Origin of the sequence: Halorubrum ezzemoulense DSM 17463, assembly GCF_002114285.1 — an archaeon.
In the GTDB taxonomy this organism is placed as follows: domain Archaea; phylum Halobacteriota; class Halobacteria; order Halobacteriales; family Haloferacaceae; genus Halorubrum; species Halorubrum ezzemoulense.
Map to the genome: position 1 here is coordinate 1 of NZ_NEDJ01000011.1, position 56,405 is coordinate 56,405.

At 70.7% G+C, this 56,405-nt stretch carries 53 protein-coding genes, 1 tRNA gene and 1 pseudogene (1 of these 55 running past the window's edge); 39 read left to right on the plus strand and 16 right to left on the minus strand.

The features are described from left to right. Positions 1–427: 427 nt before the first annotated feature. A tRNA-Arg gene (locus B9H04_RS05000) sits at positions 428–500 on the minus strand. Here B9H04_RS05000 and B9H04_RS18570 point away from each other — a divergent pair. From B9H04_RS18570 to B9H04_RS05040, 7 genes are all read left to right on the plus strand, one after another. Beyond that, entirely contained in the window at positions 474–1,175 is a 702-nt protein-coding gene (locus B9H04_RS18570) for a DUF7436 family protein (RefSeq protein WP_167373084.1), read from the plus strand. The two genes, B9H04_RS05000 and B9H04_RS18570, sit on opposite strands and share 27 nt — an antisense overlap. A gap of 166 nt (positions 1,176–1,341) precedes the next feature. After that, complete coding sequence (locus B9H04_RS05015) at positions 1,342–3,012, plus strand: PAS domain-containing protein (RefSeq protein ID WP_049933360.1); 1,671 nt, start codon at positions 1,342–1,344, stop codon at positions 3,010–3,012. 46 nt (positions 3,013–3,058) lie between these two features. Then, on the plus strand, positions 3,059–3,565 hold the full coding sequence (gene rimI / locus B9H04_RS05020; protein ID WP_049933358.1) for a ribosomal protein S18-alanine N-acetyltransferase: 507 nt from the start codon (positions 3,059–3,061) through the stop codon (positions 3,563–3,565). A gap of 73 nt (positions 3,566–3,638) precedes the next feature. Next, on the plus strand, positions 3,639–5,438 hold the full coding sequence (pepF, locus tag B9H04_RS05025) for an oligoendopeptidase F (RefSeq protein WP_049933357.1): 1,800 nt from the start codon (positions 3,639–3,641) through the stop codon (positions 5,436–5,438). 175 nt (positions 5,439–5,613) lie between these two features. After that, entirely contained in the window at positions 5,614–6,030 is a 417-nt protein-coding gene (locus B9H04_RS05030) for a hypothetical protein (RefSeq protein ID WP_241997585.1), read from the plus strand. Between the two features lie 90 nt (positions 6,031–6,120). Next, positions 6,121–6,933 carry a hypothetical protein gene (locus B9H04_RS05035; protein ID WP_049933354.1) on the plus strand — a complete coding sequence of 271 codons (813 nt, stop codon included), beginning with the start codon at positions 6,121–6,123 and terminating at the stop codon, positions 6,931–6,933. Between the two features lie 120 nt (positions 6,934–7,053). After that, a complete protein-coding gene (locus B9H04_RS05040) occupies positions 7,054–8,199 on the plus strand; it encodes an aminopeptidase (RefSeq protein ID WP_049933352.1) in 1,146 nt (381 codons plus the stop codon). Between the two features lie 37 nt (positions 8,200–8,236). Here B9H04_RS05040 and B9H04_RS05045 read toward each other — a convergent pair whose 3' ends face one another. Then, the gene (locus B9H04_RS05045; protein WP_049933351.1) at positions 8,237–9,541 is read right to left on the minus strand and encodes an O-acetylhomoserine aminocarboxypropyltransferase/cysteine synthase family protein; all 1,305 of its coding nucleotides are present in this window, start codon (positions 9,539–9,541) and stop codon (positions 8,237–8,239) included. A gap of 182 nt (positions 9,542–9,723) precedes the next feature. On the opposite strand from B9H04_RS05045, the gene B9H04_RS05050 reads away from it, so the two are divergent. Continuing rightward, a complete protein-coding gene (locus tag B9H04_RS05050) occupies positions 9,724–10,953 on the plus strand; it encodes an SPFH domain-containing protein (protein WP_085682503.1) in 1,230 nt (409 codons plus the stop codon). Between the two features lie 25 nt (positions 10,954–10,978). Here B9H04_RS05050 and B9H04_RS05055 read toward each other — a convergent pair whose 3' ends face one another. The 3 genes from B9H04_RS05055 to uvrB all read right to left on the minus strand — a co-directional run bounded on the left by B9H04_RS05055 (position 10,979) and on the right by uvrB (position 14,300). Beyond that, the gene (locus B9H04_RS05055) at positions 10,979–11,572 is read right to left on the minus strand and encodes a hypothetical protein (protein ID WP_049932141.1); all 594 of its coding nucleotides are present in this window, start codon (positions 11,570–11,572) and stop codon (positions 10,979–10,981) included. Between the two features lie 75 nt (positions 11,573–11,647). Next, the gene (locus B9H04_RS05060) at positions 11,648–12,178 is read right to left on the minus strand and encodes a hypothetical protein (protein WP_049932140.1); all 531 of its coding nucleotides are present in this window, start codon (positions 12,176–12,178) and stop codon (positions 11,648–11,650) included. Between the two features lie 67 nt (positions 12,179–12,245). Continuing rightward, positions 12,246–14,300 carry an excinuclease ABC subunit UvrB gene (gene uvrB, locus B9H04_RS05065; protein ID WP_085682504.1) on the minus strand — a complete coding sequence of 685 codons (2,055 nt, stop codon included), beginning with the start codon at positions 14,298–14,300 and terminating at the stop codon, positions 12,246–12,248. A gap of 128 nt (positions 14,301–14,428) precedes the next feature. Between uvrB and B9H04_RS05070 the strand changes: the two genes are divergently transcribed. Next, positions 14,429–14,836 carry a hypothetical protein gene (locus tag B9H04_RS05070; RefSeq protein ID WP_049932136.1) on the plus strand — a complete coding sequence of 136 codons (408 nt, stop codon included), beginning with the start codon at positions 14,429–14,431 and terminating at the stop codon, positions 14,834–14,836. Positions 14,837–15,289: 453 nt separating this feature from the next. Next, a complete protein-coding gene (hisG, locus tag B9H04_RS05075) occupies positions 15,290–16,180 on the plus strand; it encodes an ATP phosphoribosyltransferase (RefSeq protein ID WP_049932135.1) in 891 nt (296 codons plus the stop codon). A gap of 16 nt (positions 16,181–16,196) precedes the next feature. On the opposite strand, the gene B9H04_RS05080 is transcribed toward hisG, so the two are convergent. From B9H04_RS05080 to larB, 3 genes are all read right to left on the minus strand, one after another. Beyond that, positions 16,197–16,460, minus strand: a complete 264-nt coding sequence (locus tag B9H04_RS05080) for a GIY-YIG nuclease family protein (RefSeq protein ID WP_049932157.1) — start codon at positions 16,458–16,460, stop codon at positions 16,197–16,199. Between the two features lie 109 nt (positions 16,461–16,569). Next, positions 16,570–16,722, minus strand: a complete 153-nt coding sequence (locus tag B9H04_RS18575; protein ID WP_008440770.1) for a DUF7563 family protein — start codon at positions 16,720–16,722, stop codon at positions 16,570–16,572. Positions 16,723–16,857: 135 nt separating this feature from the next. Next, positions 16,858–17,625: a nickel pincer cofactor biosynthesis protein LarB gene (larB, locus tag B9H04_RS05085; protein WP_049932133.1), complete on the minus strand. Its 768-nt coding sequence runs from the start codon at positions 17,623–17,625 to the stop codon at positions 16,858–16,860. 302 nt (positions 17,626–17,927) lie between these two features. Between larB and B9H04_RS05090 the strand changes: the two genes are divergently transcribed. Next, positions 17,928–18,095, plus strand: coding sequence for a DUF1931 family protein (locus B9H04_RS05090; RefSeq protein WP_004047560.1), 168 nt, complete (start codon positions 17,928–17,930; stop codon positions 18,093–18,095). 78 nt (positions 18,096–18,173) lie between these two features. Here the strand turns inward: B9H04_RS05090 and rpiA are convergent, their stop codons facing one another. Further along, positions 18,174–18,908: a ribose-5-phosphate isomerase RpiA gene (gene rpiA / locus B9H04_RS05095; protein ID WP_085682505.1), complete on the minus strand. Its 735-nt coding sequence runs from the start codon at positions 18,906–18,908 to the stop codon at positions 18,174–18,176. Positions 18,909–19,007: 99 nt separating this feature from the next. Between rpiA and B9H04_RS05100 the strand changes: the two genes are divergently transcribed. Then, the gene (locus B9H04_RS05100) at positions 19,008–19,268 is read left to right on the plus strand and encodes a hypothetical protein (protein WP_049932131.1); all 261 of its coding nucleotides are present in this window, start codon (positions 19,008–19,010) and stop codon (positions 19,266–19,268) included. Positions 19,269–19,276: 8 nt separating this feature from the next. Here the strand turns inward: B9H04_RS05100 and B9H04_RS05105 are convergent, their stop codons facing one another. Together B9H04_RS05105 and B9H04_RS05110 are read right to left on the minus strand one after the other, a co-directional pair. After that, positions 19,277–20,401 carry an ORC1-type DNA replication protein gene (locus B9H04_RS05105; RefSeq protein WP_049932129.1) on the minus strand — a complete coding sequence of 375 codons (1,125 nt, stop codon included), beginning with the start codon at positions 20,399–20,401 and terminating at the stop codon, positions 19,277–19,279. A 105-nt stretch (positions 20,402–20,506) separates the two neighbouring features. Continuing rightward, complete coding sequence (locus tag B9H04_RS05110) at positions 20,507–21,619, minus strand: RNA methyltransferase (RefSeq protein ID WP_049932156.1); 1,113 nt, start codon at positions 21,617–21,619, stop codon at positions 20,507–20,509. A gap of 84 nt (positions 21,620–21,703) precedes the next feature. Between B9H04_RS05110 and B9H04_RS05115 the strand changes: the two genes are divergently transcribed. Next, a complete protein-coding gene (locus tag B9H04_RS05115) occupies positions 21,704–22,264 on the plus strand; it encodes a TATA-box-binding protein (protein ID WP_049932128.1) in 561 nt (186 codons plus the stop codon). Between the two features lie 93 nt (positions 22,265–22,357). Continuing rightward, a complete protein-coding gene (locus tag B9H04_RS05120; protein WP_049932127.1) occupies positions 22,358–22,717 on the plus strand; it encodes a DUF7473 family protein in 360 nt (119 codons plus the stop codon). A gap of 55 nt (positions 22,718–22,772) precedes the next feature. Here B9H04_RS05120 and B9H04_RS05125 read toward each other — a convergent pair whose 3' ends face one another. After that, on the minus strand, positions 22,773–24,989 hold the full coding sequence (locus B9H04_RS05125; protein ID WP_049932125.1) for an ATP-dependent DNA helicase: 2,217 nt from the start codon (positions 24,987–24,989) through the stop codon (positions 22,773–22,775). A 148-nt stretch (positions 24,990–25,137) separates the two neighbouring features. Here B9H04_RS05125 and B9H04_RS05130 point away from each other — a divergent pair, with 148 nt between their 5' ends. The 14 genes from B9H04_RS05130 to argF all read left to right on the plus strand — a co-directional run bounded on the left by B9H04_RS05130 (position 25,138) and on the right by argF (position 40,445). Continuing rightward, a complete protein-coding gene (locus B9H04_RS05130) occupies positions 25,138–25,638 on the plus strand; it encodes an ACT domain-containing protein (RefSeq protein WP_049932123.1) in 501 nt (166 codons plus the stop codon). A gap of 182 nt (positions 25,639–25,820) precedes the next feature. Beyond that, positions 25,821–26,852: a DNA repair and recombination protein RadA gene (radA, locus tag B9H04_RS05135; RefSeq protein WP_049932122.1), complete on the plus strand. Its 1,032-nt coding sequence runs from the start codon at positions 25,821–25,823 to the stop codon at positions 26,850–26,852. 495 nt (positions 26,853–27,347) lie between these two features. Further along, positions 27,348–29,075, plus strand: coding sequence for an ammonium transporter (locus tag B9H04_RS05140; RefSeq protein WP_176454938.1), 1,728 nt, complete (start codon positions 27,348–27,350; stop codon positions 29,073–29,075). 111 nt (positions 29,076–29,186) lie between these two features. After that, complete coding sequence (hemL, locus tag B9H04_RS05145) at positions 29,187–30,524, plus strand: glutamate-1-semialdehyde 2,1-aminomutase (protein ID WP_049932121.1); 1,338 nt, start codon at positions 29,187–29,189, stop codon at positions 30,522–30,524. A 360-nt stretch (positions 30,525–30,884) separates the two neighbouring features. After that, positions 30,885–32,126 (plus strand): argininosuccinate synthase, encoded by a 1,242-nt coding sequence (locus tag B9H04_RS05150; RefSeq protein ID WP_049932119.1) that lies wholly within the window; start codon positions 30,885–30,887, stop codon positions 32,124–32,126. Further along, the gene (gene argH, locus B9H04_RS05155) at positions 32,127–33,635 is read left to right on the plus strand and encodes an argininosuccinate lyase (protein ID WP_049932118.1); all 1,509 of its coding nucleotides are present in this window, start codon (positions 32,127–32,129) and stop codon (positions 33,633–33,635) included. After that, the gene (locus B9H04_RS18580; RefSeq protein ID WP_169714306.1) at positions 33,632–33,796 is read left to right on the plus strand and encodes a hypothetical protein; all 165 of its coding nucleotides are present in this window, start codon (positions 33,632–33,634) and stop codon (positions 33,794–33,796) included. The genes argH and B9H04_RS18580 overlap by 4 nt, the downstream gene beginning before the upstream one ends. Before the next feature lie 132 nt (positions 33,797–33,928). Further along, complete coding sequence (lysW, locus tag B9H04_RS05160) at positions 33,929–34,117, plus strand: lysine biosynthesis protein LysW (RefSeq protein WP_049932116.1); 189 nt, start codon at positions 33,929–33,931, stop codon at positions 34,115–34,117. A 79-nt stretch (positions 34,118–34,196) separates the two neighbouring features. Continuing rightward, positions 34,197–35,138, plus strand: coding sequence for a lysine biosynthesis protein LysX (gene lysX, locus B9H04_RS05165; protein WP_085682506.1), 942 nt, complete (start codon positions 34,197–34,199; stop codon positions 35,136–35,138). Then, positions 35,135–36,211 (plus strand): N-acetyl-gamma-glutamyl-phosphate reductase, encoded by a 1,077-nt coding sequence (argC, locus tag B9H04_RS05170; RefSeq protein WP_049932113.1) that lies wholly within the window; start codon positions 35,135–35,137, stop codon positions 36,209–36,211. Before lysX ends, argC begins: the two co-directional genes overlap by 4 nt. Then, a complete protein-coding gene (locus B9H04_RS05175) occupies positions 36,208–37,176 on the plus strand; it encodes an acetylglutamate/acetylaminoadipate kinase (protein ID WP_049932111.1) in 969 nt (322 codons plus the stop codon). Before argC ends, B9H04_RS05175 begins: the two co-directional genes overlap by 4 nt. Then, positions 37,173–38,300 carry an aspartate aminotransferase family protein gene (locus tag B9H04_RS05180; protein ID WP_049932109.1) on the plus strand — a complete coding sequence of 376 codons (1,128 nt, stop codon included), beginning with the start codon at positions 37,173–37,175 and terminating at the stop codon, positions 38,298–38,300. The genes B9H04_RS05175 and B9H04_RS05180 overlap by 4 nt, the downstream gene beginning before the upstream one ends. Further along, positions 38,300–39,481, plus strand: coding sequence for a [LysW]-lysine hydrolase (locus B9H04_RS05185; RefSeq protein WP_049932107.1), 1,182 nt, complete (start codon positions 38,300–38,302; stop codon positions 39,479–39,481). Before B9H04_RS05180 ends, B9H04_RS05185 begins: the two co-directional genes overlap by 1 nt. Before the next feature lie 64 nt (positions 39,482–39,545). Continuing rightward, complete coding sequence (gene argF, locus B9H04_RS05190; protein WP_049932106.1) at positions 39,546–40,445, plus strand: ornithine carbamoyltransferase; 900 nt, start codon at positions 39,546–39,548, stop codon at positions 40,443–40,445. 39 nt (positions 40,446–40,484) lie between these two features. On the opposite strand, the gene B9H04_RS18585 is transcribed toward argF, so the two are convergent. Together B9H04_RS18585 and tatC (B9H04_RS05195) are read right to left on the minus strand one after the other, a co-directional pair. Further along, positions 40,485–40,640, minus strand: coding sequence for a hypothetical protein (locus B9H04_RS18585; RefSeq protein WP_167373085.1), 156 nt, complete (start codon positions 40,638–40,640; stop codon positions 40,485–40,487). Positions 40,641–41,153: 513 nt separating this feature from the next. Then, positions 41,154–42,296 (minus strand): twin-arginine translocase subunit TatC, encoded by a 1,143-nt coding sequence (gene tatC, locus B9H04_RS05195; protein ID WP_085682507.1) that lies wholly within the window; start codon positions 42,294–42,296, stop codon positions 41,154–41,156. A gap of 215 nt (positions 42,297–42,511) precedes the next feature. Here tatC (B9H04_RS05195) and tatC (B9H04_RS05200) point away from each other — a divergent pair, with 215 nt between their 5' ends. The 3 genes from tatC (B9H04_RS05200) (at position 42,512) to B9H04_RS05210 (ending at position 48,694) form a co-directional block, all read left to right on the plus strand. Beyond that, positions 42,512–44,716, plus strand: a complete 2,205-nt coding sequence (gene tatC, locus B9H04_RS05200) for a twin-arginine translocase subunit TatC (protein WP_085682508.1) — start codon at positions 42,512–42,514, stop codon at positions 44,714–44,716. A 96-nt stretch (positions 44,717–44,812) separates the two neighbouring features. Next, positions 44,813–47,764, plus strand: a complete 2,952-nt coding sequence (gene uvrA / locus B9H04_RS05205; protein ID WP_085682509.1) for an excinuclease ABC subunit UvrA — start codon at positions 44,813–44,815, stop codon at positions 47,762–47,764. Positions 47,765–47,836: 72 nt separating this feature from the next. Then, complete coding sequence (locus tag B9H04_RS05210) at positions 47,837–48,694, plus strand: hypothetical protein (RefSeq protein ID WP_049932097.1); 858 nt, start codon at positions 47,837–47,839, stop codon at positions 48,692–48,694. 44 nt (positions 48,695–48,738) lie between these two features. Here the strand turns inward: B9H04_RS05210 and B9H04_RS05215 are convergent, their stop codons facing one another. Then, a complete protein-coding gene (locus tag B9H04_RS05215; RefSeq protein WP_049932095.1) occupies positions 48,739–48,987 on the minus strand; it encodes a hypothetical protein in 249 nt (82 codons plus the stop codon). 159 nt (positions 48,988–49,146) lie between these two features. Between B9H04_RS05215 and B9H04_RS05220 the strand changes: the two genes are divergently transcribed. Next, positions 49,147–49,530, plus strand: a complete 384-nt coding sequence (locus B9H04_RS05220) for a RidA family protein (protein WP_085682510.1) — start codon at positions 49,147–49,149, stop codon at positions 49,528–49,530. 32 nt (positions 49,531–49,562) lie between these two features. On the opposite strand, the gene B9H04_RS05225 is transcribed toward B9H04_RS05220, so the two are convergent. After that, a complete protein-coding gene (locus tag B9H04_RS05225) occupies positions 49,563–51,590 on the minus strand; it encodes a MutS-related protein (protein ID WP_085682511.1) in 2,028 nt (675 codons plus the stop codon). A gap of 155 nt (positions 51,591–51,745) precedes the next feature. Between B9H04_RS05225 and larE the strand changes: the two genes are divergently transcribed. From larE to B9H04_RS05260, 7 genes and pseudogenes are all read left to right on the plus strand, one after another. Further along, the gene (gene larE, locus B9H04_RS05230; protein ID WP_049932092.1) at positions 51,746–52,708 is read left to right on the plus strand and encodes an ATP-dependent sacrificial sulfur transferase LarE; all 963 of its coding nucleotides are present in this window, start codon (positions 51,746–51,748) and stop codon (positions 52,706–52,708) included. 108 nt (positions 52,709–52,816) lie between these two features. Beyond that, positions 52,817–53,020, plus strand: a complete 204-nt coding sequence (locus B9H04_RS05235) for a hypothetical protein (RefSeq protein WP_049932090.1) — start codon at positions 52,817–52,819, stop codon at positions 53,018–53,020. Positions 53,021–53,117: 97 nt separating this feature from the next. Beyond that, positions 53,118–53,306 carry a hypothetical protein gene (locus tag B9H04_RS05240; protein ID WP_049932088.1) on the plus strand — a complete coding sequence of 63 codons (189 nt, stop codon included), beginning with the start codon at positions 53,118–53,120 and terminating at the stop codon, positions 53,304–53,306. Positions 53,307–53,391: 85 nt separating this feature from the next. Next, on the plus strand, positions 53,392–54,042 hold the full coding sequence (serB, locus tag B9H04_RS05245; RefSeq protein WP_049932087.1) for a phosphoserine phosphatase SerB: 651 nt from the start codon (positions 53,392–53,394) through the stop codon (positions 54,040–54,042). A gap of 105 nt (positions 54,043–54,147) precedes the next feature. Continuing rightward, positions 54,148–54,984 (plus strand): lycopene cyclase domain-containing protein, encoded by an 837-nt coding sequence (locus B9H04_RS05250; protein ID WP_049932085.1) that lies wholly within the window; start codon positions 54,148–54,150, stop codon positions 54,982–54,984. Further along, on the plus strand, positions 54,977–56,119 hold the full coding sequence (locus B9H04_RS05255; protein WP_049932084.1) for a Brp/Blh family beta-carotene 15,15'-dioxygenase: 1,143 nt from the start codon (positions 54,977–54,979) through the stop codon (positions 56,117–56,119). Before B9H04_RS05250 ends, B9H04_RS05255 begins: the two co-directional genes overlap by 8 nt. A 71-nt stretch (positions 56,120–56,190) precedes the next feature. Beyond that, positions 56,191–56,405 (plus strand): annotated as a pseudogene (locus B9H04_RS05260) (N-acetyltransferase family protein); it runs 441 nt beyond the window's last position.

The following is a 56,405-nucleotide window of genomic DNA, read 5'->3' on the forward strand; positions in this document are numbered from 1 at the left end:
CGCAGGTCCGTTCCAGCGAATCAACCGCTTGACGACCGGTTCTTCCGGTAGCTGTCCGTCGGGTCGGACAGCGGTCGTCAGTGGCGACACTGTCGCGTCGGCGGCAGTCCGCCGCCGACAGCGACGGTCCATCCCGAAAATTATGCTCACCAGCGGTTCGAAGATCCTCCACAGCTAGTTCCATCTGATTCATCGCCATCAGACGAGACTACGCGGCTGTCGATGTGATCGACTGAGACTAGCCTAGCACGACGAAACCACCAACCACCCATAGGACTTTAGTCCGACTCCGTCACGTGTATCTCACGAACCACACGAAGGCGACGGCCCCCGTCACGCTGCGTGACGAACTCAAACCCGTCACTGGGGGTTCGGCTTATATACACCCGGCCGCCGTCCTGTCAATTTACTCCGTCAGAAAACGTGACGGGCGCGACGGGATTTGAACCCGCGGCATCTTGGTCCGGAACCAAGTGCTCTGTCCGCTGAGCTACGCGCCCTCACGAGCCGGTATCCGCGGCGAGCGTTTAACGCTTCTGACTCGGATCGTCGTCCGAGGCCCGCGGGTCAGTCTGCCACTCGAACGCTTCGCCCGTAGAGTCGGCGGCGGCGCCACCGGCGGACGCGCCGCCGTCGGTTCGGGCTCGGTCGGTCGTGTCGCTCTCGCCGTCGATCGCGCCCGCGGCGTCGAACAGGCGGCCGACGAACAGCAGTCCGGGGCGGCGCTCGACGACGACTCCCTCGACCTCCTCTTCGAGCGGATCGACGCCGCCGAGGAGTCGATCGTGGTCTTCGCCACCGAGGTCTCCGCGCAGTTCGACGTCGACCGCGACGGACCGGCGCTCCTCGACCGGCTCCTCGCGGCGATCCGGGGCGGCGTCGACGTCTCCGTACTCATCTCGCCGAGCGTGTTCGACGACGCGCGCGCCGCCGTCGACGAGGACCGGGCGACGCTGACGATCGCGCAGGGGCCCTTCGAGCTACGCGTCACCGAAGACGCGTACGGGAACTTCTATCTCATCGACGGCGAGGAAGTGTGCCTAGAGGTCGCCGACCCGCTTTCGCCCGACCGGCTGTTCGGCATGCTCGACCTCCGCGACCGGGGATTCGCGGCGCGCGTGAACGAGGGCTTCGAGGCCGCGTGGGCGGACGGGGCCGTCGTCGACGAGGTGTGACGCCCGCGGATCCGGCCGCTCGGGGGGTCGTCGGAGCGCGACCTGACCACCAGTCTGGACGGCCGCACCGGGTCCGGATGGATCGGGGCGTCCGTCGATTATCAAAACCAATTTCTCCGGCGCGCAGCTTTATCACCCCGCGTCCGTACCGTCGGTAGAACCCATAGTGACCTTCCGGCCATCCGACACGTCGACGCCCGACCGCGGCGGCGACGAGGGCGACGCCTCGGCGACGGATCCCCCCGAGACCGACGACGCAGAGCGGGCGGCTCGCGCGGAAACACGACCGGAGACCGTCAGAACGTGCGGCGCGCCCGCCGACCGGGAGTCGGGGACTCGCGACGGGGGGCCCCCGGACGGCGGCTCGGTCGAAGCGGACCGGTTCCTCCTCGCCGTCGCCGTGGACGGCGAGGTGTTGTTCGCCGGCCCGTCGGCGACGGACATCGTTGGCGTCGAGCGCGACGCGCTCGTCGGGAGCGACCTCCTCGACCGCGTCCACCCGAGCGACCGCGACCCGGTGGCCGACGCGCTGTCGGCGGTCACAGCGAACCGGACGGTCACCCACCGCATCCGCCGCGCGAGCGGCGGGTACGCGTGGGTCGAGTCGATCGTCGAGGAGGAGCTCGCCCCGGAGTTCGGCGGCCGGATCGTCACGGTCCGTCGAGTCGACGTCGACCGAACCTTCCCAGAGCGCTACCGGGCCTTCCTCGAGTACGGTAGCGACCTCGTCACCGTCGTCGACGGCGACGGCCTCGTCGTCTACGAGAGCCCCTCCGTCGAGGAGGTGCTCGGCTACGAGCAGGGGTCGACCGTCGGGCGCTCCCCGCTCGGCTACGTCCACCCCGACGACCGCGAACGGGTGACGGAGCGGTTCTATCGCGCGCTCGACGAGCCGAACGCGGCGCCCACCCTGGAGTACCGCTACCGCACTGCCGACGGCGACTGGGTCTGGCTGGAGTCGCGGACGCGCTCGCTGCCGGCCGACAGCCCCGTCGGCGAACTGCTCGTCAACTCCCGCGACGTCACCGAGCGGAAGGCGCGCGAGCGGCGGCTCACCGACCGGAACGAGCGGCTCGACCGCTTCGCGAGCATCGTCTCGCACGACCTCCGGAACCCGCTGTCGGTGATCCGCGGCTCCATCGAGATGGCGCGGCTGCGCGGCGAGACGGAGCCCCTCGAACGCGGCGAGCGCGCCGTCGAACGGATCGACCAGCTCGTCTCGGAGCTGCTCACCCTCGCCCGGCAGGGGACCGGCATGGACGAGCCGACCGAGTTCGCGCTCGCGAGCGTCGCCCGCGACGCGTGGGAGACCGCCGCCGAGGGCGACGAGCGCGTAGAGCTGGTCGTCGCCGGCGACGCGCAGGTGTACGGCGACCGGGGGCGGATGCGGCAGGCCCTGGAGAACCTGTTCCGCAACGCGAGGGAGCACGGGACGCCGGGCGCGGCGGAAGCCGCGGTCGACGGTTGCGAGGACGTGCCGACAGACGGGGACGAGGAGGCGCCGGCGTCCGGCGACGACGCGCTCACCGTGCTCGTCACCGCCACCGACGAGGGGTTCCTCGTCGCGGACGACGGGGCCGGGATCGACCCCGAGGACCGCGGCTCCGTGTTCGAGTCCGGGTTCACGACCCGAGCCGACGGGACGGGGTACGGGCTCGACATCGTCCGCGAGATCGTCGAGTCCCACGGGTGGACGGTCGAACTCCGCTGCGACGCCGACGGCCCCGTCGGGCTCCCGGACGGGCGGCAGCTCCGGATCCCGGAGGGCGCGTGCTTCGAGGTGTGCGCCCCCGACCCGGCCGACACCGACCCCGAGGAGCCCTGGATCGATCGGTAGGGGGAGGACCCGGCGCGTTTATTCCTCGCGGCCGCCAATTCGGCCCGTGAGCGTCGCCGACCTGACGGTCCGGCAGGCCGAGCGCGCCGACCTCCTCGCGGTGGTCCGGATCGAGCGCGCCTGCTTCTCGGACCCGTGGCCGCACGACGCCTTCGAGCGACTGCTGGACGAGCCGGCGTTCCTCGTGGCGGAGCGTGAGGACGCGGTCGTCGGGTTCGTCGTCGCCGACCGGACGCCGAACCACGGCCGGGACATCGGCCACGTCAAGGACCTGGCCGTCCACCCCGACGCCCGCGGCGAGGGGATCGGGCGGACCCTCCTCCGGTCGGCGCTGGCGCGGCTCCGCGCGACCGGCGTCGCGGTCGTCCGCCTGGAGGTGCGCGAGGGGAACGACCCCGCCCGCTCGCTGTACGCCGACGAGGGGTTCGAACCGGTCCGGCGGGTCGGCGGCTACTACCGCGACGGCGAGGACGCGCTCGTGCTCGTCGTCGACCTCGCCGCGTGGGCCGGGCGAGCGGGGTCGGGCGGCGGCGACGGTGTAGAGTCGAGGTAACGCGCCGCACGCCTATCGGCTTGCGGCGCGGGGTTTGCCAAGGCTTAGTGTCCGGGAGGCCGACCCGATCGGTATGAGTTCGGTTCCCGAGCGGTCCGAGATCGACGCCGAGTACAAGTGGGACCTCGACGGCATCTACGCCGACGACGAGGCGTGGGAGGCCGCCTACGAGACGGTTTCCGACCGGATCGGCGAGCTGGCCGACTACGAGGGGCGCGCGACCGAGGACGCCGCAACCCTCCTCGAGCTCCTCGAACTGCGCGAGGAGATCTTCCGCGAGCTCCAGCAGGTGATGACGTACGCCCGGCTCCGGAGCGCCGAGGACACGCGGAACCAGGAGTACCAGGCGATGTCGGCGAAGGCGTCGTCGCTCGGCTCCGAGGCGTCGAGCGCGATCTCGTATCTCGACCCCGAGATCCAGTCGCTGACCGAGGCGGACGTGGCGGACTTCGTCGACGACGAGCCCGGGCTCGCGGAGTACGAACACTACTTCGACGACGTGCTGCGCAAGAAGCCGCACACGCGGTCGAGCGAGGTCGAGGAGGTGCTCGCGGACCTCTCGGAGGTCACCGACGCGCCGAGCGAGATCTACTCGATGTTGACGAACGCCGACATGACCTACGGCGTCGTCGAGGACCCGGACGGCGAGGAGGTCGAGATCACGCAGGCGAACTTCACGAAGCTCCAGACCAACCCGGACCGCGAGTTCCGCGAGCGCGTCCACGAGACGTTCTACGACGAGTGGGCCGACGTGCGCAACGCGGTCGGCACGTCGCTGGAGAAGGCCGTCCGCGAACACGTCACGAGCGCCGAGATCCGCGACTACGACTCCGCGCGCGCCGCGGCGCTCGACGGTTCGAACGTCCCCGTCGAGGTGTACGACACGCTCGTCGACACCGTCGACGACAACCTCGACGTGCTTCACCGCCACGCCGACCTGAAGGCCGAGGCGCTCGGCGTCGACCGGCTACAGAGCCACGACCTCTACATGTCGCTGACGGGCGACCAGGGTCCGGACGTGGAGTACGAACAGGCCCGCGAGTGGGTGATCAAGGCGGTCGCGCCGCTGGGCGAGGAGTATCAGGAGCGACTGGCGGAGGGGCTCGACTCGCGGTGGGTCGACGTGTACGAGAACCGCGGGAAGCGCTCGGGCGCGTTCTCCTCGGGCACCTACGACACCCAGCCGTACATCATGATGAACTACCAGGACGACATCGCCTCGATGTACACGCTGGCCCACGAGCTCGGCCACTCGATGCACTCCGAGCTGGCGGGCGACGCGCAGCCGTGGCACGACGCGAGCTACGAGATATTCGTCGCGGAGATCGCGTCGACGGTCAACGAGACCCTGCTCACCCACCACCTGCTCGACACCGTCGAGGACGACGAGCTCCGCACCCACGTCCTCGACGAGTACCTCGAACGCTTCCGCTCGACCCTCTTCCGCCAGACGATGTTCGCGACGTTCGAACAGGAGATCCACGAGCGCGTGGAGGCCGGCGACGCGCTCACCCCCGACGCGTTCGACGAGATCTACGGCGACTTGAAGGGGGACTACTACGCGCCCGCCGAACTCACCGGCGGCATCGAGCGCGAGTGGCAGCGTATTCCGCACTTCTACTACGACTTCTACGTCTACCAGTACGCGACCGGCATCTCCGCCGCGGCCGCGATCGTCGAGCGCGTCCTCGACGAGGGCGACGAGGCCGCCGCCGACTACCGCGAGATGCTGCGGGCGGGCGGCTCCGACTACCCGCTCGACGTGGTCGAACTCGCCGGCATCGACATGGCCTCGCCCGACCCGATCGAGTCCGCCATCGGGATCTACGACGAGTACCTCGACGAGATCGCGGCGCTGCTCGACCTAGAGTAACGCCGACGCGCGGGAGTCGACTGATCCCTCCGACGGGCCGGCGCAGTCCGGCCCCCGAACGACCGAGCCGGCGGCCCAAAGCATATGATTCGCTCGGCCGAACCCGCCCGCCGGGAGGGACCGCAGGCTGCTCGTCGTCCCGGGTGTCCTCCTCCTGCTCGCCCTGATCGCGGACGTGAGGGTCGTCCGCTGGGAGGCGGCGCTCCGCGCGGGACCGGGGCTCGAACGACACCGGACCGTGAACGCGACCGGCCTCCCCGCGAGGTGCGCAGAGGCCGCCGTCGCCCTCGCCGACGGCGACGACGTCTCGATGCGGGGGTATCGGATCGCTCCCGGCTCCCTCGATCTCGTCGTCGAACCCACCTCCGCCTCCGGTCGGTGGGCGCTCGGCGACGCGAACTGCGCGGACCGCCTCGCCGGAGTCGACGACCTGCGCGTCGACGGCCGCTCGTACCGGGTGCTCGGTCAGTACTTGCGCGGGCGAGTTGACCGGACCGCGCTGTTCGGGCTGGCGCGGCTCGGGAGCGGAGTCGTGGGCGTCGGACTGCTCGCGGTCGGGCTCCTCGCGACCGTCGGTCGGGACTCCGAGTGACGGCGGTGGCCGGTTCCGACCGGCCGCTCACCGGGAACCACCGCCGCTCATCCTCCAATTTTATTAGCTGTCTGAGCAGTTACCGACGGTATGGAGTGGCACGAGCGTTCGGAGGCCGGGGCGGACACGCTGCGCCGACAGGCGGTTCGAATTCCGCTCCCCGACAGGGAGGCGGAACGGGACCTCCACGAGAACATGGCCCGGATCGCGGACGCCGGCGAGCGGAAGGCCCGGCTACTCGACGATCCGGACGTCCCGCTGACGGAAGTGTACGAGGACGAACTGGACGAGATGCGACAGAGCTTCGAGTACCGCTTACAGCAGGTCGCCGGCGAGGAGTACTACGACGTCGCGACCGCGTATCTCGACGGCGAACGCGACGACTGGATCGGAGCGCTCGCCGCGTACTACTTGGAGTGTTACTACCGCTTACAGGAACGCTACACTGTCGACGAACAGATATTCTTTCTGTTGATCCTCCGATACCCGGACTGTTTCACGGTGAACCTCAGTTTCCTCGGCGGTGAGATCAGCCGAGACGCGGTTCGGTACGAGTCCTCCGCGCTCGCGGACGCGGACCTCACGGAACGTGGTCAGGAGCAGTACTACGCGGACAGCCAGTACTCCCAACACGAGGCCGCGGAGTACCTCCGCGAGAGCGTCGGCTGTATCCGCGAGGCGTTCCCGGACCCGGACGCGACCTCGGCCGAACGGTGGCAGTACGGCGGGTTCATCCATCTCACCGGACGGCAGGGGCCGACGTTCGCGGAGCTCCTCGACTCCTGGGCTCCGGACCCGGACCGGTTCGACGAGCCGGCCGCCACGCCCGATATCGTTCCGGAGGGGCCGGAGGCAAGACGAGCGAAGCGAACGCTCCTCACCGACGCCGAAGTGTTGATCTGACGGTCGCGGACCGGTCTCGACGGTCGGCGGCAACCGGGCGGACTCGTCGCGGCCCAGCTTGCGGGGACCGGTCCGACCGTCCCGGCACCGATTTACCGCTCCCCCGCGACACGAGTAATCATGGACGAACGCGTACGCGAGCACGCCGAGGTGCTTGTCGACTGGAGCGCGCGGATCGAGGCCGGCGACGACGTGGTTGTCAGCGTCGCGGAGGACGCCCACGAGCTGGGGGTCGCGGTCGCCGAAGCCCTCGGCGAGCGGGGCGCGAACGCCACGATGATGTACGGCTCCGCGGAGCTCTCCCGCGCCTATCTGAAAGGCGTCGAGGCCGGGACCGACGGCGATGTCGAGGCGGACGACTTCGACTCGGACCCCGCGGTCGAGCGCGCGATGTTCGAGGCCGCCGACGCCTACCTCCGAGTCGGGGGCGGGCGCAACACCACCGCGGTCGCGGACGTCGACCGCCCGACCCGGCAAGCGTACGCGAAGGCGCGGCAGGGCGTCCGCGAGGCGCGGATGGACACCGACTGGGTGTCGACGGTCCACCCGACGCGGAGCCTCGCCCAGCAGGCGGGGATGGCCTACGAGGAGTACCAAGAGTTCGTCTACGACGCCGTCCTCCGCGACTGGGAGTCCCTCGCCGACGAGATGGCCGAGATGAAGTCGGTCCTCGACGCGGGCGACGAGGTCCGGATCGTCACCGAGCGTGACGGCGCTCCCGACACCGACGTGACGATGTCGATCGCGGGCCGCACCGCGGTTAACTCCGCCGCCTCCGTCGCGTACGACTCGCACAACCTCCCTTCCGGTGAGGTGTTCACCGCGCCGTACGACACCGAGGGCGAGGTCTTCTTCGACGTGCCGATGACGATCGACGCGACGCGGGTCCGGAACGTTCACCTCGCGTTCGAGGGCGGCGAGGTCGTCGACTTCTCAGCGGAGTCCGGCGAGGAGGCAGTCGCGGACGTCCTCGACACCGACGACGGCGCGCGGCGGCTGGGCGAGCTCGGGATCGGGATGAACCGCGGCATCGACCGGTTCACCGACTCGATCCTCTTCGACGAGAAGATGGGCGACACCGTCCACCTCGCGGTCGGCCGCGCCTACGACGCCTGCCTGCCGGAGGGCGAGTCCGGCAACGACAGCGCGGTCCACGTCGACATGATCTCCGACGTGAGCGAGCGCTCCCGGATGGAGATCGACGGCGAGGTCGTCCAGCGGAACGGGACGTTCCGGTGGGAGGACGGCTTCGAGGCGGAGAACTGACCCTGTCAGAAACGGGGCAGCGAAGGGCGGACCGCGGCTATTCGGTCGCCGCCTCGATAGCCGCTTCGAGGTCGGCGACGATGTCGGCCGGGTCCTCGATGCCGACGGAGAGGCGCACCATGTCTGGGGTGACGCCGGCAGCCTCCTGTTCCGCTTCGGTCAGCTGCTGGTGCGTTGTCGACGCCGGGTGGATGACGAGCGTCTTCGCGTCGCCGACGTTCGCGACGAGCGATGCGAGGTCGGCCTCCTCGACGGTCGCGCGAGCCGCCTCGTAGCCGGCCTCCAGCCCGAACGTGAGCATCCCGCCGTAGCCGCCTTCCAGGTACTCGCTCGCCTCCTCGTGGGTCTCGTGGCTCTCCAGCCCGGGGTAGTTCACCCACGCCACGTCGTCGTGGTCGTCGAGGTACTCGGCGACGATCCCCGCGTTCTCGCAGTGGCGGTCCATGCGCAGCGGGAGCGACTCCGTCTGCTGGAGCGTGTTCCACGCGTCGAACGGCGACTGCTGGTCGCCCAAGTCGCGCAGGCCGCGAGTGATCGCCGCGAAGGTGAACGCCGCGTCGCCGAACCGCTCGGCGAAGTTGATCCCGTGGTACGCGGGGTTGTCCTGCGCGATCTCGGGGTACTTCTCGGCGTGGTCGGCCCACGGGAACGAGCCGCCGTCGACGACGACGCCGCCGACCGTGGTGCCGTTGCCGGTGAGCCACTTCGTCGTCGACTCCCAGACGAGGTCGGCGCCGTGTTCGAGCGGCCGGCAGAGGTACGGCGTCGCGAACGTGTTGTCGACGAACAGCGGCACGCCGTGGTCGTGCGCGATGTCGGCGATCCGCTGGATGTCGGGCGTGACCAGGGCGGGGTTCCCGATCGTTTCGAGGTGGACGTACGCCGTGTCCTCGTCGATGGCCTCGGCGTACCCCTCGTAGTCGAGGGGGTCGACGAACCGCGTCGAGACGCCGCGGCGCTCGACGGAGTGAGTGAGGTAGGTGTAGGTGCCGCCGTACAGCGCCGACGAGGTGACGATGTTGTCGCCCGCCGAGGCGAGGAGGAACGTCGTCACGTCGAGCGAGGCCATGCCCGAGGCGGTCGCGACCGCGCCGACCCCGCCCTCAAGCGAGGCGATCCGCTCTTCGAGGGCGGCGTTGGTCGGGTTCATCAGCCGGGAGTAGACGTTGCCGGCCTCCTCCAAGCCGAACAGGTCCGCGGCGTGGTCGGCGTCGTCGAACTGATAGGCGGTCGTCTGGTAGATGGGCGTCGCGCGGGCGCCCGTCGCCGGGTCCGGGTCGGAGCCGGCGTGGACGCTTCGCGTGCTGAACTTCGGGCCGTCGTCCCCCTCGTCGGATGGCATGGATCTGTGTTCCGCTGCCGCGTAGTTAAAGCCGACCGGCCCACGCGGGCGTTTCCGGTATCTCTGAGATCGGCGGTCGAGCGCGTGCGAGGACGACGGCGGGAACGACGGATCGCGAGAGATGACGCGTCAGCGCGCGAACTCGTGGCAACCGTTAACAGCGTCGGGCCGTAACTTCCGGTATGGGAACACAAGGTCCGCGCGGCGATTCCGCCGAGCTGGAGGAGCTGCTGGGGGAGATCCCGGACGGGGTCTGGCAGTACCTCGCGCTCGGCGTCGCCCTCCTCGTCGCCGTCGCCCTCCTCGGGCAGAGCCTCGCGTTCGGCGTCGCGGCGCTGGCGGTGCTTTTGGCGGCCGTCACGGTCGTCAGCGCCGTCGAGATCGTCGACGCCTACGACAAGGAGGCGCTCACCGTCTTCGGCGAGTACCGCGAGCTGCTCGAACCGGGCGTCCACCTCATCCCCCCGTTCGTCTCGCGGACGTACGCGTTCGACATGCGGACCCAGACGATCGACGTGCCGAGCCAGTCGGCGATCACGCGGGACAACTCCCCCGTGACCGCCGACGCGGTCGTCTACATCAAGGTGATGGACGCGAAGAAGGCGTTCCTCGAAGTCGACGACTACAAGAACGCCGTCTCGAACCTCGCACAGACCACCCTCCGCGCCGTCATCGGCGACATGGAGCTCGACGACACGCTCTCGCAGCGGGAGCTGATCAACGACCGGATCAACGAGGAGTTAGACGAGCCCACCGACGAGTGGGGGATCCGCGTCGAGGCCGTCGAGGTCCGCGAGGTGAGCCCCTCACAGGAGGTCCAGCGCGCGATGGAGCAACAGACCGGCGCGGAGCGCCGCCGCCGCGCGATGATCCTCGAAGCGCAGGGTGAACGCCGCTCCGCGGTCGAGCAGGCCGAGGGTGACAAGCAGTCCAACATCATCCGCGCGCAGGGTGAAAAGCAGTCCCAGATCCTCGAAGCGCAGGGGGACGCCATCTCGACGGTCCTCCGCGCCCGCTCCGCCGAGTCGATGGGCGAACGCGCCATCATCGAGCGCGGCATGGAGACCCTAGAGGAGATCGGGAAAGGCGAGTCCACCACCTTCGTCCTCCCGCAGGAGCTCACCAGCCTCGTCGGCCGCTACGGCAAGGCCCTCTCCGGCTCCGACGTTCAGCAGATGGAGGGGTTAGAGGGCAAGGAGTTCGACGAGGAGACGGAGAAGCTGCTCGGGTTGGAAGACATCGAGAGCGCCCTCGAACAGATCGACACCGTGGCCGACGACGACCTCCGCACCGACGAGACCCGGGACGGGGACGCGGCCCGCGACGTCGACCTCGCCAAGCAGGAGGCGGCGACCCGCGAGGCCGACCGCGACATCGAACTGGAGGCCGAAAGCGAGCGGCCGAGCGACTGAGACGCGCGGGCGATCGTGAGCCGGGTCAGGGCCGCCAGCGGTCCGGGTCGACCGCCCAGAGGAGGGCGACTGCGACCGCGCCGCCGACTCCTCCCGTGACCAACGAGAGGGGGTCGGACGCCCCCGCCGCGAGCGCCGCGAGCAGCAGGACGGAGCCGGCGAGGAGGGCGACGGTGTCTTCGGTTGTCGTCGCGCGGACCACCGGCGCCACGGCGCCGCCGACGGCCGCACCGGCGGCGATCCGCGCGGGCGGACCGGCTGTGAGGGCGGCGTGTGCCGCCGGGTTCGTCGCCGTCGCGGGGGCCGATCCGGGCGCCGCGACGAGGCCGACGCCGAACGCGAGCGCGGCGACGGCGCCGAACGCGGGCGCGACCAGCGCCGCGCGGGCGGAGCCGTCGCCCCCGGTCGCGGCGGCCGCGCCGCCGACGAGCAGGACCGACCCGGCCGCGAGGAGCGCGGGGGCGGCGAGCGACGAGAGAGGAGCGGGTGCGGTCAGTGCGATTCCGTCGGCCGCGGACGAGGAGGGGACGAACGCCGGCGCGACCGTTCCCGCGAGACCGATCGCGGCGACGCCGACGACGAGGAGGGCCGAACCGAGGAGTCGACTGCGGAGTGACATGCGTGACCGGAAGCGTCCCGGCCACAAAACAATCGCGGGACCGGGCCGGGATCGCGACGGAGGGGGGCCCGACCGTCACACCGTGATGCCGGCGCGCTCGTCGCCGATGGCGACGATCACGCGCTCCGGGGGGCCGCGCTCGTCCGCGAGGCGCAACAGGAGCGTCTTGACGACCGGCTCGTCGGCGTCGATCTCGCCGCGGACGCCGCCTTGGTCGACGGCGATCCGAAGCGAGTGGTCGCCGGTGCGGCTGATCCCGCCGAGCCGGAGGCGGACCTCGGGCGCGGTGAGCCGCTGGGCGATCACTAAGATCGCGTCGCCCCCGTCGTCGACGAAGTCGGTGCGCTCGACGAACGCGCGGGACTCGGTCGCGTCGGGTTTGAGCGCGCCGCGGGCCGCGGCGGCGGACCGGAAGGAAGCGGCGTGAGTCGGTAGCTCCTCCGGGCGCGCGAGGACGCTGCGCGCGTCGACCATCGGGTTGCCGTCGACGTACCGGCTCCGCACGCCGAGGTCGCGCGGCGTCGAGGCGGCCACGTCGTGGAGGCGGTCGACGCACCCGGTGGTGGCGACCGCGAGCGCTCCGGAGACGACAGCACGACGGTACACGGGCGAGAGTGTGGCACAGCGACGTAAAAACCCCGCCGCCACGGTGACGCGGGCTGAGAATCGGGCGCTACTCGTCGATCATCGGCGCGGGCACGCCCTCGTCGCCGCCGTCGATCTCGAACGCGCGGCGCAGCTCCGCGATCCGGTCGCGGATGTCGGCCGCCAGCTCGAACTCGAGGTTGCTCGCGGCCTCGTCCATGCGGTCCTCGAGGGCCTCGATCTGGGCTTTCGCCTCGGCTTCGCTCTCAACGTCGCCGACGCTGACCGACGAGGTGTCCGTCTTCGAGCCGGGGAGGTTCGTCTCGCTGACCGGCTTGTCGATGGTGGTCGCCTCGTAGCCGTGCTCGGCGTTGTATTCCAGTTGGATCTCGCGCCGGCGCTGGGTCTCCTCGATCGCCGCCTCCATCGAGTCGGTCACCTCGTCGGCGTAGAGGACGACCTCGCCGTTGACGTTGCGCGCGGCCCGCCCCATGGTCTGGACGAGCGTCGTGGTGGAGCGGAGGAACCCCTCTTGGTCGGCGTCGAGGATGGCGACGAGGCTCACCTCCGGGATGTCGAGCCCCTCGCGGAGCAGGTTGATCCCGACGAGCACGTCGATGTTGCCCAGGCGGAGGTCGCGGATGATCTCGTGGCGTTCGAGGGTGTCGGTCTCGTCGTGCATGTACGCCACGTCGACGCCCGCTTCCTCGAGGTACTCCGTGAGATCCTCGGCCATCCGCTTGGTGAGCGTGGTGACGAGGACGCGCTCGTCGCGCTCGATCCGGTCGTCGACGCGCTCGAGGAGGTCGTCGACCTGCCCGGTGGCCCCCGTCACCTCCACCTTCGGATCGACGAGGTGGGTCGGCCGGACGATCTGCTCGACGATCCGGTCGGAGGTCTCGCGCTCGTAGTCGCCCGGCGTCGCGGAGACGTAGAGGGTGCGGTCCGTCTTCTCCTCGAACTCCTCGAACGTCAGGGGGCGGTTGTCGTAGGCGGTCGGGAGCCGGAACCCGTTCTCGACGAGCGAGTCCTTCCGCGACTTGTCGCCCTCGTACTGCCCTTTGATCTGCGGGATCGTCTGGTGGGACTCGTCGACGACGGTGAGGAAGTTGTCGGGGAAGTAGTCCAGCAGGGTGTAGGGGGCGTCGCCGGACTCGCGGTCGTCCATGTGGACCGAGTAGTTCTCGATCCCGGAGCAGTAGCCCGCCTCCCGCAGCATCTCGATGTCGAAGGTGGTCCGCTCCTCGATGCGCTGGGCGGCCACGAGGTCGCCCTGCCGCTCGAAGTAGCTCACCCGCTTCTCCATCAGGTCCTCGATCTCCGCGATCGCCTGCTCCAGCTTGTCGTCCGGGATCGAGTAGTGCTCCGCCGGGTGGAGCATCACCGCGGGCTCCTCGGAGACGACCTCGCCGTGCATCGGGTCCACCTTGATCATCCGGTCGATCTCCTCGCCCCACAGCTCGACGCGCACCGCGTAGCGCCCGTACATCGGGTATATCTCGACGGTGTCGCCCCGGACGCGGAACGTCCCCTGCGTGAAGTCCACGTCGTTGCGCTCGTAGTTCAGGTCGACGAGCCGGGTGAGCAGCTCCTCGCGGCCGACCTCCTCGCCGACCTCCAGGCGGAGCGCCATGTCGCGGTAGTTTCCCGGGTCGCCTAGCCCGTAGATGGCCGAGACGCTCGCGACGACGATCACGTCGTCGCGGGTCAGCAGGGAGCGCGTCGCGGAGTGGCGCAGGCGGTCGATCTCCTCGTTTATCGACATCTCCTTGTCGATGAACGTGTCCGTCTGCTCGACGTACGCCTCCGGCTGGTAGTAGTCGTAGTAGGAGACGAAGTACTCGACGGCGTTGTCCGGGAACAGCTCGCGGAACTCCTCGTACAGCTGGGCCGCGAGCGTCTTGTTGTGGGCGAGAACGAGAGTGGGCTGGTCCAACTCCTCGGCGACCCACGAGACGGTGTTGGTCTTCCCGGACCCCGTCACGCCGAGCAGCGTCTGCTTTGTCGCGCCCGACTCGTACCCCTCGACAAGTTGCTCGATCGCCTCGGGCTGGTCGCCCGCGGGCTCGAACGGGGCGTCGACGCGGAGCGGGCGGTCGACGGTCGGGCGGTCCGGCGAGAGGGGGGAGTCGGCGTCGCTCACGATACGCGTCGTTGGGCGGCGGGCCACTTGAGCGGCGCGGCTACGTCGGTGACTGCGACGAAACCGGTTCCGCGCGGACGGTTCCGCTCGGGGGAAAACCGATTACTGATCCGACGGAACACCCGGTCGTGTCCCTCCTCACTCCCCCCGTCGCCTTCGGCGCCGCCCTAGTGCTGTTCGTCTGGCTCGCGTCCGGCGTCTGGGTGAACCTCGACGCGCACGCCCGCGGAAGTGACTATCCGGCCGTCTGGGGCGTCTTCGCACCGCTCTCGGGAATTGTGCTGTTCTACTACCTGCTGTGGTGGCGCCGCGGACGGTCTCGCGAGTACCCGCCGTCGCGGTGGGAGCGGGCCACCGCGATCGTCGCCGTCGCCGGTCCCGCGGGGCTGGTCGTCGGGAGCCTCGTCTCGCCGCCCGATCCGATATCCCAGCTGACCGTCTGGCCGGTCGCGTTCGCCGGCTGCCTCCCCGTCGCGTACTGGGTGGTCGGAAGAAGACTCGACGCGACCGGCGACTCGTATATAAGCGGTTGGTAACGAATCGGCGACGAACACCGCCAAAGCCCCAACCGCGAGGGCGCAGTACGCTCGTTGCGCTCCTCGGTCGCTCACTCCGTTCGCTCCCTGCGGTGCTTACGTCGTCATCAGAACGCTCCGCGTTCTGATTGGCTCATGAGAGCTTCGCTCCCCTGAACGCCTACTGCGCCCTCGCGGCAGCGTGGCGCTACGCGCCACGGGCAGCCGGCGGCTTCGCCGCCGGCGACTACCCCTTTGGGTCCCACCCCGCACGGCACCGCGCCTCACACCTCCCCAGCCTCGTCGGTCGCCGTCGCTTCGCTCGGCGACCGACTCCCTCGCGCGTGCGGTTCGCGGCCTGACGGCCGCTCACCGGCACGCGCCACCGCATCTGTTTATAACCAGTCTCGCGTCGCCACCAGTCCCGCCCCTCCGGACGAAAACGTTTCCCCCTGTCCGCGCGACGCTCCCCGTATGCGCATCGCCGTCCCCAACAAGGGCCGCCTGCACGAGCCGACGCTCTCGCTGTTGGAGCGCGCGGGGCTCCACGTCGAGGAGACCGCCGACCGACAGCTGTACGCCGACACCGTCGACGAGGACGTGACGGTGCTGTTCGCGCGGGCGGCCGACATCCCCGAGTACGTCCGCGACGGCGCGGCCGACCTCGGCGTCACCGGCCTCGATCAGGCGGCCGAGTCCGGCGGCGTCGTCGACGCCGCGAGCGCGGCGGCCGAGGGCGACCTCGTCGACCTGCTCGATCTGGGCTACGGTTCCTGTCGGCTCGTCCTCGCCGCGCCCGAGGCCGGCGGGGTGTCGGCGGTCGAGGACCTAGCGGACAGGACGGTCGCGACCGAGTTTCCGAACGTCACCCGCGACTACCTCGACCGCGTGGGCGTCGACGCCGACGTGGTCACGGTGACGGGCGCGACGGAGCTGACCCCGCACGTCGACATGGCGGACGCCATCGTCGACATCACCTCGACGGGGACGACGCTGAAAGTGAACCGGCTGGCGGTGATCGACGACGTGCTCGACTCCTCCGTCCGGCTGTTCGCGCGCCCCGACGTGGTCGACGACGCGAAGGTCGAGCAGGTGGTGACCGCCTTCGAGTCCGTCCTCGCCGCGGACGGCCGTCGCTACCTGATGATGAACGCGCCGAAAGAGCGGCTCGACGCAGTGAAGGACGTGATCCCCGGGCTCGGCGGCCCGACCGTGATGGACGTCGAGGCCGACGAGAACGGCAACGGGATGGTGGCGGTCCACGCCGTCGTCGACGAGCGCGACGTGTTCGAGACGATCTCGGATCTCCGGTCGGTCGGCGCGACCGGCATCCTCGTCACGGAAATCGAGCGCCTCGTGGAGTGAGCGAGAGGCGAAGCGGTCAGTCCCCCGCGTCGTCGCCCTCGCCGATCAGCCGCTCCTTCTCGGCGCGCGACAGCGACTTGACCGCGTACTCCCGCGACATCGCCGCCGACTTCGAGTCGAACGACTCGACGTGGCGGAGGGTGACGGGGGTCCGCCCGCGGGTGTACTTCGCGCCCTCGCCGGCGTCGTGTTCGGCGACGCGCCGCTCGACATCGGTCGTGTACCCGGTGTAGAGGGTGCCGTCGGCGCACTCGATGACGTACACGTGGTGGTCGGCCACGGTCGGCCGTCCGAGCGCGAGCGGCAAGTGTGTGCGGGTGTGCCCGGAGGGGCAGGCGAACGGAGCAGTCGCTCCCCGTGCGCTCGTCCTTCGATCGGCGTTTCGCCGGTCAGTCCCCGGTTCGAGTCCGCTCGCGAGACACCTCTGCGATGCCCGCGTTCGCGGAGCACTTCGGGCACGCGTTCAGGTCGCCGCGTTCGTCCGCGAAGACGCGAGCGAAGCGGTCCGAGACGTGCGACCCGCAGTGGTCACAGCGTGGCATGTGATGCCGACGTGCGTCGGCAACTACCATACGGGCTCGACGAACTAATACCCTTTTTCGACCCAGTCGGCTGCCGGTATACGGTCGGTTAAGCGAGTCCGGATGTCGCCGGATCTCCTCGCTCGATCCCCCCGCTCACTCGGCGCGCGCGGCGTCGACCGCGCGGGCGATCAGCCCGGCCTGCGCGCCGGCGACGAACCCGGCGTCGACGTTGACGGTCGTCAGCACGGAGCACGACTGGAGCGCCCCCTCCAAAGCCGCCACTCCCTCGCCGCCGACGCCGTAGCCGGTCGAGACGGGGAGCGCGATCACGGGGGCGTCGACGAGGCCGGCGACGACCGTCGGGAGCGCCCCCTCGCGACCCGCCGCGACCACGACGGCGTCCGCCTCGCGGACCCGGTCGGCCTGGTCCACGATCCGGTCGAGGTTGGCGACGCCGACGCCGTCGACCCGGTCGACGGTCGCCCCGATCTCGCGGGCGACGACCGCGGCCTCGCCGGCGACGGGCGCGTCCGCGGTGCCGGCGGCCACGACCGCGACCGCGGCGTCGAGCGAGGGGAGTTCGAAGTCGGCCGCGTGCGCGACGACGGTCCCGGTCCGATCGTCGCGCTCGACCGTCGCGTCCGGTCCCACGTCGCCGACCGCCGACGCCACCGCGGCCGCCGTCGCCTCGTCCGCCCGCGTCACGAGCGCCCGGCCGGTGGTGTCGAGCGCCGTCGTCGCCAGGGCGGCGACCTCCGCAGGTGTCTTCCCCTCCGCGAGGATCGCCTCTGGGATCCCGCGGCGTCGCTCGCGGGCGGCGTCGAAGCGCCCCGCGTCCGTGGTCGCGTAGCCTGCGAGCCGCGACTCCGCCTCCTCGATGCCGATCTCACCCGCCTCCAGCGCCGCTAACGTCTCTCGCATGGGGCGTCGTCGGGGGCGGCCTCGGTCGAAGCTGTCGGTTCGAGCCGGGCGCGCCGCGCGCGAGGTCGAGCCGGGGTCGAAGCGCGTTCGCGAGCGTCACGCGACGACGCGCGCTCCGTCCGGACCGCGCTCGGAGTGGGGTCGGGCCGCGTTTCGCGTCGTGCTCGCGGCGGCGCGGAGACGAGAATCTCACAAGACTTATACGCGCTTGTACTCGCGGCCTCCCGCGAACGGGCCGCACGGCGCCCCTCGCGGTCGAATTCAGGAACTCTTATTAACCATCACCGGGTAGGCCCGATCGCATGGCAGACCTCATTGTCAAAGCGGCCGTCAAGGAAGCCCTGGACGACAAGAACGTCGCTTCGGACTTCTACGACGCGCTGGACGACGAAGTGGACGAGCTGCTCGAAGACGCCGCGCGCCGCGCCGAGGCCAACGACCGGAAGACGGTCCAGCCGCGCGACCTCTAAGACGGAACTCGTTTCCGTTCCATTTTATTTGCGTGCCGCCCGCCGAGCGGCCGCGCTGCGGGGCGTCGCCCGGGGATATCAGACCGACTCGATCCGGACGCCGGGCTCGGTTCCGACATGTATCTCGTCGGTCATCCCGACGAACAGCCCGTGCTCGACCACGCCCGGAACCTCGGCCAGCGTCGCCGACAGGGCGACCGGGTCGGCGATCTCGCCGAACGCGCAGTCGAGCACGAGGTTCCCGTTGTCAGTCACCACCGGACCGTCCTTCCGCTCCGCGCGCCGCAGCGTCGGCTCGCCGTCGGCCTCCCGGACGGCCGCGGCGACGGCGGTCCGTCCCGATGGCAGCACCTCGACCGGGACCGGCCGGTCCAGCCGCGGCGACTCCTTCGAGGGGTCCGCGACGACGAGGAAGCGGTCGGCCGCGGCGTCGACCAACTTCTCGCGGGCGTGGGCCGCGCCGCCGCCCTTTATCAGAGCCCCGCCGGTGTCGGGGGCGCCGCCCCCGTCGACGCCGGTCGCCACCTGGTCCGCGCCGTCGATGGCGAGGTCGATACCCGGGCCGTCGAGACCGACCGCCTCGGAGAGGTCGAGGCAGGGAATCCCCGCCCCGACCGCGAGTTCGCGGCTCGCGAACGAGGTCGGGACGCCCCGGACGTCGAGGCCGGCGTCGACCCGGTCCCCGCGCCGCCGGATCGCGTGCGCCGCCGTCGACCCCGTCCCCAGTCCGACCACGTCGCCGTCGGTGACGGCCTCGGCCGCCGACTCGCCGGCGCGCCGCTTCATCGCGTCGCTCCCGCCGCTCGTCTTCATGCGACGAGGTGCGGGCGGAGCTATTGAAAAGGCGTCGGCGGTTCGCTCCGACCGCGCGACCGCCGAAATGTATTACTCGCGACGCGATCAGTCGGAAGTATGTCCTCGGCAACCGCTGTCCTCCCGCTGTTCGGCCTGACGCTCCTCGGTGCGATGTTCGTGACCGCGGCGCTTCAGTCGCGCGGTCGACTCCCCTTCGCGGTCCCCGAAGGCGCGTACGTCGCCGTCTCGGTCGGGGCCGTCTCCGTCGTCGCGCAGTCCCTCGTCGGGTCGGACCGAGAGACCGTCGCGATCCTCGCCGTCGGGGCCCTCGCGTGGGCGACTGGGTACGAGACGGCGCGCGGTGACGACGAGAGGTAGGTCGCCGCCTACTCCAACCGGTCCAAGACGGCCTCCGCGTCGTAGGCCAAGGAGAGTTCGCGGGAGCGGCCGCGGCCGTCGACGTCGGCGTACTCCGCGTCGATCACGCCGAGCTGATCGAGCTTGTTGATGATCTCCGAGTAGCGGGTGTAGCCGAGCCCCGTCTCGTCGTTGAACGCGTCGTACACCGCGCCGGCGCGCTCGCCGTCGTGCTCGGCGAGGACGCGGACGAGGTCACGCTCGGAGTCGGAGAGCCCGCGCAGCGACCGCGAGAGGTGGACGTGCTTCGACTTGTCGTACGCGTCCTCGACGTCCTCCTTCGAGACGGTCTTCGAGGCGCGCATCTCCGCGTTGAGCCCGGCCCGGCGCAGGAGGTCGATCCCGACCCGGAGGTCGCCGCTCTCGGCGGTGAGGTCGGCGACCCGCTCCAGTTCGGCGTCACCGATGACGCCCTCGTGGAAGCCGCGCTTGGCGCGCTCGGCGAGGATGTCGTAGATCTCGGTCGCGTCGTAGACGGGGAAGTACACCTCCTCGGGCCGGAAGACCGACTGGACACGGGTGTCGAGGTCGTCGATCACGTCGAGCCCGAGGTCCGAGGAGACGACGATGACGCCGATCTTCGCGCCGGAGTGCGCCTCGTGGGCGCGGAGGAGCGAGTACAGCGTGTCGGAGGCCTCGTTCTCGTAGAAGAGGTAGTTCACGTCGTCCAAGGCGACGACGAGCACCTCGTCCTCCTCGACGAGGCGGTCGGTGATCTGGCCGAACAACTTCTTAAACGAGATGCCCGACGACGGGGGTTCGTACTCGAAGATCCCCTCGAACAGCCGGGAGAACACCGCGTAGCGCGTGGAGTCGACCTGGCAGTTGACGCGGACCGTCCGCACCTCGGTCCGGGCGCCGAGCTCGCCGAAGAGCTTCTGGACCGCGGTGGTCTTGCCTGTTCCCGGCGGTCCGCGAACCATCGTGTTGAGCGGGCGGGAGCCGCGAACCGCGGGGCGGAGCGCGTACTTGAGGTTCTCCAGTTGGCTCTCGCGGTGGCGGAACGTCTCGGGGACGTGGTCGATCTCGAACACCGACTCGTCGCGGAACACCGACTCGTCCCACGAGAGCATGTCCCCGCCGTCCCCGGTCATGCGAGTACCACGAGAGGCCGCGCACTTAACCGTTGCCCGGCGTCGGGGCGGAACTGAAACTTGTCGCGCCAGCGTCGGATAAGAGCGATTCCGCCGATCGGTCGTTCACTCTCGGTCCGGCAAGCTTCCGTCCGCGTCGGGCGAGATATCCGCCGGGTCCGCCTCGCCTCCCGCGTCCGCCTCGCGGCGCAACACCAGCACGTGGCGCGTCAGCGACCGGTGAACCCGGCGCTCGAACGCCGCGTCGACGGTCCACCCGGCGTCGCGGGCGGGACCGCGCCAGTCGCGGTCGGCGATCAGCACCGCGCGCGGCGCGACCCGGGCCGCCTCCGCAAGCGCGCCCGCGACGAGGTCGGCCAGCTCGTGGCGCGCGATCTTCGACTGTCGGCCGTAGGGGGCGTCGAACGCGACCCCGTCGACGGCGTCGTCGGGAAGCGGGAGCGCGGTCGCGTCGCCGCGGGCGACGTGCCAGTCGGGGGAGGGAGCGTCGGCGTCGGCGGCGAGGTATGCGCGGAAGTTCCGCCGCGCGCCGTCGGCCATCTTCGCCTGCGCGTCGCAGGCGACCGCGTCGGCGCCGACGAGGCCCGCTTCGAGGGGGAGACCGCCGGTGCCGCACATGGGATCGAGCAGGGTCCGCCCGGGGGCGGCGCCCGCGAGGTTGGCGTAGGCGCGGGCGTCGACCGGGGCCATGCTCCCCGGCTGGAAGAAGGGGCGGTCGGTGGGGTCCGGCGCGAAGTCGCGGGCGGCCTCGGCGGCGACCCACCCGAGCGCGCACAGGTCCGCGTCGCCGCCGTCCGCGCCGGCCACCGCGTCGTGTTCGGTGCGCGGGCCGGCGGCGAAGAGCGCGCGAAGGACGTGGTCGGGGTCGTCGAGGTCGACGTCGAACCCGCGGTCGACGAGGACGCTCCCGAGTTCGCGCTCGACCGCCTCGGTGGAGACTCCCGACGTTCCCCGGACGTCGCGGGCGCGGACCGCCACGCTTCCGGAGCGGTCGAGCGGCGCGGCGCGGAGCGCGGCGACCGCGGCGTCGACGTCGGCGTCCGTCCGCGCGACCGCATCGTGGGCGGCGCGCGTGTACGCGAGGCGCCGGGCGTGCGCGCCGTCGACCCCGCCGGTCCGAGCGATCCCCGGCGCGAGGAGGTCGACGCCGGTCGCCGCGGTCGCCGCTTCGCGGGCGGCGAAGGCGTCGGTCTCGCCGGCGAGTTCGAGCCAGTACACGCCGACCGCTCCGCGCGGCGACGACAATAGCGTGGCGGTTCCGACCAGCCACCTTTTTAACTCGTTCGGGCGAGGATGGAGGTAATGAGGGCCGACCCGAAGGAGACGATCACCGTCGAAAACGTCGTCGCTTCCACGGGGATCGGGCAGGAACTCGATCTCCAGAGCGTCGCGATGGACCTCGAGGGCGCCGACTACGACCCCGAGCAGTTCCCCGGGCTCGTCTACCGCACCACGGACCCGAAGTCGGCCGCCCTGATCTTCCGCTCCGGGAAGATCGTCTGTACGGGCGCGAACTCGGTCGAGGCGGTCCACGAGAGCCTCGACATCGTGTTCGCGGAGCTCCGCGCGCTCCAGATCCCGATCGAGGACCCGGAGGTCACCGTCCAGAACATCGTCACGTCGGCCGACCTCGGCGAGAGCCTGAACCTGAACGCGATCGCGATCGGGCTCGGCTTGGAACACATCGAGTACGAGCCGGAGCAGTTCCCCGGGCTCGTCTACCGGCTCGACGAGCCGGAGGTCGTCGCGCTGCTCTTCGGCAGCGGGAAAGTGGTCGTCACCGGCGGCACGAGCCCCGCCGACGCCGAGGCAGCCGTCGACGTGATCGTCGAGGAGCTGAACGGCCTCGGGCTGTTGGACTGACGCGGCGAGCCCGCGATCGAGACGGGGCCGCGATGCGGCGACACCGCGACCGCGTTCCGCGATCACTTTTACCCGTCGCCGCGTATGGCGACCATGCTCTTACAGACGGTGACGCCGGTCTCCGTGCTCGGGACGACCGTCCTGTTGGCGCTGTTCCTCTGTCTCACCGCGCACGTCGCGGCCCGGAACGTCCTCGGCGACGCCGACCCGCGGCGGGCCCTCTACATCGGCCCGCTGCCCGCGGTGATCAGCGTCGCCGGCAATGGGCTCGAACTCCCCGGGGGGCTCATCCTCCTCGCGGCGCTCCTCGTCGACGGGACGATGTTCTGGTGGAGCTACGAGCAGCCGCGGCGGGCGGTCGCCGCGATGACGCTGATCCACGCCGTGGTCACGACGCTGCTGGCCGGGCTCCTGATCCTGGTCTCGATCCTGCTCGCGTCGATGCCCGGATAGGACGGCCGGAAGTGACGTCGAGGCGAGCGCCCGGGAGCGAGACCGCGCGCCCGCGTCACGGCGACGGCGGCGGGCCGTCGTACGCGTCGTGGTCCTGATAGAAGTTCAGCATCGCGAACTTCAGCTTCGCGGGGTCGACGTCGAGCAGCTCCTCGCGCTCCTCGGGCGGGAACGCGGACCGGACCGAGTACTTCCCCATGTCGGCAGTCGTGTAGCGCCGGTCCGCGAGGATCCGGACGCCGTAGTCGTCGGGGCCGCGGATCACTCGGCCGAGCGCCTGTCGCGTCTTGCGGATCGTCGGGACCTCGACCGCGTACGTCCACCCCGGGTCGCGGGCGCGGTCGCGGTCCGCGAACGCGCGGTCGTAGGCGTCCTGGACCGCCTCCGTGCGGTCCGAGAGGTGCGGGTACGGGACGCCCACGACGACGACCGTCCGGGCGTCGTCGCCGTCGAAGCTCACGCCCTCGCCGAGCGTCCCCCACAGCGAGGTGAACAGCGCGGCGCCGTCGCTCTCGACGAACTCGCTGCGGAGCCGCTCCTCGTCCTCGCCCGGCCCGTCGAGGTGGATCGGACCGAGGTCGACGGCGTCCGCCGCGGCGCCGCCGGCGGCGCTTCCGCCCCCGCTCGCCCCAGCGAGCCGCTCGTGGTAGCGCTCGGCCTCGGCGTACGACGGGAAGAAGGCGAGCGTGTTGCCCGGGGTAAAGCGGATTGCGTCGCGGAGCAGCGACGACACGGCCTCCTGCGTCTCCGGGTCGTTTCGGTCGGCGGCGAACAGCGGCGGCACGTCGGCGGCGAACGTCCGGCGGTTCGCCTCGGGGTACCCCATCTCGTAGGCCATCGAGGCGACGTCCTCCAGCCCCAGCACGTCCTCGGTCACGTCGAACGGGCGCAGCGTCGCGCTCATCAGGACCGAGGCGGCCACCTCGTCGAACAGCTCGCTCGTGACGCTCCGCGGGATACAGGTGTACAGCTCCGCCCGGCCGTACACCTCGTCGGTGCCGCCGTCGCGCCGGACGGAGAGCACGGGATACTGACCGAACTCCGCGCCCTCGTCCATCCACGTCGAGACGAACCGGGCGGCCGCGAGCGTCTGCGACTCCGACCGGGTGGTCGCCTCCCCGTCCCGGTAGCGGCGCTCGTACTCCTCGTCTATCGCCTGGCCGAGCTGGACGGCGAGCTCGGTCTCCGCGTCGATCCCCGTCCCCTCGTAGTTGCGGAGAAACGCGAGCGTGAGGTCGTCGCGGCGGTCGTCGTTGGCGACCGCAATGTCCTCCCAGTTCTCCGTCACGGACTCGGAGCCGCCGAAGCCGAGCGCGTCCTCGTACGTCTCGACGAGGGCGTCGCGGAAGGCGCGGAGGACGTTCTCGGCGGGCTCCGCGCGGGAGTCGTCGCTGTCGGCCACCTCGTCTAAGGCGGCGTCGAGCGTGTTCTCCGTCAGCGTTCGGGTGGCGTGGTCGCGGGCGGCGTCCTCGATGTTGTGCGCCTCGTCGAACACGGTGATTATCTCGCTCGGGTCGCGGTCGATCCACCGGAAGAACTGCTCGCGGATGTTCGGGTCGAGCAGGTGGTGGTAGTTACAAACGACCAAGTCGACCCCCTCCATCCCCTTCTTCAGCAGCTCGTAGCCGCACAGCGCGCGCTCGTCGGCGTACTCGTACACGTCGTCGGGGGTGCGGACGTCCTCGAAGAGCCACCCGAAGAAGTCGTCCGTGTCGCGGGTGAGATTGTTGCGGTAGTGTTCGCAGACGTTCGCGGCGTCGTACTCCTCCATCTCCGCCTCCAGCTCGTCGAGTTCGTCCATGACCGACTCGCGGGCCTCGGCGGCGCCCGTATCGCCCTCGCGGCTCTCGGCCAGCAGCTCGCGCTGTCGCGACTCCAGCTCGCGGACCTCGCTCTCCGTCTCGACCATCTCGCGGGTGGTGTCGCGGAGGGTCTGACACTCCTGGTAGTCGACGTCGATGTGGCACATCGACGACTTCCCCTTGAACACGACCGCGCGGATGGGTTCTTCGCGCGTGATCGCGCGGGCGTCCTCGACGAACTGCCGCATCTGCTGGTGGACGTTGGTCGTGATGACGACCGTGCGGTCGTGCTCGCGCGCGTGTTCCAGCGCGGGCACGAGCGCCGAGAGGGTCTTCCCGGTCCCGGGCGCCCCCTCGAACAGCACGTCCTGTCCGCGGTCCAGCGCGTTGGCGACCCGGTCCATCGCCTCGCGCTGGTTCGGGTACGGCTCCTCGTACGGGAAGAACCGCAGGTGCGGCGACTCTGACACGGGGCGGAGTTCGGCGGCGTCGGCTAAAAGGGGTCGGGTGGCGGGGCGGAAGTGGTCCGGGCCGGCGGGGTCGCCAGACGACCGCGACGCGACCGGCCGCGACGCACCCGCCTTTTTAACGCCCGGCCGCGACCACTCCCGACAACGAATGTTCGACGAGATCCTCGAGAAGTTCGAGGGGTCACCCAGCCAGCAGGCGGTGATCCGGCTATTCTTGGAGCGCGGCTTCTCCGTCAACGAGGAGGGGCGGGTCGTCTCCGGCGGGATCGAGATCCCTTACACCGGCATCGCGCGCGAGCTCGACGTGGACCGGCGCGTCGTGGACTCGACGACCGACGCGATCCTGGCCGACCCCGAGCTGAAGCGCATCTTCACCAACATCTCGTCGGTCCCGAGCCTGATGGACCTCGCCCCGGTCCTCGACCTGACGGTGCTCACCATCGAGGTCGTGGCCGCCGACGAGGCCGGGATCGTCGCCGAGGTAACGGGGATCCTAGCCGACCGCGGCGTCTCGATCCGGCAGGTGCTGAGCGAGGACCCCGAGTTCACCGACGACCCGAAGCTGTACGTGATCACCGACGCCGAGCTGTCGGGCGACCTGCTCGTGGAGATTCGCGACCTCGGGTACGTCCGCCGCGTCGGCTTCTGAGGACCCGACCGCCGGGTCGCCCCTGACCCCTCGACCAGTTTCACCGCGCGACGGAGCGGGCCGCTCCGACGAACGCTTTCGAGAGATAGCGAACCGCGACCGAGCGGTGACGCTCGGCGAACTTCACTTTCACTCGGGTGTAAACCAGTCTTTATACGGGATGGCAAACAAGCACTGTGTACATGCCTGAAGACGAACTCGAGGACCTCCCCGGCGTCGGCCCGGCAACCGCGGACAAGCTCGTGGACAACGGATTCGAGAGTTACCAGTCGATCGCCGTCGCGAGCCCCGGCGAGATGTCGAACACGGCCGACATCGGCGAGTCGTCCGCCGCCGACATCATCAACGCCGCCCGCGACGCCGCCGACGTCGGCGGCTTCGAGACCGGCGCGAGCGTGCTGGAGCGCCGCCAGGAGATCGGCAAGCTCTCCTGGCAGATCGACGAGGTGGACGACCTGCTCGGCGGCGGCATCGAGACGCAGTCGATCACGGAGGTGTACGGCGAGTTCGGGTCCGGGAAGTCACAGGTTACCCATCAGATGGCGGTCAACGTCCAGCTAGAGCCGGAGAACGGCGGCCTCGACGGCGGCTGTATCTTCGTCGACTCCGAGGACACGTTCCGACCGGAGCGGATCGACGACATGGTCCGCGGGCTCGACGACGAGATCCTCGCCGACGAGATGGAGCGCCGCGAGATCGAGGGGACGCCCTCGGACGAGGAGGCGCTCGAAGAGCTCGTCGAAGCGTTCCTCGACCAGATCCACGTCGCGAAGGCGTTCAACTCCAACCACCAGATCCTGCTCGCCGAGAAGGCGAAGGAGCTGGCCGGCGAACACGAGGAGACGGAATGGCCGATCCGGATCGTCTGCGTCGACTCCCTCACCGCGCACTTCCGCGCGGAGTACGTCGGTCGGGGCGAGCTTGCGGATCGCCAGCAGAAGCTCAACAAACACCTCCACGACCTGATGCGGATCGGCGACCTGTTCAACACCGCCATCCTCGTCACGAACCAGGTCGCGTCGAATCCCGACTCGTACTTCGGCGACCCGACGCAGGCGATCGGCGGCAACATCCTCGGACACGCCTCCACGTTCCGGATGTACCTCCGCAAGTCGAAGGGCGACAAGCGGATCGTCCGCCTCGTCGACGCGCCGAACCTCGCCGACGGCGAGGCCGTGATGCGCGTCCAGAACGAGGGTCTGAAGCCGGAATAACGGTGTTTCCGGGACATCGGTCGGCGGAGAGGGCAGTCTGACACCGCCGAGATATCGATTCCGTCGAGGAACCGCGAGACGGGTTGACAAACGTCTACTTCTGCCGACGAGGCCGGAACGACCCGAATTCGGGACGGAGAGCCCGTCCGACGCCCAAGCGCGGGACGGCGGTGCGGCAATACTCGCCAGAGGGGACCGCGCCCGCCCCGAGAACGCCGCTCGGCGACGGATCACGCCGAAATAGATAGCTGAGCTACACAACGACCGTCGAGTTCGAGCGCAACAATTGCGGCGGAACCGCGAGAAAAACGTCCTTATATTCCATAGCCACGTCCTTATATCGGACGACCGCCGTATTATCAACCGTGTTTTTTGTGAAACTCAACTCTAACGTTTATGTATAGGCGTTCCCGGAAATCGAAACGTGATTCAGCACATGAACACGAGCGAAGCACGGTTTGAATCGGACGAGCGTTCAGTAGAGGTGGATGAATTGTGACGGGCGGCGTCCTCGCCACGATCGATCCGAGCACGTTCGCGTCCGCGATGAACGGGACGTGGATCCTCGTCGTGACGTTCCTCATCTTCTTCATGCACGCCGGCTTCGCCATGCTGGAGGCCGGGCAGGTGCGGTCGAAGAACGTCGCCAACCAGCTGACGAAGAACCTCCTGACGTGGAGCGTCGGGGTGGCGGTGTTCTTCCTCATCGGCACGGCGTTCACGAGCCTCGTGAACGGGTCGTCGGGGATCGCCTCCGCCGCGGGATCGCTGTACTCCGGCGGCGAACTCGCCGTCGAGTCGGGCGTGGTCGGTCCCTACGTCAACTGGCTCTACGGCGCGGTGTTCGCGATGACCGCAGCGACGATCGTCTCCGGGGCGGTCGCGGGTCGCGCGAAGCTCCGCGCGTACGTCACCTACACGTTCCTCCTGGCCGCGGTCATCTACCCGATGGTCATCGCCTTCACGTGGTCGGCCTCCGGTGACGGGCTCGTCGCACAGCTGACGGGCACCGCGTTCCACGACTTCGCCGGCGGCATGATCGTCCACGGCATGGGCGGCATCGCGGGCCTCACGGCCGCGGCCATCCTCGGGCCGCGGATGGACCGCTACGGGAAGGACGGCTCGACGAACGTCATCCCCGGTCACTCGCTGACGTTCGCCGTGCTGGGGACGCTCGTCCTCGCGTTCGGCTGGTACGGCTTCAACGTCGGCACGGCGTCGGTGGTCAGCGGCGGCGTGTTCAACACGCTGACGCTCAACCTCGTCGCGATGGGGACGACGATCGCGATGGCGTCCGGCGGGATCGGCGCCGCGCTCGTCGTCTGGGCGAAGACCGGGAAGGTCGACACCCTCTACGTCGCCAACGGCCTGCTCGCCGGGCTCGTCGGCATCACCGCAATCCCCGACACCACGGCATGGTGGGGCGCCGTCGTCGTCGGCGGGCTCGCCGGCGCGCAGCTCCCGATCGTCTTCGAGTTCGTCTCGGACAACCTGAAGATCGACGACGTCTGCGCGGTGTTCCCGGTTCACGGGAGTGCTGGCGTTCTCGGGACGCTCCTCTTCCCGTTCGTCGCCGCACCGGGTCAGCTCAGCGCGGGCATCGGCGCCCACTTCGTCGCTCAGCTCGTCGGCGTGGTCATCATCGGCGGCTGGACGATCACCGCAACCGGTGCGGTCTGGTACGTGCTCAAGCTCGCCGGCGAGGCGCGCGTCACCGCCGAGCACGAACAGGAGGGCCTCGACATCTCGGAACACGGCGTCGAGACCTACCCCGAGTTCGGCGGCGACCGCGTCGCGACCGACGGCGGCCCGTCGGTGATCGACACGACCGAGTCCGATGGGGAGTCTCCCCGGGCCGATGGCGGCGCGGCGGCCGGCACGGACATCAAGATGGTCACGGCGGTCGTCCGCCCCGACAAGCTCGGAGACATCAAGCAGGCGCTCGCGGAGATCAACGCCCCCTCGCTGACGGTGACGAACGTCTCCGGTCGCGGCAGCCAGCCCGCGAAGAAGGGCCAGTGGCGCGGCGAGGAGTTCACCGTCGATCTCCACCAGAAGGTGAAAGTCGAGGTCGTCGTGGCCGACATCCCGGCCGACGAGGTCGCGGACGCCATCGCCGACGCCGCGAAGACCGGCGAGGCCGGCGACGGCAAGGTGTTCATCATGCCGGTGGAGGACGCGCTCCAAGTCCGCACCGGTGCGACCGGAACGGAGGCGGTGTAGCGACGCTCCCGGCGGGCAGACACCGCGCACGGATCGACGGACGGACTTTTTTCGGGCGGGCGTGACGGCGGTTCGGCAACTACTTTCAGCCCGCCGACCCAACCGGTCGGTATGAACCACGAGCGCTCGCGCGAGTTGTACGACCGCGCGCTGTCGGTCATGCCGGGCGGCGTCAACTCTTCGGTCCGGGCGACGATGCCGCACCCGTTCTTCGTCGAGCGCGGCGACGGCGGCCACGTGATCGACGCCGACGGGAACCGCTACGTCGACTGGGTGATGGGGTACGGCCCCCTCCTTTACGGCCACGACCTGCCCGACCCGGTGGAGGCGGCGGTCCAGTCGCACGTCGCGGAGGGACCGATGTACGGCGCGCCCACGGAGATCGAGGTCGAACACGCCGAGTTCGTGGCGCGGCACGTCCCGAGCGTCGAGTCGATCCGCTTCGTCAACTCCGGCACGGAGGCGACCGTCTCGGCGGTCCGACTGGCGCGCGGCCACACCGACCGCGACAAGATCGTCGTGATGCGGGGCGGCTACCACGGCGCGCAGGAGTCGACGCTCGTGGAAGGGTCGCCGGGCGACGCGCACCCGTCGACGGCGGGGATCCCGGAGGCGTTCGCCGAGCACACCCTGCCGATCCCGTTCAACGACCCGCAGGCGGCGAAGGAGGTGTTCGCGGAACACGGCGACGAGATCGCGGCCGTGATCGTCGAACCGATACTCGCCAACAAGGGGATCGTGATGCCCGTCGACGGCTACCACGAGACGCTGCGGGACCTCTGTGACGACCACGGCTCGCTACTGATCTTCGACGAGGTGATCACCGGGTTCCGGGTGGGCGGCCTCGGCTGCGCCCAGTCGAAGTTCGGCGTCACCCCCGACGTGACGACGTTCGGGAAGATCATCGGCGGCGGCTTCCCGGTCGGCGCGATCGGCGGGAAAGCGGAGATCATCGAGGGGTTCACGCCCGCTGGCGAGGTGTTCCAGTCCGGCACCTTCTCCGGGCACCCGGTGACGATGGCCGCCGGGAAGGCCGGGCTGGAGTACGCGGCCGAAAACGACGTGTACGAGCACGTCAACCGCCTCGGTCGGCAGCTCCGGGAGGGGATCGCCGAGATCTGCGCCGAGCGCGCGCCGGAGTACACCGTCGTCGGCACCGACTCGATGTTCAAGACGGTGTTCACCCGCGAGGCGCCGGACGACGTCGACGCCTGTTGCGCGGGCGGCTGTCGGCAGGACCCGGACTGCGCCCGGTACGACTCGTGCCCGAAGACGGGCGCCGACGTGGCCGACGCTGCGACCGACCGCTGGGAGCGGGTGTTCTGGCAGGAGATGAAAGATCGAGGCGTGTTCCTCACCGCGAACCAGTACGAGTGTCAGTTCACTTCCTACGCGCACACGGAGGAGGACGTCGAGACGACGCTCGAAGCGTACCGCGAGGCGCTGTAGACCGGGCGACCGGCGATCTCCGGGCCGTCCGGCAAACCTTGCGCGCGCCGGGCGGTGCGGAACAGTTTTATATCGGAGATCGGTACATACACGCGATGACCGCAGTGGCTCGTCTCGACGCCTCCCTTCTCCGAGGCCGACGAGCCCTGCGACCGCGACGAGACGTCCGACCGCCGCGACCGGCTTCCGGCGCGGCGCGACGACGAGGCCCTTCGGGCCAGTAATCTTCATCCCTCGTCGCGTTCGCGCCGTTCCGTTCCGGAGAGTCTCGACTATCGTCACCGCGAGCGGCCGCGCTGTCTTTTTCTTACAATCCCGAAACCACTGAATTTAAGACCGTAGGCCGGGTGTACTCTGGTAATGACGAGCGTTGCACTCGCGTTCAGCGGGGGACTCGACACCACGGTCTGCGTACCGCTGCTGAAAGAGGAGTACGGCTACGATGAGGTCATCGGCGTGAACGTCGACGTCGGCCAGCCCACCGAGGAGTTCGACGAGGCCGAGGAGACCGCCGAGGCGCTGGGGCTCGACATCCACGTCGTCGACGCGAAGGATGAGTTCGCGGACCTCTGTTTCGACGCGGTGAAGTCCAACGCCAGCTATCAGGGCTACCCGCTCGGGACCGCCCTCGCGCGCCCGGTCATCGCCGAGGCGATCCTCGGCGTCGCCGAGGAGCAGGGCTGTGACGCCATCGCCCACGGCTGTACGGGGAAGGGGAACGACCAGCTCCGGTTCGAGGCCGTCTGGCGCGGCTCCGATCTTGAAGTGATCGCCCCCGTGCGCGAACTCGGCCTCACCCGCGAGTGGGAGATCGACTACGCCGCGGAGAAGGACCTGCCCGTCGAGGCCGGCGACGGCGGCGTCTGGTCCATCGACGAGAACATCTGGTCGCGCGCGGTCGAGGGCGGGAAGCTGGAGAACCCGAACTACGAGCCGCCGGAGGACATCTACGAGTGGACCGCCGAGCCGGAGGGCGAGACCACCATCGAGGTGACGTTCGAGGAGGGGATCCCCGTCGCCGTCGACGGCGAGGCGATGGACCCCGTGCCGCTCATCCAGCACCTCAACGAGCACGCCGGGGGGTACGGCGTCGGCCGCACCGACGTGATGGAGGACCGCATGCTCGGGCTGAAGGTGCGCGAGAACTACGAGCACCCGGCCGCGACGGTCCTGCTGACGGCCCACCAGGCACTCGAAGATCTTGTCCTGACGAAGAACGAGCGCTCGTTCAAGAAGGGGATCGAGCAGGAGTGGTCGGAGAAGGCGTACGAGGGGCTCGTGTTCGCGCCCGTCGTCGACGCGCTGAACGCCTTCGTCGACGAGACGCAGGACGTGGTGACCGGCACGGCGACCGTGAAGGTGTCCGGCGGCGACTGCCGCGTCGTCGCCCGCGACTCCGAGTACGCCGTCTACTCCGAGGAGATGGCCTCGTTCAACACCGAGGACGTCGCCGGCATCGCCCAGTCGGACGCGACGGGCGTCGCGAAGTACCACGGACTCCAGGAGCGCCTCGCCAACGACGTGAAGGCGAGCGTCTCGAAGCCCGAGCTCGCGACGGACGGGTCCGGCGAGACGGACGGGTCCGACGCGGACGATAACTAGATGACCGACGACGATCCCGACGCGAGCGACGCGGACGAGGCGGCCGGCGGTGACGACACCGCCGTCCGGCGCGAGCGCTTCAGCGGCGGACCCGCCCGCGAGTTCCTGTCGAGCCTCGCGGCCGACGCCGCAATCTTCGAGGCGGACCTCGCCGTCGACCGGGCGCACACGGTGATGCTCGCCGAACAGGGGATCGTCGACGGCGGGGTCGCGGGCGAGATACTCGCCGCGCTCGACGAGGTGGAGGCCGCCGGCCACGGCGCGCTCCCGGACGGCGAGGACGTCCACGAGGCGATCGAGACCGCCGTCATCGACCGGGTCGGCCCGGACGGCGGCCGGATGCACACCGCCCGCTCGCGCAACGACGAGGTGGCGACGTGTATCCGGTACCGGCTGCGCGAGGACCTGCTCGACGCCGCCGAGGCGACCGTCGCCGCCCGGGAGGCGCTCGTCGAGGTCGCCGAGGAACACGCGGAGACGGTGATGCCGGGGTACACCCACCTCCAGCCGGCACAGCCGACGACGGTCGCGCACTACCTGCTGTCGTACGAGGGCGGGCTCGCGCGCGACACGGAGCGGCTCCTGGACGCGTACGACCGCGTCAACCGGTCGCCGCTCGGCGCGGCCGCGTTCGCCGGGACGCCGTTCGACGTCGACCGCGACCGGACCGCGGAGCTGCTCGGCTTCGACGGGACGGTCCGCAACTCGATGGACGCCGCCTCGGCGCGCGACTTCCTCGCGGAGACGGCGACGGCGCTCGCGACGCTCGCGACGACGCTATCGGGGCTCGCCGAGGACCTGATCGTTTTCTCGAACAAGGGGGTCCTCGAGCTGGCGGACGCGTACGCCTCGACCTCGTCGATCATGCCCCAGAAGAAGAACCCCGACACGCTGGAGCTGACCCGCGGCGTCGCGGGCGACGCGATCGGGGAGGCGACCGGTACGTTGAGCCTCCTGAAGGGGCTGCCGCGGGCGTACAACCGCGACCTCCAGCGCGCCCACGCGAGCGTCTTCGATATCGCCGGCGACGTGCGCGAAGCGACCGAGATCGCTGCGGGCGCGGTCGCGACCGCCGAGTGGGACGCGGACGCGCTCGCGGCCGCCGCGGGCGAGGGGTTCTCGACGGCCACGGGGGTCGCCGACCTGCTCGCGATGGCGGGCCTCCCGTTCCGGACCGCCCACGAGATCGTCGCGAGCGCCGCCCCCGCGGTCGGAGACGGCGACGACCCAGCGACCGCCGCCGCAAAAGTTGACGAGGCCGCACAGGCGGTACTGGGCGAGTCCCTCTTCGAGCGCGTGTCCCGCGACGAGGTGGAACGCGTCCTCGATCCGGCCGCGAGCGTCGCGAGCCGCGACTCCGCGGGCGGCCCCGCGCCGGAGGCGGTCGCGGCGGACCTGACGGCCGCGACCGCAGGGATCGACGCGGACGCGACGGCGCTCGACGACCGCCGCGAGGCGCTGGCGGCGGCGGCCGAGGCGCTCGACGCGGAGGTGGCGACGTATGAGTGATCGCGGGACCGACCGCGGGGGTCGCCGCGGGCGGACACCGAACCGGCCGCCGCCGCCGAACCGACCGCCGCAGCCGGACCGACTGCGACGACCGCCGCGACCGGGGGTCGACCGACGACCCCCGGTCGCGAACTCGTCTCCGCGAGGGGACGAACAAGTAACTAGGATCTGATAGTCCGGTTCGTCCGGGCGCATTCGGCCGCTCTCGAACCGATAGCCGGTGCTTTGGCTAGTGTATGTTTTTTGGTAAGTTCGGAAGATTTATGGTATCGAGTCACCCAGAGTGGAGTACGATGACAAGCGACACCGACACGCTGACCGCGGAAGACCCGATCGCGGGCGAGGAAATCGAGATCCCGGCCGACGTGGAGGTCGGCGAGATCATCGACAGTCCGGTCACGGGGACCGAGCTGGAGGTCATCTCGCTCGACCCGGTCGTCTTGGAGGAGGCGCCAGAGCTCGAGGAGGACTGGGGCGAGTAGATGGCGACGACCGCCGCGGCCGCGACACCCGAGTGGTCGACATGCGCGTGAACACCGACCCGAACGGAGGGGAATCGGCGTGCGCGTAGGCGTCCTCTACTCGCGGATCCGGAAAGACGAGAAGCTCCTGCTCGGCGAGCTCCGCGAGCGGGGCCACGACGTGGCGAAGATCGACGTGCGCAAGGAGCGGTTCGGCCTGGACTCGACGACGGCCGCCGTCGACGACCTCGACCTCGTGGTCGACCGCTGCCTGTCGACGAGCCGGTCGCTGTACGCGACGCGGTTCCTCGACAGCTACGGCGTCCCCGTGGTGAACGGCCCGGAGACGGGCGACGTCTGCGCCGACAAGGCGAAGAACTCGCTCGCGCTCGCCGAGGCGAACGTGCCGACCCCGGCGACGGAGGTCGCGTTCACGACGGAGGCCGCCCTAGAGGCGATCGAGTCGTTCGGCTACCCGTGCGTCCTCAAGCCCGTGACCGGCTCGTGGGGGCGGCTGATGGCGAAGATCGACTCGCGGAACGCCGCCGAAGCGATCTTGGAACACAAGGAGACGCTCGGCCACTACGAGCACAAGGTGTTCTACGTCCAGGAGTTCGTCGACAAGCCCGGCCGCGATATCCGCGTGCTGGCGGTCGACGGCGAGCCGGTCGCGGCGATGACGCGCTCCTCGGACCACTGGCCCACGAACGCCGCGAAGGGCGGCGAGACGGAGCCGTTCGAGCTCGACGAACGCGCGACCGAACTCGTCGAGAAGGCCTCGGAGGCCGTCGGCGGCGGTATGCTCGGCGTCGACCTGATGGAGGTGGGAGTCGAGGCGGAATCGGACACCGCCGAGACCGGCGTCGGCGCAGACGGCGACGGCGCGGCCGACGACTATACCGTCCACGAGGTGAACCACACCGTCGAGTTCAAGGCGCTCGACGCGGCCACCGACGTCGACGTCCCGGCGCGGGTCGTCGACTGGCTGGAGGCGAAGGCGACCGAGCTGGCCGACGGAGCCGTCGCGGGGGCCGACGCGTGACCGTAGACGCCGAGGACAGCGGCGCGGCCGCCGACGCCTACACCGCCAGCGTCGTCGGCGGCACCGGGTTCACCGGCGGCGAGCTGCTGCGGCTCCTCGCCGGCCATCCGAACTTCGAGGTCGTCCAGGCGACCTCGCGGTCGGCCGACAACATGACCGTCGGGCGCTCGCACCCGAACCTGCGCGGGCTCGACCTTCGCTTCTCGGACCCCGAAGACCTCGAATCGGTCGACGTGCTGTTCGCGGCGACGCCGCACGGCGTCTCGATGGAACGCATCGACGAGTTCACCGAGGCCGCCGACACCGTGGTCGACCTCTCGGCGGACTTCCGGCTCCCCGAGGCCGACGCCTACGACGAGTGGTACGACGGGCACGAGTCGCCGGAGTACTTGGAGCGCGCGGAGTACGCGCTCCCGGAGATCAACCGCGGGAACCTCCCCGGCGCCGACCTGATCGCCGGCGGGGGCTGTAACGCGACCGCGACGATCCTCGGGCTGAAGCCCCTCGTCGACGCCGGCGCGCTCGGTCCCGAGAGCGGCGAGGTCGTCGTCGACGTGAAGGTCGGCTCTTCGGAGGGCGGCGCGGGCGGCGGCGCGGCCTCCTCGCACCCGGAGCGCTCGGGCGTCGTGCGCCCGTACGCCCCGACCGGCCACCGCCACGAGGCGGAGATAGAGGCGTACATCGGACTCTCCGTCTCCTTCACGGTCCACGCGGTCGACATGGTCCGCGGCGCGAGCGCGACGTGTCACGTCTTCCCCGACGAGCCGGTCTCGAAGGGGGACCTCTGGGGCGCGTACCGCGACGCCTACGCGGACGAACCGTTCGAGCGGATCGTCTCGGGCGGGGGCGGCGTCTACCGCTACCCCGAGCCGAAGGCGGTCGCCGGGACGAACCACGGCGAGGTCGGCTTCGAGCTCGACCCCGGCAACCGCCGTATGGTCGTCTTCTCGGCGATCGACAACATGATGAAAGGCTCCGCCGGGCAGGCGGTCCACGCGGCGAACGTCGCCCTCGGACTGCCCGAGACGGCGGGCCTCGAGTTCGACGGGCTCCACCCGGTGGGTTCGCCGTGACGGGGAGTGGTTCCGAACCGGCGGCCGAGCCGCCCGTCGTCGTCAAGGTCGGCGGCGCGAAGGCGGTCGACCCGGCAGGCGCGGTCGGCGACGTCGCGCACCTCGCGGCCAACGGGCGCCCCGTCGTCGTCGTCCACGGCGGCTCGACGGTCGTCGACGAGACGCTCGAACGGCTCGGCATCGAGCCCGACTACGTCGAGTCCGCCTCGGGCGTCACCGGGCGGTTCACCGACGCGGAGACGATGGAGGCGTTCGCGATGGCGATGGCCGGCAAGCTCAACACCGAACTGACGGCACAGTTCCGCTCGGCCGGAGTCGACGCGGTCGGCCTCTCCGGGGTCGACGGCGGCCTCCTCGCCGGGCCGCGTAAGTCCGCGGTCCGCGTCGTCGAGGACGGGAAGCGGAAGATCCGGCGCGGCGACCACTCCGGGCGGATCGAGTCGGTGAACGCCGACCTCCTCGCCGACCTCCTCGACGGCGGCTACACGCCGGTCGTCTCGCCGCCGATTGCGGGCGACGAGGGCGACGGCGAGGTGACGGCGGTCAACGCCGACGCCGACCGCGCGGCCGCGGCGGTCGCGGGCGCGCTCGACGCCGACCTCGTCCTCCTGACCGACGTGGCGGGCGTGTACGCCGACCCGGACGACCCCGAGACGCGCATCGACGCGGCCGCGACGCCCGACGAGTTGGCGGCCGTCGAGGACGCGGGCGAGGGGTTCATGGGCAAGAAGGTGATGGCCGCGAGAGAGGCGCTCGAAGGCGGAGCCGGCCGCGTCGTGATCGCGGACGCCAACGTCCGCGACCCGGTCGTCGCCGCGCTCGGCGGCGAGGGGACGACAATCGAGCGGGCGGCGCTCGGCGGCGACGGAACAGCGGGGGGAGACGACGAGGCGGCGGACGGCCAAACCGGAGAGGCGGACGGCGACAGCGGACCCGCCGAGCCCGACGGAGGTGAGACCGCGTGAGCGGCTTCGTCTTCTCGGAGAAGCCGATCGGGATCGCCTCGGGAGATGGGGTACACCTCACCGACACGAACGGCACGGAGTACCTCGACTTCGGGGCCAGCTACGCCTGTACGCCGGTCGGCCACTGCCACCCGGAGGTCGTCGACGCCGCGACGAGCCAACTGGAGGAGCTGCTGTACGTCCAGGCGTCGTACCCGCACGCGGCGCGGACGGCGCTGTACGAGCGGTTGGCCGAGGTCGCGCCCGTCGACGTCGACAACGTCTGGCTCTGTAACTCCGGGACGGAGGCGAACGAGGCCGCGCTGAAGTTCGCCCGGCACGCGACGGGCCGCGAGAAGATAATCGCGACCACGCAGGGGTTCCACGGCCGGACGATGGGGACCCTCGCGACGACGTGGAAGGACAAGTACAAGGACGGGTTCGGCCCGCTCGCGGGCGGCGTCGAGTTCGTCGAGTACGGCGACGCCGAGGCGATGCGCGAGGCGGTCGACGAGGACACCGCCGCGGTCATCTTGGAGCCGCTCCAGGGCGAGGGCGGGATCAACCCCGTCCCGACCGAGTACCTTCAGGCTGTCCGCGTCGCGACCGCCACCTCCGGCGCGGCGATGATCCTCGACGAGATCCAGACCGGGCTCGGGCGCACCGGAGACATGTGGGCCGCCGACCGCCACGACGTGGTACCGGACATCCTCACGACCGCGAAGGGGCTCGGCAGCGGGCTCCCGATCGGCGCGACGCTGTGTCGCGACTGGATCGCCGAGGACTCGGGCGACCACGGCTCGACGTTCTCCGGCGGGCCCGTGGTGTCGGCCGCGGCGGGCGCCACCCTCGACGTGATCGAGCGCGAGGACCTCCCGGCCCACGCCGAGGCGGTCGGGAACTACCTCCGCAGCGAGCTCCGCGACCGCCTCGGCGACGACGTGCGCGACGTGCGCGGCGACGGGCTGATGGTCGGGATCGAGGTGCGCCGCGGGTCGAACCGCCTGCTGCGCGACCTCGCCATCGACCACCAGATCCTCGCGCTGCCGGCGGGGCGGACCGTGCTGCGCCTGCTGCCGCCGCTGACGATCGAGCGCGAGCACGCCGACGCCGTCGTCGACGCGATAGCCGAGGTGGTCGGCTGATGGCGGCCGGCAAGGAACAGGATCGGGAGGGCGGCGAGGCGGCCGACGACGCCGCGGCCGGCGGCACCGACGTCGTCGCCGGCGGCGGCTACCCCGCGGCCTGCGACACGCCCGCCCGGAAGCTGCTGTACGACATGGTCTCGATCCCCTCGCCGTCGCGCAACGAGGAGCGGGCGGCCGAGCGCCTCGTCGACTTCTTCGAGGCGAACGGCCGGGAGGCGTGGATCGACGAGGTCGGCAACGTCCGCGCCCCGGCGAACGACGCCGTGCTCCTCACCTCGCACGTCGACACCGTCCCCGGCGACATCCCTGTCGAGGTGCGGCCCGCGCCGTCCGAGGACGAGCTGCCGGAGCCCTCCGACGTCCGCGTCGGCGACCCCGGCGACCCCGTGTTGTGGGGTCGTGGGTCGGTCGACGCGACCGGACCGCTCGTCTCGATGGCGGTCGCCGCGGTGAAGACCGGCGTCTCCTTCGCGGGCGTCGTCCGCGAGGAGGTCGACTCCAGCGGCGCGCGCCACCTCATCGGCGACCGCGACGCGCCGGAGGCGGTGGTCAACGGCGAGCCGTCGGGCTGGCAGGGGATCACGCTCGGCTACCGCGGCCTGCTCGAGGGGACGTACGTGAACACCAGCGAGTCGGGCCACTCCTCGCGGCCGGAGCCGAACGCGATCCAGCACGCGATCGACTGGTGGCACGGCGTCGAGGAGGCGTTCACGCCGGACGACGCGGAGACCGCCGTGTTCGACCAGGTGACGACCAAGCCCATCTCGGTCGACGGCGGCCTGAGCGACGACGGCCTCGCCGTGGAGGCGACGGTGGACGTCCAGCTGCGGATCCCGCCGTCGCGGCCGGTCGACGAGATCCACGAGCTCGCGGAGGCGGAGCTGTCGACCGGCACCGTCCGCTGGGGCGAGCCGATGCCGCCCGTGATGGAGAGTCCGCGGACCGACCTCGCGCGGGCGTTCCGCGTCGCGATCCGGTCCGCGGGCGGCGACGTGCGCCTGCTCCGGAAGACCGGCACGAGCGACATGAACCTCTTCGCGGCCGCGTGGGACTGCCCGATGGTCACCTACGGGCCCGGGAACTCCGACCTCGACCACGCGCCCGACGAGCGGCTCCCGCTACCCGACCTCGACCGCGCCGTGCGCGTGCTGACCGAGGTCTGCCGCGAGCGACTGTAACCCGACGTACCTCCCCGAAACCGACTGTTTTCGAACGACACCACCACCCGACACCACACCAACGATGCCCCTCGCAACCGACGACTTCCTCGACATCGACGACGTGACGCCCGCCGAACTGGACGCCCTGCTCGACCGCGCCGCCGCGATGAAGGCGGGCGAGACCGGCCCTCGACTCGGGGACGCGACGCTGGGGATGATCTTCGAGAAACCCTCGACGCGCACCCGGGTCTCCTTCGAGACGGGCATGACTCGACTCGGCGGCCACGCGATGTTCCTCGGCCCCGACGACATCCAGCTCGGCCACGGCGAGCCGCTGAAGGACACGGCGCGGGTCCTCGGCCGGTACGTCGACGGCGTGATGGCCCGGCTGTTCGACCACGAGGACGTGGAGACCCTCGCCGAGTACGCCGACTGTCCCGTGATCAACGGGCTCACCGACGAGGCGCACCCCTGTCAGACGCTCGCCGACCTCCTCACGATCCGGGAGACGGTCGGCGAGGACGCCACGGTCGCGTGGGTCGGCGACGGCAACAACGTCGGGCAGTCGTTCGTCGTCGGCGCGGCGATGGCCGGCGTCGACGTGGAGGTCGCCACGCCCGCCGACTACGGGATGGACCCCGACGTGTTCGACCGCGCCGCCGAGTTCGGCGCGGACGTGGCGCCGACGGCTGATCCGGCGACCGCTATCGAGGGCGCCGACGTCGTTTACACCGATGTCTGGATCTCGATGGGGCAGGAAGACGAGCGCGAGGAGAAGCTCGCCGCCTTCGACGGGTTCCAGGTGAACGCCGACCTGCTCGCGGACACCGGCGCGAAGGTGATGCACTGCCTGCCCGCGCACCGCGGCGAGGAGATCACGGACGGCGTGCTCGAATCCGACCGGGCATTGGTCTGGGACCAAGCGGAGAACCGGATGCACGCGCAGAACGCGCTGCTCGTCGAGCTGCTCGGCGAGTCGTGAGGGCGCCGCTGGCGGGGCCGAACCGGAACTGCCGCGGCCTCACCGGCGGTACGGCGGCTCGCGGTCGTCCATGAGGAAGACGCTGTCTTGGTTCGGGTCGAAGTACACCTCCAGCGCGCGGAGGGCGCCCACGTACGCCGCGACCGCGGCGAACACGAACGAGATAGCTGCCGGAACGACGAGGCCGAGGACCATACCGAGTCGATCCTGCCGCGGCGGACTAATGCGTGTCGGCGGAGCGGCGGCGCGTGCCGACGAGCGCCCGCGGGGCGCGAGTCGCACGCGCGAGGGACGCGGTGAGCGACGGGCGACCGAAGGGAGCCCGGAGTGAACCGCGAGGCTGGGGCGGTGTGAGGTGCGGCGCCGTGTGGTCGGGGCGGGACTCGAAGGGGCAGTCGCCGGCGGCGAAGCCGCCGGCTGCCCGTGGCGCGTAGCGCCACGTTGCCGCGAGGCCGAAGCACGCCGCAGTAAGCACCGCAACGAGGGAGCGTCAGCGACCGAGTGAGGCGCGCAACAGGGCGCGCGAGTCTCGCGGCTAGGGCTTCGGAGGTGTCGTCGGCGATCAGCAGGTGTCTGCGTAGATCCGGGCGGCTGGGGATTGGGAGGCGGTCGCCGTAGAACCGCAGTTCACGAACGACCGAGCGTCTGAGGCGCTGACGGTGTCTGCTGTCGATCCGCAATCAGTGGTAGAAACAGCACCGACCGGATCTAGTTCCCGGTCCAGCGCAGTATCGCGAGCGTCCCCTCGAAGAGGGCGATCATCGTGAGCGTCACGATGATCGGCGCCATCCCGGTCGGATCGGGGCTGAACAGGAACGCGATCCCGAGGAACGACCCCCAGCAGACCAGCCGCTTCGCCTCCAGCCACTGCCGGGTGACGAGATTCATCATGATCGCGAGCATGATGAAAAGCGGGATCTGGAAGACGATCGCCATGAACGCGAGCATGATGACGATCAGGTTGAACGTCTCCGCGAGCCCGAAGGCGATCGTCGCGGCGTCGGAGGTGTAGGTGGTGAAATACGAGAAGATCGCGGGCAACACGAGGAAGTGCGCGAACGCGATCCCGACACCGCCTAAGATTAGGCTCGTCGGGACCGCCGCGAGGTAGTAGCGGCGCTCCGTCTCGTAGAGTCCCGGGCGCATGAACCGGTACGTCTCGTAGACGAACGCCGGGAGCCCGACCACGACGCCCGCGAGACCGGCCACCTTCAGGCGGGGGAGCGGGAGTTCGAGCGGGCCGTACAGCCGCGGGCGGTTTGCCAGCGGCGCCGGGATGTGGTAGCGCCAGAAGTAGTTGATCAGCTCCGTCGACTCGGTGACGACGACGAGCGTCGCCAGCCCGCCGATGAGGAAGACGACCGCGAGCCGGCGCATCATCTCCTCGATGTGCGCGGCCAGCGGCATCTCCTCGTCCGTCTCCGGCCCTTCGATACCCTCGAACGGCTCGTCCTCGACGGCCGTGGCGGCGTCGGCGGTCGGTGCGTCCGCGGTCGTCGCCGGCGTGCCGCCGTCGCCGAGGCTCTGGGCGTCGTCCGTTGCCGGGAGGCCGTCAGTCGACGGGTCGGCGGCGTCCGCGGAGCCGGTGGCCGCGGAGGCGGCCGAGTCGGCGTCAGCGGAGGCGGTCGAGTCGGCGTCAGCGGAGGCGGTCGAGTCGGCGTCGACCGCGGCAGGGTCCACCTCGGGTCCGACCCCTGCTTCGACCTCGGACTCGACGCTCTCGGACGCGGCGTCGACGGACTCGACGCTCTCGCCGCCCTCTCCGGCGGCGTCGCTCTCGGGTTCGCCCTCGTCGGTCGACCCGTCAGCGGCGGCCGAGTCGTCGTCGCGCGGCCGGTCCGAGTCGTCCATTCAGTTGCCCTACGCGACCGGGCGGTTATCAACCTTTTCGGATGGCGGCGTCGCGCGGGGGCGAAACCGGGTCTCGCGGCGGCGACGGAGCGACCGAAGCGGCGGCCTGGCCGGGCCCGGCGGGCTCGTAACTGCTCAACGGCCCCGCGACGGCTCGGTGGCCGGAGCGCCCGCGGTCGAAAAGGTTGATAACGGCGACGACCGTCGCCTTTCGTATGGCGAGCGCCCTCGACGAAGACACCCAGCAGTCGATCGCGGAGGGCCGCGAGACGGCGAAGGCGTTCCTTCGATCGATCCAGAAGGATCTCCAGAAGGTGTTCGTCGTCTTCCTCATCGGCTTCCTCGCGACGTTCTGGGCGCTCCGAACGTACATCTGGGACCGGCTGCGGGAGGTGACCGAGTCCAACATGAGCGCCGCCGTCGCCGAGGAGGCGGACATCATCGCGACGACCCCGTTCGAAGTGATCCTCCTCCAGGCGAAGATCGGGCTGATCGTGGGCGCGATCGCCGCGATCCCGCCGCTGATCTACGTCACCCGCGACGAACTCCGCGCTCGCGGTATGTGGCCGCAGTCGCCGATCGCCCGCTGGAAGCTCGCGCTCCTCGGACTGCTCGCCGCGGGGCTGTTCTCCGCCGGCGTCGCCTACGGCGTCTTCGCCTTCTTCCCGCTGATGTTCGGCTTTCTCGCGGAGTTCGGGCTGGAGGCCGACATCCAGCCCACCTACGGGATCGTGATGTGGACTGAGTTCATCGTCTTCCTCTCCCTCTCGTTCGGCCTCGCCGGACAGATGCCGATGGTCATCACCGGGCTGTCGTACGCCGAGATCGTCCCGTACGAGACGTTCCGCGACAAGTGGCGCTACGCGGTCGTCGCCATCTTCGTGTTCGGCGCCGTCTTCTCGCCGCCGGACCCGTTCACCCAGCTACTGTGGGCGTTCCCGCTGGTCGCGCTGTACGGCTTCAGCCTCTACCTCGCGAAGCTCGTCGTCACGGCGAAACGGAGCTCCGACCGGATCGACGTGCTCGGCGCCGTGCGGAACCACTGGAACGTCGTCGGGAGCGCGACCGTCCTCGGTGGCGCGCTCGTGTACGGCTTCTACGAGTACGGCGGTCGAACCGCGGTCAACGACCTGCTCCGGCTCGCGGGGAGCACGCGGCGGTTCCTCGAACCGGGCGCCGGGCTCGGCGTCGACCCGACGACCGCGCTCGGCGTCTACGCGGCCGCGTGGGCGATCGCGTTCGCGGCCGTCGCGACGCTGTGGGCGGTGTACACCGACCTCGACACCGCGAGCGCGGGCTACCGGTACGGCGACCCGACCGCCATCGACGTGGGCGAACTCGACGCCGCGGGCGTGCGGGCGGCCCCCGCGGACGCGTTCGCCGAGATGGGCGAAGAGGAGTCGCTCGCGCTCGCGCAATCCGCGATCGACGACGACGACCCGGAGAAGGCGCAGGCGATCCTCGACCGCTTCGACGAGGCGAACGAGGGGAGCGACGGCGACAGTGGCGCGGACGGCGACGGCGGCGCGGACGACGCCGGCGAGGACGGGCTCGTCGGGAACGTCCAGAACCGGACCTCGCGGGCGAGTTCGACGTTCCTCGCGGAGCTCACCGACGGCAACGAGGAGGAGGCCGAAGACGACATCGGCGGCTACTACACGGACCTCAAGTTCATCTTCGACTCGCTGCGCACGCGGTCGTTCCGGATCGTCGCGGTGTTCGGCGCCGTGATGGCGGCCGCGTTCACGTGGCTGTACCTCGGCGGGCTCGGAACGGTCCGGGGCGACCTCGAACGGCGCGTGCCCGCGGAGGTCGAGGGTGGGATCAACATCATCACGCTCCACCCGGTCGAGGCGCTCATCTTCATGGTGAAGTTCTCGGTGATGCTCGGGATCTTCGCCGCGTTCCCCGTGGCCCTCTACTACGCGTGGCCCGCGCTCCGCGAGCGCGGCTTCGTCGCCGGGCGGCTCTATCAGGTGTACCTGTGGGCGGGCGCGCTCGGCGCCGGGATGATCGGCGGCTTCGCACTCGGGTACGCGTACATCGCCCCCGAGATCATCGGCTGGCTCGTCACCGACGCGCGCCTCGCGGACATGGTCATCACCTACCCGGTGAGCGACTTCCTCTGGCTCGTCATCTACACGACCATCGGGATCGGCTTCCTCGCGGACATCCCCATCGCGATGGTCCTGCTGAACAACGCCGGCGTCCCGTACCGCGTGTTCCGCGCCCGCTGGCGCGAGGTGACGATCGGGATCCTGCTCGTCGCGGCCGTGTTCACCCCCGCCGACGTGATCACGATGTTCCTCGCGACGATCCCGTTGATGTTGGCGTACGGCGTCGGCGTCGGCGTCCTCTTCCTCGTCACCTTCGGGGGGCGGCGGGACCTCTCTCCGCCCGCGGAGTTCGTCGGGGAGTGAGTCCCCGCGCTCGGCGCGGCCGACGGCGAGAACGGGCGCTGCCGGTCCCCGCGACCGACGACTATTCCCGCGCGCGCCCGCAACGGACGAAGTGAAATGAGCAAGGACTACATCGAGGTCCGCGGCGCCGAGGAGCACAACCTCAAGGACCTCGACGTCCGGATCCCGCGGGAGGAGTTCACCGTCGTCACCGGGCTCTCTGGCTCGGGGAAGTCGTCGCTCGCGTTCGACACCGTCTACGCAGAGGGACAGCGCCGCTACATCGAGTCGCTGTCGGCGTACGCGCGCAACTTCCTCGGACAGATGGACAAACCGCAGGTGGAGTCCGTCGAGGGGCTCTCGCCGGCGATCTCGATCGACCAGAAGAACGCGGCGAACAACCCACGGTCGACGGTGGGGACCGTCACCGAACTCCACGACTACCTCCGGCTGCTGTACGCCCGGATCGGCACCCAGTACGACCCCGTCACGGGCGAGGAGGTCGGCGAGCAGTCCGCCCAGGACATGGTGAAGCAGATCCTCGACCTGCCCGAGGGCACGCGGGCGAAGATCGCCGCCCCGGTCGTCCGCGACCCGAAGGGCGCCTTCGAGGACTTATTCGAGGAGCTGGTGAGCGACGGGTACAGCCGCGTCGAGATCGACGGCGAGCCCGTCGATCTCACCCTCGACGACCCAGACCTCAACGAGAACTACGACCACACGATCGACGTGATCGTCGACCGCGTTCGAGTGGCCCCGGACGCGCGCTCGCGGATCACCGACTCGGTCGAGACCGCCCTCGAGGAGGCGGGCGGCGTCCTCAAGCTGATCGTCCCCGACCCGCCCGAGGACGTTCCCTTCGCGTCGAACGCGCGCTCGACGGGATCGCTCGCGGCCGACGCCGACGGCGACGACCGCCTCGTCGTCGAGTTCTCCGAGGAGCTGGGCAACCCCAACTCCGACGTACAGTTCTCCGCGATCGAGACGCGCTCGTTCTCCTTCAACAGTCCGTACGGCGCCTGCCCGGAGTGCGAGGGGATCGGCTCGACGAAGGAGGTCGACGAGGACCTCGTCGTCGAGGACCCCTCGAAGCCGCTGAAGCACGTGTTCGAGCCGTGGAGCTACGACCGCACCTACTACTCGCGCCAGCTCGACAACGTCGCGGAGCACTTCGGCGTCGACCTCGACACGCCCTTCGAGGAGCTCGACGAGTCGATCCGGCGGCAGTTCCTCTACGGCACCGACGGGAGGGTCCACTTCGAGTGGACGACGAAGAACGGCACGCGCGAGAAGACGGAGCGCTTCGAGGGCGTCATCCCCAACTTGGAGCGCCGCCACGTCGAGACCGACTCCGAGCGCGCCCGCGACCACATCGAGGAGTACATGGCCGTGACCACCTGTCCCGAGTGCGAGGGCACCCGACTGAAGGAGCAGTCGCGGCACGTCCTCGTCGCCGGCACGTCGATCACCGAGGTGAACGAGCTGTCGATCGCCGACGCCCGCGAGCACTTCGAGGGAATGGAGGCGGAGCTGAACGAGCGCGAGACGACGATCGCCGAGGAGATTTTAAAAGAGATCCGCGCGCGGCTCGGCTTCATGGAGGAGGTCGGGCTGGAGTACCTCACGCTCGACCGCGAGGCGTCGACGCTGTCCGGCGGCGAGAGCCAGCGCATCCGGCTCGCGACGCAGGTCGGCTCCGGACTGGTGGGCGTCCTCTACGTCCTTGACGAGCCCTCCATCGGCCTCCACCAGCGCGACAACGACCGTCTGCTCGACACGCTCGAAGGGCTCCGCGACCTGGGCAACACGCTGCTCGTCGTCGAACACGACGAGGAGACGATGCGGCGCGCCGACGAGATCATCGACATGGGCCCCGGCCCCGGCAAGCGCGGCGGCGAGGTCGTCGCGCAGGGCGACTTCGACGAGGTGGTCGGGACCGACGAGTCGGTGACCGCCGACTACCTCGCGGGCCGGAAGTCGGTCCCGGTGCCCGACGAGCGGCGCGGGCCAGCCGGCGAACTCGTGGTGACGGGCGCGCGCCAGCACAACCTGAAGGACCTCGACGTGCCGATCCCGCTCGGCACGTTGACGACCGTCACCGGCGTCTCCGGCCCGGGGAAGTCGACGCTCGTCAACGACATCCTCTACAAGGGGCTGGCGCGAGAGATGAACGACAACACCTCGGTCGATCCCGGCGCACACGACGCGATCGAGGGGCTCGACGGGGTCGAGACGGTGCGGCTCATCGACCAGTCGCCGATCGGGCGGACGCCGCGGTCGAACCCCGCGACGTACACGGACGTGTTCGACCACGTCCGAGAGCTGTTCGCGGAGACGAAGCTCTCGAAGCGCCGCGGCTACGAGAAGGGCCGCTTCTCGTTCAACGTGAAAGGCGGCCGCTGTGAGGAGTGCGGCGGGCAGGGGACCGTCAAGATCGAGATGAACTTCCTCTCGGACGTGTACGTCCCCTGCGAGGAGTGCGGCGGCGCCCGCTACAACGACGAGACGCTCGACGTGGAGTACAAGGGGAAGACCATCGCCGACGTGCTCGACATGAGCGTCGCGGAGGCGTACGACTTCTTCGAGAGCCACCGCGGGCTCGAACGCCGCCTGAAACTGCTGAAGGACGTGGGGCTCGGCTACATGGAGCTGGGCCAGCCCTCCACCACCCTCTCGGGCGGCGAGGCGCAGCGCGTCAAGCTCGCCGAGGAGCTCGGCAAGCGCGCGACCGGCGACACGCTCTACCTACTCGATGAGCCGACGACGGGGCTCCACAAGGAGGACGAGCGCAAGCTGATTGACGTGCTCCACCGCCTCGTCGACGCCGGCAACACCGTGGTCGTCATCGAACACGAGCTCGACCTCGTGAAGAACGCCGACCACGTGATCGACCTCGGCCCCGAGGGCGGCGACGGCGGCGGCGAACTCGTCGCGAGCGGTACCCCCGAGGAGATCGCTCGGGAAGACGCCTCGCACACCGGGCGCTACCTCCGCGACATGCTGCCCGACGTGGACCTCGACGGCCCCCGCGACGACCGTCGGAAGCCCGCGGTCGCGGACGACGACTGAGCGGCGTCTGTGGCGGCTTTCGGGGCGAAATTGGGAAAAGAACTTTTGCTCGACATCGCTTGACACACGGTCATGGAACGACGGTCGTTCCTCTCCGTTGGCGGCGCAGCGGTCCTCGCGCTCGCGGCCGGGCGCTCCTCCACCGCCGAAGGCGCCGGCGGTCCCGCGGCGGCGGTCGAGGCGTACTACCGGCGGGCGAGCGCGAGCGAAGACGCAGAGGCGTTCGCGGCGGACGTTCCGGCGCTCGCGCACCCCGTCTCCCCGCTCTCGACGCTCGCCGAGGACGTGCCGATGGCGTTCGACACCACGGTGAGACAGGAGCTCGCCGACGCCGCGGTCGTTGAGGAGAACGTCTCGGCCGACCGGATCCGCTCGATATCCGGATTCCTGTCGGCCTCGCTCACCGACGAGGAGCTGGAGTCGATCGCCGCGGAAAACGCGGTCGTCTCGGCGACCGTCGTCGGTGGCGACGGGGGCGAGTTCGAGCGTCGGTGGCTCGTCGCGACCGACGACGGCGAGTGGGGCGTCGTGTGGCCCGGCGAACCGGAGGGACCGGTGACAGTCGTCAGGGAGTACTACCGGCGGGCGGGCGAGGCCGAGAGCGCAGCGGCGTTCGCCGACGACGTCCGGGAGCTCTCGCACCCCGCGTCGCCGCTGGGCGAGGTGGCGGCGGACGTGCCGGGCCTCTTCGACGGCGCGCGGCGTCAGGGGCTCGTCGAGGCCGCCGTCGTCGCCGAGGACGTGGACGCCGAGCGCGTCCGGAGCGTCTCGGACTTCTTCGCCGGGGCCGCGGACGACGAGACGATCGAGACCGTCGCCGCGGAGAACGCGGTCGTCTCGGTGACAGTCACCGACGGCGACGGCGACGAGTTCGAACTGGAGTGGCTCGTCGCGACCGCGGACGGCGAGTGGCGGCTCGTCTGGCTCTGAGGGTGCGATCGTAACCGGGACGACGCGGCGCCGAGACCGTCGCGTTACCCCGCCGTCGGCCGACGGCCGGGCGATCCGACGGCTCTCGCAACGACGAGGAGCGCGATCAGGTCGACGGTGAGCGCCGCGATGGAACCGAAGCGGAACAGGATCAAGAGACCCAGTACCGCCACGGCGAGCCCGACGGCCGCGCGACGGGCGCGGTCACGGTCGGGGAGCAAGCGGGACACCTGAGCGCCGACGCCGACCTGCGCCGCGAAGAGGAGGACGCCGAACGGGGACACGGCTGGCATACGGCCCGATTCCGACCGAGCCTGTATGAATATGTCGGCGGGGCGACGAACGCCCGGACGGAGCGTGGGTCGGGGCGACCGCCTCGCGGCGGTGTCGGAGCGGCCGAGGCGACCCCCGCGACCCGCATCTTGATGCCGCGGCGCGCCGTCGCCCCGGTCATGCGAGAGATCACGACGGACGACGTCCCGGAAGCGCTCGGCCCGTACTCGCAGGGGATCGTCTCGGGCGACACGGTCCACGTCTCCGGGAAGACGGGCGTGGACCCCGACACGGGGGAGGCGCCCGACTCGGTCGGCGAACAGACGACGCAGACGCTCGAAAACGTCGCCGCGATTCTGGAGGCGGCCGGGACGACCCCGGACGCGATCGTGTCGGCGACCGTCTACCTCACCGACATGGCCGACTACGACGCGGTGAACGAGGCGTACCGGTCGTTCCTCTCGGAGCCGTACCCGGCGCGGACCTGCGTCGAGGTGTCTCGGCTCCCCGCGCCGCTCGACGTCGAGATCACGGTCACGGCGGAGCTCGACGGCGGCGACTGAGTTCTCGGGGCGGGGGGAAACCCGCTCCCGGCTCAGAACTTCTCCAACAGGTCGCCGTAGAACTCGCCGCCGCGGTCGTCCGCGAGCTTCTCGACGATGAGCTCCGGCGTCGACCGCGCGAGGTGCCCCTTCTTCGGCGAGCGGTTCACGCGGAGTTCGCCGTCGACGAGCCCCGCGGCCTCGATGCCGTCGACCGCGACTTCGAAGTCGGCGGCGGCGCGAATCTCGCGAGCGAGGTGCGAGACGAAGACGGCGGTCGCGTCCTGGTCGTCGAGCGCCTCCAAGATGCCCGCGATGATCTTCGCGGAGGCGCCCGGCTCGGTGATGGATTCGAGTTCGTCCACCAAGACCAGCCGACCGTCGGCGCCGTCGACGAGATCGCCGAAGTCCCGCAGCGTCGCCTCGAACGCGCCGGCGTCGAGAGTGCCCTGCGACTTCGCGTAGTAGTGGATCTCCTCGAATCGCTCGACGGTCGCCGACTCGGCCGGCACGGGCATCCCCATCTGCGCGAGCACGACGACCAGTGCGACCAGATCGAGCGTCGAGGTCTTCCCGCCGGAGTTCACCCCGGAGAGCAGCGTCGCGCCCGACACGCCGTAGTCGACGGGCTCGACATCGGGGAAGTCGACGTCGAGGAGCGGGGAGCGACCGCCCTCGATGCGGAAGCCGGCGGGCGGGGCCTCGCCGCCGTCGTCGCCCGCCGGCTCGACCACCTCGGGCAGCGTACAGTCGAAGTCGCGCGCGAACCGCGCGACGGCGAGCTCGACGTCGAGCTCTAGGGCGTCGCGGACCAGCTCCTCGACCGGCTGGCGGAGGTCCCCGAGGTCGCTCGCGAGGTCGGCCTTCAGCTTCGCCGCCCGGCGGTCCCGGGCCGCGGAGAGCTCGGTCCGGAGCCGCGAGATGGCGCTCTCGTCGTGGTCGACCGGGAAAGATGGGGCGCCGCCGAAGACGGGCTCCGCGAGCTCCGCCTCCTCGGGTTCCAGTCGGAGCGCGTCGGCGAGGTGTTCGCGGGCGGCGTCGACGGCCGCGTCGTACTCGTCGGCGAGCTCGCGGTCCAGCAGGGAGTCCACGCGGGCGCCCTGCTCGACGAGGGAGAGGAAGTCGGTCCCCTCGATGGTGACGTCGCGCTCGCGGATCGCCTCGCGCAGCCGGTCGTCGGCGACAGAGGCGGCCGTCGACACCGCGGCGTCGAGGTCGTCGACGGCGGCGGTGAGCCGGTCCAGCTCCGCGTCGCCGGCGATCGTGCCGTCGTCGTCGAGCCGCGAGAGCGCGTCGCGCAGGCGGTCGAGGGCGACCGGAGGGCCGCCGCCCGAGACGGGGTCGCCGGCCGCCGCGGCCGCCTCGTGGACCGCCGCGGCCGCCTCCAGCCGGTCGCGGTTCTCGGCGAAGAAGGCGAGCAGCCGCTCGGGCACCGTCTCCGCCGGCGCCTCCAGCGCGTCCGGCCGCACGCTCACGTCGCCCTCCACGTCGAGCCCGGCGAACGACTCGTCCAAGACGATCACGGACGCGTACGAGCGGCCCAGCTCGGAGACGTCACGCGCGTCCTCGACGGTCTCGACGGAGAGCTCGGGGACCTCCGCCTCGGCGCGCGCGAGCGTCTCGGCGTCGGCCGTCGCGAGGCAGCGGTCGCGGACGCGGACGGTCGGGGGGTCCGACAGGGGCGCGCAGTCCGCGAGCGCCTTGCGGACCGCCGGGTCGGGGTCGCGGTCGGCCGCGTCGGCGGCGAACGACTGCGCCTCCGCGATCCGCGAGGCGGACGCGCTCGGGTAGAACGTCTCCAGCCGCTTCGCCGCGTAGTCGGTGACGGTGCGCTCGCGCAGCAGGTCGATCGCCTCCCGGTACAGCTCGCGGGCGCGGTCGGTGGCCAGCACGCGACCGTCGTCGCCGTGGCGGCGCCGGATCGCTCCGCGGGCGATGCGGGCCGCGCGGGCCTCGTTGACGCCCGGCGCGCGGGCGATGGCGGCCACGTCGCCGGACTCGACGGTCGCGACCGGGTCGTCGAGTTCGCGCAGCGAAGCGGCCGTCTTGGCGCCGACGCCGGGGATCGCCTCCAGCTCCATCTACCCGCCGGTATCACGGCAACGGTGTAAAGCGTGCGGGTCGCTCCCGCGGATCCCCGCGGCGTCCGGCGGGTCGGGGGGCGGCGCGCGTCTCAGAGCGAGGACCAGCGCGCCGGGTGCGACGCCCTTTTTCGCGCTCGTCGCCAACGCCTGCCATGAGTCAGGACGCGCGTGCCGTCGGCGACGGGTCGCTCGACCCCGAGGCGGCGGCGAAGGCGGCGACCGCCCGCGAGGCGCTCGGCGAGCGCGACGGGGTGCTCGTCGCGTTCTCGGGCGGCGTCGACTCCGCGGTGGTGGCCGCGCTGGCAACGGAGGCGCTCGGCGACGACGCCGTGGCGTGTACCGCCCGCAGCGAGACGCTCCCCGCGGCGGAGCTCGACGACGCGAAGCGAGTCGCCGACGAGATCGGGGTCCGCCACGAGACGGTGACGTTCTCCGAGCTCGACGACCCGAACTTCGTCGCCAACGACGGCGACCGGTGTTACCACTGCCGGACCATGCGGCTCGGCCGGATGTACGAGACCGCGAAGGAGCTGGGGATCGACACCGTCTGCGACGGGACGAACGCGGACGACCCCAGCGAGGGGCACCGACCGGGGCTCCGCGCGGTCGAGGAGCTCGACGTGTTCTCGCCGCTGCTCGACGCCGGGATCACGAAGGCGGAGGTCCGCGCGATCGCCGAGTCTCGCGACCTCTCCGTGGCCGACAAGCCCTCGATGGCGTGTCTCTCCTCGCGGATCCCGACCGGGCTGGAGGTCACCGAGGAGCGGCTGACCCGCGTCGAGAAGGCGGAGCGGGTGCTCCGCGAGTGGGGCTTCGAGGGGTTCCGGGTTCGCGACCACGACGGCCTCGCACGCGTCGAGATCGCCCCCGACGAACTGGAGCGCGCGCTCGACCCGGCCTTCGCCGACGCCGTCCACGAACACCTCACCGACCTCGGCTTCGAGTACGTCACCCTCGACATGGCCGGCTACCGAACCGGGAGCGTGAGTCCGGGCGGCGAGGAGGTGGGCGACGGGGATGCGGGCGACGAGAACTCGGACAACGCGAACGGAGAGCCCGCCGGGAGCGACGCGGCGGACGACGGCGCCGACCTCGGGCGGCGGTACCCGCGCTGAGGCGCCGGCGACCGCCGAGAGCGGCACCGGCGCCGGAATGAGGGCGGCGTTATCACCGGAGAGAACCCGGCGGGAACGCTTATAACCCGTGTTACTAAAGCGACACCTATGCGAGAGGCACAGACGCTGGCGGTGATCGCCGGCGGCGTCGGGGGGGCCGTCGGGGCGTTCGTGGGCGTCGCGATCGGCGGCTCGGCGCTCTCGGTGACGATGACCACCCTCGGGGTCGCCACCGTAGTCGGCGTCGGCGTCATCGCGAGCGCGGTCATCGCCGGCGACGTGGAGTTCCTCGCCGACGCTGACGGCGAGTGAAGAGGGCGGCGCGAACCGCTGCGACGCGGCCGAAAGGGGCCGGGCGGGTGCGAGTTCGGAGTACCGTTCAAGTGCGAGTTTCACGTAAACGGACACGATGGCCGCTGCGGCGTCGTTCTGGGAGGAGTGCGACCGATACCACGAGCTCGCGGAGCGGTTCCAGCGCGGCATCGAGATCACCCACCCCGATCGGCTCACCGGGCGGAGCGGCTACTACAGCGAGTGCGGCTGCGCCTGGTGCGCCGAGGAGGTCAGGTACTTCGAGTACCGCGGCGAGCGGCTGTGAGCGGGCCGTGTCCGAGAGGCGCTCCCGCCGGTGAAAATCGGGGGCGACCGCGCGCTTCAAGGCCCCGCCGCGACGAACGGACGCCATGAGTCTCATCGCGTTCGACTTCGACGGGACGCTCTCCGACTCCGAGATGACGGTCCTGCTCGCGGAGCGGGCGGGCGTCGCCGACGAGGTCGCCGAGATCACCGAGCGGGCGATGAACGACGAACTCAGCTACGCCGAGAGCCTCTACCGGCGCGCGGAGCTGCTGGAAGCCCTTCCCGAGGCGGAGGTCGAGGACGCGTTCGACGCGGTGCGGATCCGGCCCGGCGCCGCGCGTCTCATCGAGCGCCTCCGCGACGAGGGGCACCACGTCGCCGTCCTCACCGGGGGGTTCGAGCGCGGCGTCGAGGCGGCGCTCGCTCGCGAGGGGGTCGCCGTCGACACGATCGTCGCCAACCGACTGCCGACCGGACCGGACGGCGCCCTCACCGGCGAGGCGGAGGGACCGCTGATCGAGGGGACGAAGGACGACGCGCTCGCCGACCTCGCGGCCGAGGTCGGCGTCCCGATGCGCGAGACGGTGGCGGTCGGCGACGGCGCGAACGACCTCCCGATGCTGGAGGTCGCGGGCCTGGCGGTCGGCTTCGTCCCGAAGTCCGCGGTGCGGCCGGTCTGTGATTCGGTCGTCGCCTCCATGTACCGGCTGGGGAAGGTGCTGGAGGCGCACGGCGTCCTCGCGGCCGGGGACTGATCACCGAACCGGTTCGGGCCGGCGATACCTGACCACGTTGGGCTGAAGGGTTAAACAGAAACGGGGGCGATATGTTGGCATGAGCGTCTTCGCCGGGGTGGTCCGATGCTACCGACGCTGACGTATCTCCAGTTTCACCTCGTCTTCAGTCTCCCCGTGCTGGCGCTGCTGTGGTACCTCGCCCCGCGGTACGAGGCGACGCGGCAGCGCCGGGCGGTCGGTGGGATCGCGATCCTCGTCGCCATCGCGTACGCCTACACCACCCCGTGGATCAGCTACATGATCCGCCGGGGCGCCTGGGGGTACGCGGACGGCGCCGTCGTCGCGCGGGCGCTCTCGATCCCGCTCGGCGAGTACCTGTTCTTCGCGATCCAGACGATCGTGGTCGCGTTCGCGCTCCACCGGATCGGTTTCGATCCGACGTTCCGCGAGGGCGACTTCGACCGCGTGCCCCGGGCCGCCGGCGTCCTCGTCGGCCTCGCGATGGTCCCGATCGGGCTGGGGCTCGCGTGGCTCGACCCGTCGTTCCTGTACCTCGGCGGGCTGATCGCGTGGGTCGGGCCCGTCCTCGCGCTCCAGTGGGGCGTCGGCGGCGGCTACCTCGCGCGCACGCCGCGGCTGTGGATCACGGCGACGCTCGCCCCGGCGGCGTACTTCTGGGTCGCCGACCGGATCGCGATCGGCATGGGGACGTGGTACCTCTCGCCGGAGTTGACGACCGGGATCGCGGTCCTCGGCCTCCCGATCGAAGAGATGCTGTTCTTCGTCGCCGCGGGAGTGATGACGATCAACGGCCTCGTCTTGTTCGAGTGGGTGCTCGACTGGAACGACCGCCGCGGGGCGGCGGCGGACGCTGTCGCCGGCGCCGGGTCGGAGCCCGAGCGGGACGTTCGCGGCCCCGAGTCCCCGGCCGACCCGGACCCGGACGTAGTCGATGACTGAGGCGTCGGAGGCGTCGCGGAGCGCGGCGGACGCCCGGTCCGTCGCGACCGCGGGACGCGGGGCCGACGAGAGCGTCGGCGACGGGCGCGACGCCGACCCGGCGGCCGAGCGGGTCGACCGGTGGTTCGCGCGACGTCCGGCGCTGGCGCTGGCGGCGCTGTTGCCGGTCGGCGCCGCGACCCCCCTGTTTCCGGTCGAACTCGGCGTCGCGACGTTCGCGCTCGGCACCCTCGCCGTCGGGATGGCGCACGGGGCAGTGGACCACCTCGTCCCCCTACGGGCCGCGCCGGGCGTGTCGCTCCGGCGGTCGATCGCGGTCGTCTCCGTCGGCTACGCGGTCCTCGGTGGGGCGGTCGTCGCAGCGTTCTTCGCCGCGCCCGTCGCCGCGTTCGTCGGGTTCATCGCGCTCACGTGGCTCCACTGGGGGCAGGGCGACGTGGCGACGCTCGCGATCGCGGGCGTCGACCACCTCCCCACCTCGGCCGAGCGCTGGCTGGCGCTTATCGTCCGCGGCGGCCTCCCGATGGGCGTCCCGCTCCTCGCGCACCCCGAGGAGTACCGGCTGGTGGCCGAGTGGATCGTCGGCCTGTTCCTCGTCGACGGGGGCGCGGCCGCGACGGCCGTCGACCCCCTGTTCGCGCCCGCGGTCCGCGCCGGGGTCGGCGTCGGGATGGCGGCCGCGACGCTGGCGTCGGTCGGGCTCGGCTACCGGCGGGTTCGGAGCGGGCGCGACGCCGGCGGCTGGCGCCGCGACGCCGGCGAGCTGGCCGTGCTGTGGGCGTGGTTCCTGCTCGCCGCGCCGGTGTTCGCGATCGGGGTGTACTTCGCGCTGTGGCACGCGCTCCGGCACGTCGGCCGGCTCGTCCTCGTCGACCCAGCGGCGGCGAGCGCGGCGTCGGCCGGCGACGCGGTCGGCGCGCTCGCCCGCTTCGGGCGCGACGCGGCGCCGCTCACGCTCGGCGGGTTCCTCGTGGTCGGCGCGGTCGGCGTCTCGGTCCCCGCGGGCGTGGCGGCGCCCGGCGACCTGCTCGCCGTGTCGCTCGTCGCCATCGCCGCCATGACGCTCCCGCACGTCGTCGTCGTGGCGTGGCTCGACCGGCGGGAGGGAGTCTGGCGGCCGGGCGCCGGGGCCTGATCGGCGCCGACCGGAGGCGGCCGGTGCCGGCACCGCACCGCTCTTGGTCGGCGACGGCGTCCGTCCGGTAGATGGACGAGATCGCGATCCGCGAGCCGCGACCGAGCGACGCCGAGCCGCTGGAGGCGCTCATCACCTCTCATTTCACCGAGGGGAGCTCCTACGGCGTGGACCTCGGGATCGACGACCCGACGTACCACGTGCTGGTCGCGGTCGAGGGGGACGCCGTCGAGTCGGCAGGAGACGCGGTTGACGGCGAGAGTGACCGAACCGACGCTGTCGACGG

What these genes read in the sequence shown, in the direction of transcription:
- pepF (WP_049933357.1), top strand. Translation starts at nt 3,639, where the DNA reads ATGAGTTCGGTTCCCGAGCGGTCCGAGATCGACGCCGAGTACAAGTGG.
- B9H04_RS05035 (WP_049933354.1), top strand. Translation starts at nt 6,121, where the DNA reads ATGGAGTGGCACGAGCGTTCGGAGGCCGGGGCGGACACGCTGCGCCGA.
- B9H04_RS05040 (WP_049933352.1), top strand. Translation starts at nt 7,054, where the DNA reads ATGGACGAACGCGTACGCGAGCACGCCGAGGTGCTTGTCGACTGGAGC.
- B9H04_RS05045 (WP_049933351.1), bottom strand. Translation starts at nt 9,541, where the DNA reads ATGCCATCCGACGAGGGGGACGACGGCCCGAAGTTCAGCACGCGAAGC.
- B9H04_RS05050 (WP_085682503.1), top strand. Translation starts at nt 9,724, where the DNA reads ATGGGAACACAAGGTCCGCGCGGCGATTCCGCCGAGCTGGAGGAGCTG.
- B9H04_RS05055 (WP_049932141.1), bottom strand. Translation starts at nt 11,572, where the DNA reads ATGTCACTCCGCAGTCGACTCCTCGGTTCGGCCCTCCTCGTCGTCGGC.
- hisG (WP_049932135.1), top strand. Translation starts at nt 15,290, where the DNA reads ATGCGCATCGCCGTCCCCAACAAGGGCCGCCTGCACGAGCCGACGCTC.
- B9H04_RS18575 (WP_008440770.1), bottom strand. Translation starts at nt 16,722, where the DNA reads ATGCCACGCTGTGACCACTGCGGGTCGCACGTCTCGGACCGCTTCGCT.
- larB (WP_049932133.1), bottom strand. Translation starts at nt 17,625, where the DNA reads ATGCGAGAGACGTTAGCGGCGCTGGAGGCGGGTGAGATCGGCATCGAG.
- B9H04_RS05090 (WP_004047560.1), top strand. Translation starts at nt 17,928, where the DNA reads ATGGCAGACCTCATTGTCAAAGCGGCCGTCAAGGAAGCCCTGGACGAC.
- rpiA (WP_085682505.1), bottom strand. Translation starts at nt 18,908, where the DNA reads ATGAAGACGAGCGGCGGGAGCGACGCGATGAAGCGGCGCGCCGGCGAG.
- B9H04_RS05100 (WP_049932131.1), top strand. Translation starts at nt 19,008, where the DNA reads ATGTCCTCGGCAACCGCTGTCCTCCCGCTGTTCGGCCTGACGCTCCTC.
- B9H04_RS05105 (WP_049932129.1), bottom strand. Translation starts at nt 20,401, where the DNA reads ATGACCGGGGACGGCGGGGACATGCTCTCGTGGGACGAGTCGGTGTTC.
- B9H04_RS05115 (WP_049932128.1), top strand. Translation starts at nt 21,704, where the DNA reads ATGAGGGCCGACCCGAAGGAGACGATCACCGTCGAAAACGTCGTCGCT.
- B9H04_RS05120 (WP_049932127.1), top strand. Translation starts at nt 22,358, where the DNA reads ATGCTCTTACAGACGGTGACGCCGGTCTCCGTGCTCGGGACGACCGTC.
- B9H04_RS05130 (WP_049932123.1), top strand. Translation starts at nt 25,138, where the DNA reads ATGTTCGACGAGATCCTCGAGAAGTTCGAGGGGTCACCCAGCCAGCAG.
- radA (WP_049932122.1), top strand. Translation starts at nt 25,821, where the DNA reads ATGCCTGAAGACGAACTCGAGGACCTCCCCGGCGTCGGCCCGGCAACC.
- hemL (WP_049932121.1), top strand. Translation starts at nt 29,187, where the DNA reads ATGAACCACGAGCGCTCGCGCGAGTTGTACGACCGCGCGCTGTCGGTC.
- B9H04_RS05150 (WP_049932119.1), top strand. Translation starts at nt 30,885, where the DNA reads ATGACGAGCGTTGCACTCGCGTTCAGCGGGGGACTCGACACCACGGTC.
- argH (WP_049932118.1), top strand. Translation starts at nt 32,127, where the DNA reads ATGACCGACGACGATCCCGACGCGAGCGACGCGGACGAGGCGGCCGGC.
- lysW (WP_049932116.1), top strand. Translation starts at nt 33,929, where the DNA reads ATGACAAGCGACACCGACACGCTGACCGCGGAAGACCCGATCGCGGGC.
- B9H04_RS05185 (WP_049932107.1), top strand. Translation starts at nt 38,300, where the DNA reads ATGGCGGCCGGCAAGGAACAGGATCGGGAGGGCGGCGAGGCGGCCGAC.
- argF (WP_049932106.1), top strand. Translation starts at nt 39,546, where the DNA reads ATGCCCCTCGCAACCGACGACTTCCTCGACATCGACGACGTGACGCCC.
- B9H04_RS18585 (WP_167373085.1), bottom strand. Translation starts at nt 40,640, where the DNA reads ATGGTCCTCGGCCTCGTCGTTCCGGCAGCTATCTCGTTCGTGTTCGCC.
- tatC (WP_085682507.1), bottom strand. Translation starts at nt 42,296, where the DNA reads ATGGACGACTCGGACCGGCCGCGCGACGACGACTCGGCCGCCGCTGAC.
- tatC (WP_085682508.1), top strand. Translation starts at nt 42,512, where the DNA reads ATGGCGAGCGCCCTCGACGAAGACACCCAGCAGTCGATCGCGGAGGGC.
- uvrA (WP_085682509.1), top strand. Translation starts at nt 44,813, where the DNA reads ATGAGCAAGGACTACATCGAGGTCCGCGGCGCCGAGGAGCACAACCTC.
- B9H04_RS05210 (WP_049932097.1), top strand. Translation starts at nt 47,837, where the DNA reads ATGGAACGACGGTCGTTCCTCTCCGTTGGCGGCGCAGCGGTCCTCGCG.
- B9H04_RS05215 (WP_049932095.1), bottom strand. Translation starts at nt 48,987, where the DNA reads ATGCCAGCCGTGTCCCCGTTCGGCGTCCTCCTCTTCGCGGCGCAGGTC.
- B9H04_RS05220 (WP_085682510.1), top strand. Translation starts at nt 49,147, where the DNA reads ATGCGAGAGATCACGACGGACGACGTCCCGGAAGCGCTCGGCCCGTAC.
- B9H04_RS05225 (WP_085682511.1), bottom strand. Translation starts at nt 51,590, where the DNA reads ATGGAGCTGGAGGCGATCCCCGGCGTCGGCGCCAAGACGGCCGCTTCG.
- larE (WP_049932092.1), top strand. Translation starts at nt 51,746, where the DNA reads ATGAGTCAGGACGCGCGTGCCGTCGGCGACGGGTCGCTCGACCCCGAG.
- B9H04_RS05235 (WP_049932090.1), top strand. Translation starts at nt 52,817, where the DNA reads ATGCGAGAGGCACAGACGCTGGCGGTGATCGCCGGCGGCGTCGGGGGG.
- B9H04_RS05240 (WP_049932088.1), top strand. Translation starts at nt 53,118, where the DNA reads ATGGCCGCTGCGGCGTCGTTCTGGGAGGAGTGCGACCGATACCACGAG.
- serB (WP_049932087.1), top strand. Translation starts at nt 53,392, where the DNA reads ATGAGTCTCATCGCGTTCGACTTCGACGGGACGCTCTCCGACTCCGAG.
- B9H04_RS05250 (WP_049932085.1), top strand. Translation starts at nt 54,148, where the DNA reads ATGCTACCGACGCTGACGTATCTCCAGTTTCACCTCGTCTTCAGTCTC.
- B9H04_RS05255 (WP_049932084.1), top strand. Translation starts at nt 54,977, where the DNA reads ATGACTGAGGCGTCGGAGGCGTCGCGGAGCGCGGCGGACGCCCGGTCC.